Here is a 57671-nt window from a genome sequence, read left to right as displayed (position 1 = left end):
ACACGTCAGAACGCGTTTAACCGCACAGAAAAGATACTAGCAATATAAAATATAGCCGATATTTTGCAAAATGCGATAAATATCGGCTATATTTTACAAAAAAGCAAAAATTCTCTACTTTAACTTCGCATAATACATATTATGCGAAGTTAAAAATAAATTTAATAGTTGTATTTTTTATACTATTATTCAAATCCTATACAATTTTAATTTCTTCTTCAAATAATTGCACAAATTCTTTTCTTCCGTGAACAAACATTTTTTCATATATATGAGTAAAATGTTTTTTAACAGTCATAACGGATATTCCATAGCATTGAGTAATTCTGTAATTTGAAAATCCAGCTAATTTTAAAAATCCTAGTTGTCGTTCTCTCTTTGTAAGTTTATATTTATTTGCAATCTCATTATAATGTGATTTTGATACCACTACTTCACTCCTCGTCAACATCCATGGATTGATTTAAAGCCAAAGTTGCATTAACCTTTAATGGTAATAATAGATATTCAAATACTACTGTATAAAAGGCAGATAAGGTTGCAACCGCTAAAAAAGCAGCTAGATTATCAGTAGATTCATGGCTTAATAGTATTACTATAATACTAATGATAAATTCTATCAATCCACTGTATAAAATTAACTTCTGACACGTTACAACGGCTTCATTAATATTTTTTAATTGTAATAACGTGTATTGTTTTATACCAATGGAGAATGAGCTAATGAAATCATGCCAAATCCCCATTATTAACATACACGGTACAGTTATAACTATTATCCCTAGTATCGAAGGAAAATCTGTTATCATAATCAAGCCTTTAGAAAAGCCTCCAGCATAATTATGAAAAAATAAAGATAGTACAAAAATTAATAAAATTAAGTTTAAAAATAAAATTATCCTGATGTTTACTCTTTTTTTCTTATTCATTATCATCCCACTCTTTTCATAATATAATATAATATAATATAATGATTTAACTTGTATTCATATTATCATAGGAACTAATATAAATAAATACCACCTTTTATTTAATAGTTGTTAATAATTTTGTATATAGTTTTTATGAAAATTACATTTCATAATATAAAAAAATCTGCAACGAATTAATTCATCGCAGATTTTTATATAGATTATTACTAAACAGTTATTTTCGTTCTTTTATATCAATTTTGTGTAATCATTACTAGATAAAAAAGAACTTTTTAGAGTGGAAATTATTTGTTTGGTGCAGAGAAAGGGACTTGAACCCTCAAGCTTGTATAAGCATACGCCCCTCAAACGTACGTGTTTGCCATTTCACCACCTCTGCAAACATCAACGCCGACTGATTAATCAATCGGCGTTGAATAAATTAAACTTTAAAGCTATTATTTATTGACAATTAAAACTAGTCAAGTATTTTAGCTACAACGCCTGCACCTACAGTATGTCCGCCTTCTCTTATAGCGAATCTCATACCTTCTTCCATAGCAACTGGAGTAATAAGTTCAACGCTTATAGTTACGTTATCACCAGGCATAACCATTTCTACTCCTTCTGGAAGTTCGATATCACCAGTAACGTCAGTTGTTCTAAAATAGAATTGAGGTCTATATCCCTTGAAGAATGGAGTATGTCTACCACCTTCATCATTCTTTAGAACGTATATTTCAGCAGTAAATTTCTTTTTTGGATGAATAGTACCAGGTTTAGCAAGAACTTGTCCTCTTTCGATTTCATCTCTGTTGATACCTCTTAAAAGAGCACCGATGTTATCACCAGCTTGAGCCATGTCTAGTAATTTTCTAAACATTTCTATACCAGTAACAACAACTTTTCTTGGTTTGTCTTGAAGACCAACTATTTCGATTTCTTCTTGCATTTTAAGTTGTCCTCTTTCAACTCTACCTGTTGCAACTGTTCCTCTACCAGTAATTGTAAATACGTCTTCTACTGGCATTAAGAATGGTTTGTCGACATCTCTTTCAGGTTGAGGGATATATTCATCTATTATATTGAATAATTCAACAATTTTATCTCCCCAAGGACCTGCAGGGTCTTCAAGAGCCTTAAGAGCAGAACCTCTTACTATTGGAGTATCGTCACCAGGGAAATCATATTCATTAAGAAGGTCTCTAACTTCCATTTCAACTAATTCGATAAGTTCATCATCATCAACCATATCGCATTTGTTAAGGAATACTACTATATAAGGTACACCAACCTGTCTAGAAAGAAGTATATGTTCTCTAGTTTGAGGCATTGGACCATCAGCAGCAGAAACTACAAGTATAGCACCATCCATCTGAGCAGCACCAGTTATCATGTTTTTAACGTAGTCGGCGTGTCCTGGGCAGTCAACGTGAGCGTAGTGTCTGTTTGGAGTTTCATATTCTACGTGAGAAGTAGATATAGTGATTCCTCTTTCTCTTTCTTCTGGAGCTTTATCTATATTAGCGAAATCAACCGCTTCACCTGTGCCATATCTTTGGTTAAGTGTAGTAGTTATAGCAGCTGTAAGAGTAGTCTTACCGTGGTCAACGTGACCAATTGTTCCGATATTAATGTGTGGCTTAGATCTTTCAAATTTAGCTTTTGCCATTTTAAAAATTCCTCCTAAAATTTATTTTAAAATTTTATTTACTTACCTTTTTCAGTTACCTTTTCAGCAATTGACTTTGGAACTTCATCGTAGTGATCAAAAATCATAGTATAAGTTGCCCTACCTTGTGTACTTGAACGAAGGTCTGTAGAATAACCAAACATTTCTGAAAGCGGAACCATAGCGTGTACAGCTTGTGCACCACCAGGTCTAGCTTCCATACCTTCAATTCTACCTCTACGAGAGTTTAAGTCTCCCATAACATCTCCCATGTAGGATTCAGGAGTAACAACTTCTACTTTAAATATAGGTTCAAGAAGTACAGGGTCTGCTTTTTTCATACCATCTTTAAACGCCATAGATGCAGCAACTTTAAATGCCATTTCTGATGAATCGACTTCGTGGTATGAACCATCATATAATTCAACTTTTACGTCAACTACTGGATATCCAGCGACGACACCTGATTCCATTGCACCTTGGATACCTTGGTCGATTGGTCCTATATATTCTTTTGGTATTGCACCACCAACGATAGCATTAACAAATTCATATCCAGCACCAGGCTCTTGAGGTGTCATTCTAATCTTAACGTGACCGTATTGTCCACGACCACCAGATTGTTTTGCATATTTATTTTCTATGTCAACTGGTTTTCTAATTGTTTCTCTATAAGCTACTTGTGGAGCTCCAACAGATGCTTCAACTTTAAATTCACGAAGTAATCTATCAACAATTATTTCTAGGTGAAGTTCTCCCATACCCGATATAATTGTTTGACCTGTTTCTTCATCAGACCTTACTCTGAATGTAGGGTCTTCTTCTGCTAATCTAGCAAGAGCTGTACCCATCTTTTCTTGTGCAGCTTTAGATTTTGGTTCTATAGCTACAGATATAACCGGTTCAGGAAATTCCATAGATTCAAGAACTATTGGTGCGTCAACATCACAAAGAGTATCACCTGTAGTTGTATCTTTAAGACCTACAGCTGCTGCTATATCGCCCGAAAATACTTCAGTGATTTCTTTTCTTGTGTTAGCGTGCATCTGTAGTATACGACCTATTCTTTCTTTCTTGTTTTTTGTTGAATTTAAAACATAAGAACCGGAAAATAGTATACCTGAATAAACTCTAAAGAATGCTAATTTTCCTACAAATGGGTCAACCATTATTTTGAACGCTAGAGCAGAGAAAGGTTCTTCATCTGATGAATGTCTAACTTCTTCTTCACCGTTTGGCAGTGTTCCCTTTATTGATTCTATGTCTGTTGGAGCAGGCATATAATCAACTATAGCATCTAGTAAAAGTTGGATACCTTTATTTTTGTATGCAGTACCGCAAAATACTGGGTAAATTTCATTATTTACAACACCTTTACGGATTGTTTTTTTAAGTTCATCAACAGTAATTTCTTGACCTTCAAGATATTTTTCCATCAACGTTTCATCTAATTCAGAAACTTTTTCTACCAAAGTTTCTCTTAGCTCTTCTGCTTGTGCTTTTAATTCTTCAGGAATTTCTACTTCTGAGATATCTCTTCCTTGGTCATCATTATAGATGTAGGCTTTCATAGTTAATAAATCTATTACACCTTTAAAAGTATCTTCTGCACCAATAGGTAATTGTGCAGCAACAGAATTAGCTCCAAGTCTATCTTTCATCATCTGAACAACGTTAAGAAAATTTGCACCGACTATATCCATCTTATTTATAAATGCAATACGAGGAACACTATAAGTGTCAGCCTGTCTCCAAACATTTTCAGATTGTGGTTCTACCCCATTTTTAGCATCAAAAACTGCTACTGCTCCGTCTAGAACTCTTAAGGAACGTTCAACTTCTACAGTGAAATCTACGTGTCCTGGAGTATCGATTATATTGATTCTGTTATTTTTCCAGTGAGTTGTTGTAGCAGCGGAGGTAATTGTTATACCTCTTTCTTTTTCTTGCTCCATCCAGTCCATTTGAGATGCACCTTCGTGGGTTTCACCAAGTTTATGAGTTATTCCTGTAAAATACAGAATTCTTTCGGTAGTTGTGGTTTTTCCTGCGTCAATATGTGCCATTATCCCTATATTTCTAGTTCTTTCCAAAGGATATTCTCTTACCACTTAATTTCTCCTTCCAACTTGTTATTTTATTACCAACGATAATGTGCGAATGCTCTGTTAGCCTCTGCCATTTTGTGAGTATCTTCTCTCTTTTTAACAGTTGCTCCGGTATTGTTAGCTGCGTCCATTATTTCTTTAGCAAGCTTTTGAGTCATACCTTTTTCGCCTCTTAGTCTGGAATATTTAACTAACCATCTTAAACCAAGTGTTTCTCTTCTATCAGCTCTAACTTCAATAGGTACCTGATAGTTAGCACCACCTACTCTTCTAGCTTTTACTTCTAATACAGGCATTATGTTCGCCATCGCCTTTTCAAAAACTTCAAGTGGTTCTTGGTCTGTATTTTCTTTTATTATTTCAAATGCGCCATATACAATTTTCTGAGAAGTTCCTTTTTTACCATCCAACATTACTTTATTTATTAGCTTGCTAACTACTCTGCTAGAGTACATTGGATCTGGTAAAACCTCTCTTTTAGGCACTTTACCTTTTCTTGGCATTTCTTCCCTCCTTAATATAATATTAATTCATAGGTACTCGACACCCAAATTATGCCGCCAGCCTTATTAAAGCTTGGACATTTTCGCCTATCAAAACACCGAAGTGCTCATTATTTTGCGTCTTTAGGTTTTTTTGCACCGTACTTAGATCTTGCTTGCATTCTTTTGTCAACACCAGCAGTATCTAATGTACCTCTGATGATGTGGTATCTAACCCCTGGAAGATCTTTTACTCTTCCGCCTCTTATAAGAACAACGCTGTGTTCTTGTAGGTTATGACCTTCGCCTGGAATGTATGCAGAAACTTCCATTGCGTTTGTAAGTCTAACTCTTGCAACTTTTCTTAAAGCTGAGTTAGGCTTTTTAGGTGTTACAGTTTTAACCGAAGTGCATACTCCTCTTTTTTGTGGAGCAGTTATTTCAGTAGATTCTTTCTTTAATGAATTGAACCCTCTTTGTAGAGCTGGAGCAGTTGACTTTTTAACTGCAGTGCTTCTTCCACTTCTTATTAACTGACTTATAGTAGGCATATCGCACCTCCTTTCGATGTTTGATTAAGCTATGTCCATAGCTATTATTTGTATTTTACATACCCATGAATTATATCATTTTTATTTTCATATGTCAATACCAATTTCAATCATTTCATGGATGACGAAATATTATTTTGACATATTTTTCATGTACTCATTTTCCATAAATATTTCTTTTAAAAGCTCTGATAATACCCAGTTTTGGTTATTTTCGGTTCTAACAGATGTTATTGGTCGTGCTATGATGTTTGATTTAAATCTAAATATTAAATCCTTCAGCTGTTCATCATCAAATCCGTCTAAAAGCATAAATTCATTATCGTAAATCTCATCTGTTGATAGTTTTTTGTCACTTTCAGGCCCTTTGTCATCAAAAATATCTTTTAGTTTTAAATCTAAATAGGTTTTGTCAATTGTTTTAATATAAATATCTTCTTGTAAAAAAGCCTGTTTAATTCTTTGCAGTTTATCTTCGTCAATTAAATATAATATAATTTTTCTCATTTCATCTCCTTAAAATTTTTTTATTCTAAAACTTATTTTATTTAAATTAGTTTTAGATAGCTTACTAAGAATATCCAAAAAAATACTGTCAAACTGGATAATATAGTTGAAAAAACAACTAATTGCGTGGATAACTCAAAATTACATCCCATCTCCTTTGCCATTACGGCTGAGCTTACAGCAGGCGGTGCAGTTAGCATAATTAGTAATCCTATAAATTTTTCATTTGTATATCCTAAAAGTATTGATATAGGTATAAATATCATTGGCACAACTATTAATTTTGAAACCATACCTATAATAAGAAGTTTTTTGTTTGCAGTAACTCTTGATAAATTTATGGACGCTCCCAAAACTAACATAGGCATTATAGAGCCTAGTGATGCAAAGTTTTTTATAGTAGCATTTATAAATGAAGGGAATTGTATTCCTAGTAATGATACTATTATACCTAAAATTGAAGAAATTATTAATGGATTTTTAATAATACTTATGAAAATAACTTTTTTATTAAGTGAAGAACCTCCATATATTGAAAGAATTATGACAGCACTTACATTATAAAGTGGAATTATCACCATAATCAATGTAGACGCTATTTGTTGTCCTAAGTCTCCACCTAAATAATAAGCAATCGGAAGTCCAAGTATTACATAGTTACTTCTATATATAGCTTGTATTAAAGAGCCTTGATTTTTTTTATCCTTTGTAAATATAGGTATAACAAATATACTTACAATTATAGTAATAATTACTATAGCACACGCAAAAAACACTAGGCTCAAATCAAATATTGATTTTATATCAGAATTTGATATATTTCTAAAGGTCAAAATTGGCAGAAATACCTGAAAACACGCTTTGTTAAGTGCTCCAATGTTGCTATCACTAAAATAGCCTTTTAATTTCATTAAATAACCAATTACAGCCAATAATACCATTGGCATGACAGCATTAAATGCTATAAAAAAACTTTCCATTTAAAAACCCTTTCTTAGGTCTTGTGAAGATTAACCAACTGTATAAAAAATATGTCTTAGCAACATACTAAAAAGTATTTTACTTTAAAAATATTTATATTTTAAATTATAACAAAATACTGTACGTTATTCAACAAAACTAAATTTAAATGCTTGAAAAAGAATATTTGACAAAATAATAAAAAACTTATATCATATGAAACATATTTATTATATGAGGTGAAAAATGAGCAATTTAGTCATAGTAGAATCACCTGCAAAGGCTAAAACTATCGAAAAATTTTTAGGGAAAAATTACAAAGTGAAAGCTTCTATCGGTCATATTCGTGACCTACCAAAATCAAAATTGGGAGTTGACATCGAAAATAATTTTGAGCCAAACTACATTACGATTAGAGGAAAAGCTACTATAGCAAATGAATTAAAAAAGGAGGCTAAAAAAGCTGATAAAGTATTTTTAGCAACCGACCCTGATAGAGAAGGAGAAGCTATATCTTGGCATTTAGCATATATACTTGGCTTATCAGAGGATGAACAAAATAGAATAGCTTTCAACGAGATTACAAAAGACGCAGTTAAAAATGCAATAAAGATGCCTAGAAAAATAGACAAAAATTTGGTAGATTCTCAACAAGCTAGGAGAGTAATAGATAGATTAGTAGGATATAAAATATCTCCCCTACTTTGGGCTAAGATTTCACCAGGGCTTAGTGCAGGTAGAGTCCAATCAGTTGCCACTAAGATAATTTGTGACAGAGAAAAAGAAATTGAAGCATTTATACCCGATGAATACTGGAGTATAACTTTAAACGCTGTAACTGATAAAAGTGAACCAATTGATTTTGAAATAGCTACAAAAGCTAATAAAAAATTAGAAATAAAAAATAAAAATGAATCAGATGAAATAGTTAAAGCCATCAAAGGTAAAAATCTAGAAATTACTTCAATTGATAAGAAACAACGAAAAAAAGCAGCATATAAACCTTTTACTACAAGCACACTTCAACAGGATGCAGGTATTAAATTAGGCTTTACTACTAAAAAAACAATGCAATTGGCACAACAGCTTTATGAAGGAATTGCGGTCAAAGGTCACGGTACAATAGGCTTAATAACTTACATGAGAACAGACTCTGTTAGAATTTCAGCAGAAGCACAAGCAGCAGCAAAAGAGTTTATAGTTGATACGTTTGGAGAAAAATATCATAAACAATATTTTGCAAAAGCATCAGGCAAAAATGTTCAAGATGCCCATGAATGTATAAGACCATCTCATATAGATTTAAAACCATCAGATTTGGAAACATCTCTAAATAAAGATCAGTACAAACTCTATCATCTAATTTATACTAGATTTATGTCTGCTATGATGGAAGATGCTGTTTTTGAGCAACTTACAGTAAAAGCAAGCATAGATAAATATGGATTTAAAGCAAACGGTTCAAAGTTGATGTTCGATGGATATTTGAGAATGTATTCATATGGCAAAAGTGAAGAGAATATTTTACCTGAATTACGAGAAAATGACTCATTAAAAGTTAAAAAAATATTGCCAAAACAGCACTTTACTCAACCTCCAGCAAGATATAATGAATCTTCACTAGTTAAAACTTTAGAAGAGCTTGGAATAGGCAGACCTAGCACATATTCTGCAATAATATCCACAATTCAGGACAGAGGATATGTAAAGAAACAACAAAAAGTGCTATTCCCTACTGATTTAGGTAAAATTGTAACCGAATTGCTTGAAAAATATTTCAAAGAAATAGTTGATACAGAATTTACTGCTGACATAGAAAATAAATTAGATATCATTGCAGATGGAGATACAAACTGGAAAAATATAGTATCAGACTTTTACAAGCCTATAGAAGAAGAACTTAAAGTTGCAAACTCTGAGATTGAAAAAGTTGATATGACAGAACCAACTGATGAAATATGCGAAAAATGTGGCTCTCCAATGGTAATAAAAAAAGGTAGATTCGGAAAATTTATAGCTTGCTCAAATTATCCAAACTGTAAAAATACCAAACCTATTTTAGAAAAAGTTGGAGTAAAATGTCCAATATGTAAAGACGGAGATGTAATAATTAGAAAAACAAAAAAAGGTAGAGCCTTTTATGGGTGCTCAAACTACCCTAATTGTAAATTTGTCTCATGGAATAAGCCGACAGGAGAATTATGTAGTGTATGTGGCAGTCCATTAGTTGAAGCTACAGGTAAAGTTAAGTATAAAGTAAAATGTTCGAATAAAGATTGTAAGTATAAAGAATACTAAAATCTTTCTATTATATAAATCAATTTAGTAAAAAAACTAGATTTCAAAAAAGCTGAAATCTAGTTTTTTTACTAGTAAATTATTATTAAGTTAACATATTTCTATTCAATTTCTAGCGGTAATCCTAATGTTACTACATCTACTTTACCGCTTAAATCACTTCTGTTGATTAAACCATTTTTATTTTTATGAAAAGTAATAGTTTTGTCTGCTACAACACATTTACCAAGTTCAAATCCATTGTCAGACTCTAATCCGGATGGGACATCTATAGAAATTATTTTTTTCTTAAATAAATTTAAAGTGTCAATAACTCTTTTAATAAAATCATCTATTTCGTATTTTAAATCAAATCCATAAATAGCATCAATTGTAGCATCAACTCTTTGAATTTGAGCTTTTAAAATATCTAAATCTACTGTAGAGTTTTTAAAAAGTCTAACATTAACGCCAAGCTTTTTTATTGTATTTAAGTTAGCTTTAAAGTCTACAGACGCATTGTCTATATCTCCTATGACATTTATATATACAAATTTATCATTTGTTGTAAGATATTTTGCCAAAATTAATCCGATTATACCAATATCATTTGTAGAGCAGATAATACTATATGAATTATAAATTTCACCTTTTAATGCTTCAAACGCTCCTCTACCGGCACTTTCTAACAATACAGCTCGAGATATCCCTAGTGTATCCTTAGCATAATTAAGAGTTTTTTTCATCATGCTGCTACTAATAATATCCATTTGTTCCTCTTATAAAAAATCATTCAAAAATTAATTTTTAATATATCTTTCAAGAGCTCTACAAATCGCTAATGTTACAACGGCTGCAAAAATTGCTTCCGGTATAGAGTTAGCAACAAAAATTCCTCCAAGATATGTTAAAAAATTTCCAGTTATATGGCTTGCTTGCATATACTGCTTAGCATAAAGTAAATAGATACTTCCCAATACAAAGATTGTATTTGTAAGTGAACCAACCAGTGCAGATAAAATATAACTTAAATATTTATTTCCAGTTGATTTTTTCACCATTTTATATGCGTAGTAAGCAAATACCCCTATAAGAATTCTTGGCAAAACAGAAACTATTGGATTCCAAAATACAAAAGAAATAGGCGTTGGTACTAAAAAAGACCTAATTAAAGACGTCATTCCAAAAGTAAAACCAACCATCATTGCGGAATTTCTACCTAGCACTATAGCTGCAATAATTACAGGAATGTGCATTATGGTGACATTAAGTATACCTAGTGGAATATACCCTAAAGGCGTTACACTTAATATAATAGATATAACACATAACATCACAGTACTAGTCATTAGTTTTGTGTCAGAAAGAACTCTTGTCTTGTTTGTTTCCATTTAATCCTCCGTTTTGGCTCTTAAAAAGATGCCGTACATAAAAATTATAAATTAAATAAATAAAGTACAGTTTCAAGAAATAAATTCCTAAATACTGTCTATGAAACATTATATAATAAAATATTTAATATGTCCATAAAAAAGGAAGAGCTCACACTCTTCCTCAAAATTAAATTCTCATGTCAAATTTTGAACCAACTGCAGGGTTAACAGAAAGTTCCATTTGTCTCATGGACTGAAACATCAGTTGTGCATTTTCATTAACTACATCCATTGTTTTTTTCATAATCGATGTAGATACACTACTTGCAGCTTTCATACTACTTAAACTAATTGATAAAGCAGCTACGTCCATTTTAGCCTCCTTCATAGCGACTAACTATTTTTTTTCATCAAAAAATATGCCATAATTATTAATCGTCATTCTATCAATACTATCTTGTCCATACTTGTTCGTGACTTTTGCTTTATTATTATGTTCTTTTAATTCACTTTGTATTTGTTTATATTCAGCATCAATAAAAGGCATAATTTCAGCATCAATATTCTGTACCTTTTGAAAATTTTGTCTTATTTTTATGATATTTTCAGATAATTGAGGATATTTTTTTAATTCATTTGAAAAGTCATCACTTTTACTTAATGCCTCATATAATGCAACAAACTCTCCATCAATACCATCTATATTTTTGATAAGTTCTTTTCTATTATCTAAAATAGATGTCACATCATCAAAATTATAATTGTCGACTGAATTTTTTAATTTAGTTGACAAATTTAAAAATTCTTCGCTAAAATTTAATTTTTTTTCAATAAAAGAAACTAGCTTTTCATAATTATTCATTAGTGACCTCTTTTTACTGCTAACATGGCGTCTTTCCAGCCGTCTCTAATATCTGTCATAACGTCCTTAGCTGCATCAAGATACTCTGTTTTTTTGTAAACATCAGCATCTATCAATTGAGTGTTAACGAAATCATATAATCTATGCAAATCATTTGAAATATTTACTTTCATATTTAATGTTGAGTCCAATTCTCCAATAATGTCTAAAGCTCTTTTTATATTATTATGAGCATCCTCAACACTTTTTTCTTCTATTGACATCTTAGCTAAAGTGATAAATTTTAAACAACCATCATATAGCATTAATGTTAGTTCTTCTTTTGTTGCTGTATTAACACTGTTAGTTTTATATTTGTCATATGGATTAGATAACAATTGATTCACTCCATTTATAATTTGACTATATTAATATTATTGTCCGCCAACTTGTTGCATTAGCCAACCTGATTGGTCTCTCATTTGTTGGATTGCCTTTTCCATTGCTGTAAATTGTCTCCAAAGATTATCTTCGTAAGTTTTTAATCTTCTATTTTCTTCGACAATTCTAGTATCAAATATTTTAATATTTTCTTCAAGTAATGATTTTCCGGAAACAATTCCAGACATAATATTTCCTCTAACGTCTTTCAACAAAGAGGATTCTTTGCCTGTACCTGCTTGAGTAACTATAGATTTCATGCCATCTGCCATGTCGTCCATAATTCTTACAAATACTCCAGTACCTTCTCTTTGAGCCTTTGCTCCAGCTCTTTTAGCGGCAATTTGTTCAGCTGTATCGCCTTTTTTTATTGTATAATCAGTAATATCATCTGATGCTTTAAATAAAGTATCTAATACCTTTTGTGGGTCTTCGGAAAGAGCTTTTTTTAATTTCTTTTCATCTATATTAAGTTTTGCTCCATCTTTCCAGTTGCCAGTTTCAATACCAAATTCATACATAGAACCAGCACCAGAAACTTTTTCATACATTCCACTTCTTACATTTGACAACATTGAAGAAATATTGCTATCCTTAGCAAGAAGACCACTCTTAGCTTTTTCTTCCCAAAGTTTAATATCATTTTCTTTCATTGCCTCTTTTTGTTCAGAAAGAAGAGGTGCATAGTCTCTGTATGACTTTTCAGCAATTTTATCTTGTAAACCGCCAACTACTTTATTATAATCATCGACAAACTCTTTAATTTTGTTGTAAATACCATCAACGTCAGTAGATACAGAAACATTGACAGCTGATTTAGTTGTATTTTTTAGAGTTAATTTTAGTCCATTAATATCTACGTTATTTGTGCTATTTTCTATAGTAGCACCATTGATTGTATATTTTGCATTTTCTCCGGAAACACTATAACCATTAGTGGCATCACCATTAAATGTAGAAACACCTAATTTTTCAAATAACTTCTTAGCACTTTCATCAAATGTGATTTTTTGGTCAGCTCCTGTTTCTTTTGTAGATAAAGAAAACATATAAGTCTCTGTAACTGCTCCTGAGCTATCTTTTGTTTGTCCTACCTTACCAAAAGTAATATCAAGCCCAGTTTCTTTAGCAATTTTCTTAGATGCCTCTTCATAGGACATAACAGTAGATAAATCAACTTCTTTACCATTTACTACAATTTTTTTGAAATCAGTATTATCGAATTGACTAGTAGATGTTAACTTTGTTGTCCCGCTAATTGTAGCTTTTTTAGCTATATTTTCAACCGTAATGTCAATGCTACCAGTATTTGCTGTAGAGTCAGCCGAAACAGCAATAGCATTTTCATCTGAAGATTTAGCTTTTTTAGCCCAATCAACTTTGTTAATACTATTTGGAGATAATTTTCCCATGTAAGTGTAATCTGTCAAGCCTAATTTTTTTCTTGCGTTAAGAAGAAATGTTGCGATGTCCTTGTTTACGCTATGATACGCTTCACGTTTCCATTCTGTTCTTGTCTTGTCTTGAGTAAATTTGTTTAAAGTAAATCTTTTAGCTTGCATCAATTGTTTGACAATTGATTCGGTGTCCATACCCGAAGCCATACCACTAAATCTGATACCGCTACTCATAATATAACCTCCTAATAAATAATGACTTCATGCCTTATTGTTATATCGACAAATAATAAGTATTTGTTAATACTAGAAACAAATAAATCTTAAAATTTTTATAAATAAAAAATTTTATATTTAATATTATATACATTATACCAATTAATTAAAATATTTAAAAGCGGATTCAAACAATTTTATATCATAATTTCCATATACATTTTTATAGAGATTTTTGCCTACCCTTTCACAGTGTCCCATTTTACCTAAAATTCTACCATCTTTTGAGGTAATACCTTCAATTGCATACATTGAACCATTTGGGTTATATTGTTCTTCATAGGTAGGATTTCCACATAAATCAACATATTGAGTGATAACTTGACCATTACTGAACAATTCTTTTACTATTTCCTCACTTGCAACAAACTTGCCTTCTCCGTGAGAAATAGGTACAGAAATAATATCTCCTATATTTACACCCTGTAAAAATGGAGACGAATTAGAAACTATTTTTGTCCTTACTATTTTAGATTGGTGGCGAGAAATATTATTAAATGTAAGTGTTGGTGAATTTTCAGTAATTTCAGATATTTTCCCATTTTCAAAAACCCCCATTTTTATTAACGCTTGGAAGCCGTTGCATATTCCTAACATCAATCCATCTCTATTATGAAGTAGTGAATTTACTTCTTGTTTTATAATTTCATTTTTCATGAATGATGTGATAAATTTACCACTACCATCAGGTTCATCTCCTGCAGAAAAACCACCAGGTATGAATATCATTTGAGCATTTTTAATATGACTTGCTAAATTCTCTATACTCTTTTTAATATTCTCAGGATTCATGTTATTTACTACAACAATATCAGCTTTCATTCCTGACGTTTCTACAGCCTTAGCACTGTCTGTTTCGCAGTTAGTACCTGGAAACACCGGTATAATCACTGTAGGTTTAGCTACTTTGATATTTGTTTTTTTATATTCATATTTTCCAGTCTCATAATCTTTAATTTCAGTAAATTTTTTACCTGATTTCATACTATAAACAGAGTCTAATTTACCTTCATAAATTTCTGATAGCTTTGATAAATCTAAAATATCTTTTTTATAAACAATAGCTGTTTCTTTAGATGTAGTACCTATAACTTTACCAAGGTTAATTTCTTGGGTGACTTCACACACAAATGAACCATAGTTATCAGCAAATATTTCATCAATAAGAATTTCTTCGCTAAATTTAAAGCCTATATTATTTCCTATACACATTTTATATATAGCTTGAGAAATGCCATATATGCCCGTTGTATACATTGAAATAATTTTGCCCTGCTTAACTAATTCATGAATTTTATTAAAATTTTGTATTAATTTTCCAGCGTCAGGCAGTCCGTTTTTATCTTTTTCTACTTCAATATATACTACTTGATGCCCTGACGTTTTAAATTCAGGGGTAATAATATTTTCAGCTTTATCAGTTGTTACTGCAAAGCTTACTAAGGTTGGAGGTACATGGATATCTTCAAAACTGCCACTCATGGAGTCTTTCCCGCCTATAGCAGCTACTCCAAATTCCTTTTGTGCTTTAAATGCACCTAAAAGTGCACTAACCACTTTGCCCCAGCTATTTGGATTTTCTCCTAATTTTTCAAAATATTCCTGAAATGTAAGGTATACATCTTTGTATGATGTGCCTGTAGCAACTAATTTGCATAATGACTCAACAACAGCTAAATACGCTCCTTTAAATGGACTCTTTTCACTGATAAATGGATTGTATCCCCAAGACATAATTGAGCAATCATCAGTTTCTCCATTTTGAACATAAATTTTTTGTACCATAGCTTGTATAGGAGTTTTTTGATATTTTCCTCCAAATGGCATAAGTACAGTGCCTTTGCCTATTGTTGAGTCAAACATTTCTCCTAGTCCTCTGTTTGAGCAAACATTTAAATCTGATAGTACATTTTTATATGAATTAATAAAATTGTCATTTGTTTTATTGCCTTTAATATTTCCTAGCTTTAAAACTGCTGTAGTATGTTTACTTGCACCATTTGTATCTAAGAAACTTCTTTTAATATCTACTACTGTATCGCCTTGCCAAGTCATTGTTAGGTTTGGCTCAGCTTTAACATCAGCTACTTTTACTGCCTTAATATTTTCTTTTTCTGCCTCCTTGATAAAGTTTTCTAAATCATTTTTGTCAATTACTACTGCCATTCTTTCTTGTGATTCGCTAATAGCCAGCTCTGTAGCATCAAGCCCTTCATATTTTTTAGGAACTTGGTCTAAATATATGTCCAAGCCATCTGCAAGTTCACCAACTGCAACGCAAACTCCGCCTGCACCAAAATCATTACATTTTTTTATCATTTTAGATACTACCGGATTTGCAAAAAATCTTTGGATTTTTCTTTCTTCAGGGGCATTTCCTTTTTGAACCTCTCCACCTGAATTGGACACAGAGTCTTGATTGTGTGATTTAGAAGAACCTGTAGCTCCACCTATTCCATCTTTGCCAGTTGCTCCACCGATAAGTATTACTACATCACCGGCAGTAGGATTTATCCTTACTACATTTTCTGCCTTTACAGAGCCTATTACTGCTCCAATTTCCATATGCTTAGCTGTATATCCATCATGATAGATTTCGTCTACTATACCTGTAGCTACTCCTATCTGATTTCCATATGATGAATATCCACTGGCAGCACCCGTTATTATTTGTCTTTGTGATAATTTGCCGGGTAATACATCCTTTATATCACTTAATGGGTTTGATGCACCTGTTACTCTCATAGCCGCATATACATAAGCTCTACCTGAAAGCGGGTCTCTTATCGCTCCGCCAATGCAAGTAGCAGCTCCACCAAACGGCTCTATTTCTGTAGGGTGGTTGTGGGTTTCATTTTTAAATAATAGAAGATAGTCCTCATTTTTTCCATTTACTTCTATGTTTACTTTTACTGTACAAGCATTTATTTCATCACTTTCGTCTAATTTATCCAGCTTACCATTTCTTTTCAGATATTTTGCTGCAATTGTACCCATATCCATTAATGTAATAGGCTTTTTGATATTTAAAGCTGCTCTAGTTTTTAGATAATCCTCATAGGTTGCTTTTAAAAGCTCATCATCAAACTCTACACTGTCAATTACTGTATTAAATGTTGTATGTCTACAATGGTCAGACCAATATGTATCTATAACTCTAAGCTCTGTTATTGTGGGATTTCTTTTCTCTTCTTTGAAATAATTTTGACACATTTTTAAATCATAAAAATCCATAGCAAAGGAATAATTTTCCAACATATTCTTTAACCCGTCATCGTTGAGTTTTAGAAAATCATCTAAAATCCTAACTTTTTCAGGCTTATCATATTTTCTAATTATTGTGCTTGGTTTTTCCAAGGATGACTCTCTTTTTTCAACTGGATTTATAAGGTAGGTTTTAATTCTTGATAAATCCTCATTAGAAATTTTACCATAAAGCATATACACTTTTGCAGTGTCTACTAGGATGTCACTAGTTTGATGTACTAATTGTATACATTGAACTGCTGAATTTGCTCTTTGGTCAAATTGTCCCGGCAAAAATTCAACTGCAAAGATATTGTCACAATCAACTTCTAAACTTTCTGTTACGTTGTCCAGTTGTTTTTCAGATAAAATATTATATTTTGCATACTCAAAAATTTCCTGTGAAATATTTTCTAGATAATATCTATTTAAAACCCTGACGTTTTCAATTTCATTTATATTTAAGAAATTTTTAATATCAGATAGTAATTTAGATGCTTCATTAGCATAGTCTTGCTTTTTTTCAACATATACTTGGTAAACCAATGCTTTCTCCTTAGTAAATAATTGATTAAAAAATAGTAAAAATTAATCCTATTTTATTACTTTAAGTGCCTTTTGACCAATATCTTTTCTATAATAGGCATTTTCAAAATGAACCTTGCTTACTGTTTCATATGCTTTATCAATTGCAGTTTTCAGATTTTCTGCTGTTTCAACTACTCCCAAGACTCTTCCGCCGTTTGTTACTAGTTTGCCAGCTTTGATAGTAGTTCCTGCATAAATTAAATTGTCTTTTATTTTTTCGTCAAATGTTATTTCAAAGCCTTTTTTGTAAGAAATCGGATATCCATCAGACGCCATTACCACACAACATGATGCTGCATTAGAAAAAATTACATCTGTATCTGAAAGCTTTTCATTTGTGACATTCATCATTATAGTTAGTAAATCGCTTTTTAAAAGTGGTAGGATAGTCTGAGCCTCAGGGTCTCCAAACCTACAATTATACTCTATAACCTTTGGTCCATTTTTGGTCAACATCAAGCCGAAATATAGACAGCCTTTGAATATTCTGCCCTCTTTTTTCATAGCCTGAATAGTTGGATTAAAAATTGTGTCCATACATATTTTTGCAATATTATTTGTATAATAAGGGTTTGGAGCAATTACACCCATACCGCCAGTGTTTGGTCCTTTGTCGCCATCATAGGCTTGCTTATGGTCCATTGATGAAATCATAGGCACAACAATATTCCCATCAGTAAATGACAATACAGTTACCTCAGGACCTTCCAAAAATTCTTCAATTACAACTTTTAACCCACTATCTCCGAATTTTTTGTCAACCATTATTTCATCAACAGCGTCAAGGGCTTCATTTAAGTTTTGTGCTATTATTACACCTTTACCAAGTGCTAAACCATCCGCCTTAATAACTATAGGCATTTGCTGATTTTTTAAATATTCCTTTGCACTATCGCTATCGTCAAAAACCTCATAGCTAGCTGTCGGTATATTATATTTTTTCATCAAGTCTTTAGAAAAGCTTTTGCTGCCTTCTATAATGGCGGCATTTTTGTTTGGTCCAAAACATTTTATTCCAGCATTTTGTAATTCGTCAACCATTCCAAGGACTAGCGGGTCGTCCATTGATACTATGGCATAATCTACTTTATTTGTTTTTGCAAATTCTTTAACCTTTTCAATGTCTTTTACGCTAATGTCAACTACCTCAGCTAGCTCTTGGAACGCAAGATTAGAACTGATTGAATATATTTTATCTACTAATTTATTTTCGTTTATTTTTTTTATTATGGCGTGTTCTCTACCACCACCGCCAACAACCATTATTTTCATTATAGCCTCACTTGTAAAATTAGTGATGGAATAATCTTATTCCAGTAAACGCACTGACAATGCCCAAATCATCGCAGGACTTGATAACCAATTTATCATTGACTGAGCCACCCGGCTGAGCAATGTATTTTACTCCACTGTTATATGCTCTAACAATATTGTCACTGAATGGGAAAAAGGCATCTGATGAAAGACATAAGCCTGCTACTTTCGATAAATATTCTTTTCGTTCTTGTTTTGTAAATGGCTCAGGCTTTTCCTCAAAAAATTCTTTCCACATATCATTATCATAGATAGAGCTTTCAGTTTCGTTAATATACATATCAATTACATTATCTCTTGTTGGTCTTTTTATGTCCTTTTTAAATTTTAAATTTAAAACTTTATCGGACTGTCTCAGCATAAATGTATCGCATTTATCCCCTGCCAGCCTTGTGCAATGTATCCTTGATTGTTGCCCTGCTCCAACGCCTACAGTTTGTCCGTCATATGCAAATGCCACTGAATTGGATTGTGTATATTTTAAAGTAATCATAGCAACAATAAGGTCTCTTACTTTCTCTTTAGGTAAATCCTTATTTTTTGTTACTATATTTCTAAGTAACTTTTCATCCAGCTCTATATCATTTTTATTTTGCGAAAAAGTTATGCCAAAAACATCTCTTAACTCATCTTTTTTTGGAATATAACTATTATCAATTTTTATAATGTTATATTTTCCATTTTTCTTTTGTTTAAGTAAATTCAAAGCGTCTTCATCATAATCAGGTGCGATAATTCCATCAGAAACTTCTCTTTGTATAACCCTTGCTGTAGTTAAGTCACACTTATCAGATAAGGCTATAAAATCACCAAAGGACGACATTCTATCAGTACCTCTCGCTCTTGCGTATGCACAAGCTAAAGGGGAAGTATTGATATTTTCAATATCTTCTACAAAAAAAGCTTTTTTCTGCTTATCGTTTAATTCTAAGCCTAGAGCGGCTGATGTTGGGCTAACGTGCTTGAATGATGTAGCACATGGTATATTAAAAGCATATTTAAGTTCTTTTACAAGCTGATATGAATTAAAAGCATCAAGAAAATTAATATATCCCGGATTTCCATTTAATATAGTTATAGGTAAATCACTGCCATCTCTCATAAAAATCATAGCATTGTCTTGATTTGGATTTACACCATATTTAAGTTCGAACATTTTCATTTTATACTCCATATTCAGTGAATATTAAATAATTTTTCCTTTGAAAAACCACTCTTTATATTAGTTGTATAAGTATATAGTGCTATCTTATTTTGAGGGTTCATATTATCCCATATTTTATTTGAAAAATTTTCAAAATCATCTTCAATTTCTATTGTTTCCGGCAAAGTATTAAATACATCTAATTTATCAGCCTTTGTATTGTAGGTGTGGATAAAATGACCTCTACCTTTATCAAACGTGTACGAAAAAAAATGCCTATCACAAACTCCAGTTTCTACATTCCCATTTAGTAAAATGCTCATTTTATAATAATTTGCATCAAAATCTACTAACAAACTTATTCTTGGAGTAAATATAGGAGCGTCCGGCTCATACTCTCTTTTATCTAAGGATTGCTCAAAAGGGATACCCTTTGATAGATTTTCATAAATTGTATCAGTTTGGTCACCATTTGTAAGAATTAGTAAATTGTTTAATCTTTTTAAGGCTGTGTAAATTATCAGGCTAGGGTCTTGAACTTTTGACTCATCAAAAACTGAAGTTATAAGCTCATTATTTTCTTTAACAAGAACTCTATTTTTACTATTCTCACTTCTTCCTGAAAGCATATATCCTAAAAATATACTACTTCCATCAGAAGTAAGACCTGCAATAATTCCACGTCCTACATAACTATTTTCATTTAAAATTGAATTAATTTTTTTAAAATCAGACATTTTTCACCATTTCTTCTGAAATATTTTGAATACTGTTAGGTAATATTATATGCTCAGCTTCTTTCATTACTCTTTGCTGTAAAATCTCAGGGGTATCATTATCAAAAACTTGAACAGCTTTTTGAGCTATAATTGGACCTGCATCTACATCTGTAGTAACGTAATGGACAGTCGCACCTGTTACTTTCACACCTTTTTTTAAAGCCGCCTCATGAACCTTTAGTCCGAAAAATCCATCTCCACAAAATGATGGTATTAAAGAAGGATGAACATTAATTATTCTATTTTCAAATTTTTTTATAAAGTTATTTCCAAGTATGACCATAAATCCTGCTAGAACTATTAAGCCTATTTCATACTTTTTTATAATCTCTATCATTGCATTTTCATAATCTTCTTGACTGGTATAATCTTTTTTTGAAACGACATATGTGTCGATACTTGCGTCCTTAGCTCTTTGTATAGCATATGCGTTTGGGTTATTTGAAATAACTAAAGCTATTTTTGCAGAATGTATAATACCGGATTTTTCGGCATCAATTATTGCCTGTAGGTTTGTACCACCGCCTGAAACCAAAACAGCTACATTTATTTTATCTTTTCGCATTTTCCACCATGATTATTTAAGTACAATCTTATCCTTATCATTTTTTACAATTTCGCCAAGATAATATGCATCTTGACCATTTTCTTTTAGAATTTGTAGAGATATATCTGCATCAGCTTGGTCTACTATTATACACATTCCTACACCCATATTGAATGTGTTGAACATATCGTGCTCATCAATTTTCCCTGTTTTTTGAATAAGGTCAAAAACAACAGGTGTCTTAACTGATGATTTATTTATATATGCACATAGTCCATCAGGAATACTTCTTGGAATATTTTCATAAAATCCTCCACCGGTAATATGTGAAATACTCTTAATATTTACTTTTTCCATCAAGGATAAAACTGGTTTAACATATATTTTGGTTGGTGTTAAAAGCTCCTCAACTATACTTTTGCCAAAAAATTCCGGCAATTTGCAGTCTAAAGACTTTTTACCAATATCAAATACTTTTCTAACTAATGAAAAACCATTTGAATGTACTCCGCTTGAAGGTAAGGCAATTACGACGTCTTTCTCTTTAACAAGGGATTTATCAAGTATTTTTTCTTTGTCTACTACTCCAGTACAATATCCAGCTAAGTCATATTCATCCTCAGGATAAAATCCTGGCATTTCAGCAGTTTCTCCGCCAATAAGTGCAGCTCCTGACATTACGCAGCCTTCTGATACCCCTTTAACTATTTGTTCAATTTTGCTTGGAAAGTTTTTACCACAAGCAATGTAGTCTAAGAAAAATAATGGTTTAGCTCCAGCACAAATGATATCATTTACACACATTGCAACGCAATCTATACCTATTGTGTCATGCTTATCAGCTATAAATGCTAACTTTAACTTTGTGCCAACTCCATCTGTGCCACTAACTAAGACCGGATTTTTTAGATTTGTCATATCTAATTCAAATAGTCCACCAAAACCGCCCAATCCGGATATTACTGATTTATTCATGGTTTTGTTGATGTGCTTTTCCATTAATTTTACAGATTCGTAACCAGCTGTGATATCTACTCCAGCTTCTTTATAAGATTTTGATTCAGATTTCATTTTTACTCCTTTTTATCAAAGCAATATGTGCATAAATTTTCTTTACTCAATCCTATAGATTTTACTAGTCCTTCCATAGTCTGAAACTCTAGCGAAGCTAAATGTAAATTTTCACAAATTTTATCTCTCATACGTTTACCACGTTCAGTCTTACCATCTATATATTCAGCTATATGATTAAACCCCTCTTCTCCCTCTAAATCCATTATTGTCCTTCTAGTCAACAATTCCATTTCGTTATTAGAGCGTGAGAAATTTAAAAATTTGCATGAATACATAATTGGAGGACAGGCTGACCTCATATGCACTGATTTTGCACCATTAGTATACAAAAAGTCTACTGTTCCTTTTAGTTGTGTACCTCTTACTATTGAGTCGTCTACAAAAAGTAAATTTTTATTCTTGATTAAATCATATACAGGAATTTGTTTCATTTTTGCAACTACATTTCTTTCACTTTGGTTTGGAGGTATAAAACTTCTAGACCAAGTAGGTGTGTATTTTATGAATGCCCTTACAAATTGAACATTAGATGCATGTGCATACCCCATAGCGTGTGGAGTACCTGAGTCAGGAACTCCACCTACAAAATCTATTCCGTTTAAATCTAGGTTTTCTTTGTCATTTTGAGCCATAATTGCACCATTTTTGTATCTCATTACCTCTACATTTACACCTTCATAAGTAGATGTAGGATATCCGTAATATGTCCAAAGGAATGAACATATACTTAATTTTTCTTTTGCCTTTGCCAATACCGTCAGACTATCCTTAGTAAATTCTACTATTTCTCCAGGCCCAAGCTCTTTTTCGTCTTCGTATCCTAATTTTTTATACGAAAAATTTTCAAATGCTACGCTGTAACCTCTATCACTTTTTCCTATCAAAACAGGTAATCTGCCGAATTTATCTCTAGCGGCTATTATACTGTCGTGGTCTGTCAGTATTAATACACACAACGACCCGTCTATAACATCTTGAGCATACTCAATACCTTCTTTAAAGCTTTCTTTTTGGTTTATCAAAGTAGCTACTAATTCTGTAGTATTTACTCTACCACCAGTCATAGCATCAAAATGCACGCAGTTTAAAGATAGCCTATCTTTTATTAATTCCTCTGCATTGTTTATTTGTCCAAGTGTGCATATAGCATATTGACCTAATGATGACCTAATTAATAAAGGCTGAGGGTCTGTATCATTTATACATCCTATGCCAGTATTGCCCTTTGCATCCTTAAACAAATGCTCAAATTTTATTCTAAAGCTGGTATTTTTCATATTATGAATATTTCTTTGCAATCCTATTTCCTTATCATAAACTGCAACGCCAGCACTCTTAGTCGCTAAATGACTATGGTAGTCTGCACCATAAAATATATCTTCAATTACATCGTCTATACAAGCTGCACCAAAAAAACCGCCCATAAATACTCCTATTAAATTTTATTATCTATATCCTGAATTGTTAAATAGTTTGCTTTTATTTAACAATTCAGAAATGAATAATCAATGACAAATGAAAATTTATTATTTATTAAATTTCTCAAATACAGCTTTATTTTTTTCTAAAGCCTTTTTTGCATCATTTTCTCTTTTATCAACTAGTTTTTTAGATATTTCTTCATCTGAAATCGCTAGCATCTGAAGTGCTAACAATGCTGCATTTGCTCCACCATTTATAGCCACAGTCGCTACAGGGATGCCAGATGGCATTTGAACTGTTGATAATAAAGCATCAATTCCGTCTAAATTGGACGATTTGCATGGAACACCTATTATTGGTAATGTTGTATTAGCCGCCATAGCTCCAGCTAAATGTGCAGCCATTCCGGCAAAGGCAATAATAACTGCTATATCATTTGATTTGGCATTTTTAGCAAATTCCGCCGCTTCTATAGGTGTTCTATGTGCTGAATAAACGTGAACTTCATAAGGCACTCCAAAGCTTTGCAAAATATCAATAGATTTTTCAACTATTGGCAAATCACTGTCACTTCCCATAACCAATCCTATTTTTTTCATTTTAACCTCATTTAAAATTTATATAATAAACAAAAAATAACTACATTAAATTAAAAATTAAACTCTTGTCAAAGATGAATCTTTTTTCATAACATCATGGGCAGAACCTTCTACAATACTAGTTGCAGAAACAAGCGTTAATTTAGCATCTTTCTTGAAATCATTTAAATTTAACGAACCGCAATTGCACATAGTTGACCTAATTTTGCTCAAAGTTATCGCAACATTGTCCTTTAAAGCTCCGGCATAAGGCACATAAGAGTCAACACCTTCTTCAAATGAAAGCTTTTTATCTCCGCCTAAGTCATATCTTTGCCAATTTCTAGCTCTAGCAGAACCTTCACCCCAGTATTCCTTGTAATAAGTGCCTGAAATACTTACTTTATCAGACGGACTTTCATCAAATCTTGCAAAATATCTTCCAAGCATTACAAAGTCTGCACCCATGGCTAAGGCAAGAGTAATGTGATGGTCATATACTATACCTCCATCTGAGCAAACAGGTATATACACACCTGTTTGCTCAAAATATTTATCTCTTTCTCTGCATACTTCTATTACAGATGTGGCTTGACCTCTACCTATTCCTTTTGTTTCTCTAGTTATACAAATTGAGCCACCGCCTATACCAACTTTAACAAAGTCTGCACCGGCATCAGCTAAAAATCTAAAACCTTCCGCATCAACTACATTCCCAGCTCCGACTTTTACATCTTCGCCATATTTTTCTTTTATCCAACCAAGAGTGATTTTTTGCCATTCAGAAAAGCCTTCTGAAGAATCTATACATAAAACATCTGCTCCAGCTTCAACTAGTGCAGGTACTCTTTGTTCATAATCTCTTGTATTTATTCCTGCTCCAACTACATAACGCTTTGAGCTGTCTAACAATTCGTCTTTGTATTCCTTATGGTTATCATAGTCTTTTCTGAACACAAAGTAAGCAAGTCTACCATCATCAGAAATAATTGGAAGTGCATTTAATTTGTGGTTCCAAAGTAAATCATTTGCTTCACTTAATGTTATTCCTTCTTTTCCATAAACTAATTTTTCAAAAGGAGTCATAAATTCAGACACTTTTGTATCTTCAGTCATCCTACTTAATCTGTAATCTCTACTAGTGACTATACCCAATAGCTTTGAGTTAGATGTTCCGTCCTCAGTTACTGCAACAGTGGTATGTCCCGTTTTATTCTTTAAAGCTATTACATCCTTCAGTGTTGAATTAATAGAAAGATTAGAATCACTTTGCACAAACCCAGCTTTGTAAGCTTTAGTTCTTCTTACCATTTCCGCTTCACTTTCAATACTTTGAGCACCATAAATAAAGGCAACTCCACCCTCTTTTGCAAGAGCTACTGCAAGAGTATCGTTTGATACCGCCTGCATTATAGCGGAAACCATAGGTATGTTCATGGTTATACTGCTTTGCTCACCCTTTTTAAATTTTACAAGAGGTGTTTTTAAGCTTACATTTGCTGGAATACATTCTGCTGAAGAATATCCAGGTATAAGTAAATATTCATTAAACGTGCGTGATGGTTCATTAATAAAAGTTGCCATTCTGTCTCCTTTTAAGTACATTAAATTTATTTTGATTTTAAATTAGATAATACGATAAGCCATATCATAAAAATGAACATTAATAATTAATAAAGATAAAAGATTTTTAAAAATTAAAAAATTATGAATAAATTCTCAAAATTAATTGTAGAATATTCATAATTTTTTTAAGCAAAAACCTCGGACGCTGTTTATAGCCCGAGGTTACATATATATTAGCACAATTTGCATTATAAACACATTTATGCAAAATTAGACTGTAATTTTTGAGCTTTAAATAAAATAAATTTTTAAAATCTAAATTTAATATGCTCATTTTTAAAATTACCTTTATAAATATAAAATCCTGTTCATCCTTTAAAATCACAATTAATATTCTCAAATAATATATCAAGAATGAGTGATTTTGTCAAGAGATAATACAGGATCAATCAGAATGTTTTAACAATTTTTTTAATTATAGTTTTAATATTTACTAATTTTTTTGATTAGTTTGCTTATTTATTTCTTGTAGTCTATTTCGTGGAATTTCCGGATGCCCACAAGTCATGTTCCCTTCCTTGCATTTTCCTTCCGAACAGCAAGATGGTCCAGCATTTTTGAATAAATTTTTAGAAACTTTTTTGACCTCTTCAAGCATTAGATACGCCATCTCTCTAATTTCCCACTGAGCTCTTTCGCATAATCTAGTGTAGAAGAAATTTTTTAAAGTCCTAGCATTCATTGTAACTATTATTTTTGTTTCACAAGCATTTGGGAAAACATATCTAGCATCTTCAATTGACTTTTTTTGTGCCATTTGCTTGGCTTGTTTTTCACTTTTACCTTCATTTAAATAATATTGAATGTTATCAGCCATCAATTTATCTACAATTTCATCATAAGCCTTTTGGTCGTCCTCCATTGCTTTTATGAATATCTTTTTTGCCTCTTCATTATTCTCAATCTGAGGTGGTACGATGTATTCAAATTGGTCTAACTTTACATACCTTTGAGATTGTTGAGAATAGCTGGCAATTCTATGTCTCACCAATTGGTGAGTACAGACTCTACTTATTCCTTCAATCATAAAAGTAAAGCTAACGTGTTCGATTGGACTTTGATGCCCTATACTCATCAAATTGTCTACGAATTTATCAACTTTTTCATCATCAAGATTTTCAGCAATTTCATCAGCACCTACCTTTGAATAACAAAGTTTGGCTGACATTGCTACAACATAATCCGGCTTTGGAGTGTGGGCAATTAATTTAACTTTCATATTTTCCCTTTCTAAGTTATATGCAATATTTTCTTATCATGATATAATAAACCCCATTTAATATACTGCAGATTTATTTTAAAAATTTCAGTATAATTTTGGAATATTATAAAATATAATAACACAGTTTTAAAAATTTACAACACATTTATTACCCCAAAATTTTTAATTCTTTGTAAACTGTTCAGTACCAATAGCTCTGATGACTTATTATAGAGCGTTGTTACTGTATTACATCAAGTGTCTTTTATATAAACACTATTGACGTGCGTAAAAGCGTGCGTTATAATAAGCAAAAAGGGGGCGTTTATATGCAAGTGACTAATATAACTAATTTTAGAAATAATATTTATAATGTGGTTGATGATATTATCAAATATAATGAGCCAGTCCATATAAGTGCTAAAAATGGTAACGTTGTTGTTATAAGTGAAGACGATTATAACTCAATTGTTGAAACTTTATATTTATCAAGTATTAAGCCTGTAAAAGAGCAGATAATCGAAGGCTTAAATGCTGGCGATGATGAATTTGAGGAGTTTAAATGGTAGAGTACAAAATCCTTATTCATAAAAAGGCTCAAAAGGATAAGGTAAGGATTGAGAAAATAAAAAAACTTAAAGAAAAGGTGAGTGTGCTTATTGATATTTTAAAAATTAATCCGTATCAAAATCCCCCTCCTTATGAAAAGCTTGTAGGTGATTTAAAAGGAGCGTGCTCAAGACGTATAGATATTAAGCACAGGCTTGTTTATACTGTTGATGAAGAAAACAAGAATGTAAAAATTCTTAGTATGTGGACGCATTATGAAATTTAAAGTAATTTAACCGCTAAATAAGGCGGTTTTTATACACTTAGCAATATACACACACTTAACAAAAAACCAAAAACACAATACAGTCACAAAATTTATAAACTTCATAAACAAATAAAAAGGCTCATACCTAATAGAAAAATCTCTACTAGATATGAGTTTTTAAATTGTTATGTTTTATTTAAATATAATTAAATATAGTATAGTTTAATTTGTTTATATTTCAATAAAAATCAGTTTTTCCATATGTTATAAAACATATTGGTGCACCTAGCAGGAATCGAACCCGCATCATTCGCTTCGGTGGCGAAAATCTTATCCATTAGACTATAGGTGCTTTTATAGACCCAAAGCCTTATCTAATCTAGCTTTATCAAATCCAATTATTTGTTCATCATCTATATAAGTTGCCGGAACACCCATAATTTTATTTTTTATAAGAAAGCTTCTCGCTTCAGGGTCTTGGTCTATATTTTTTTCATCAAATGAAATGTTTTTTTCATTTAAATAGTCTTTCAAAAGGTGACAATAATGACAAGAGCTACTTGTATATACAACTACATTTTTATTTTCCATTTTAATATCCTCCGATAAAATCATAATTAAATGAATTTCTGCTTATATTAATAACCAATTCTGTTATTTTTAAACAATAAATACATTTTCTGCCCGGAGACTATTGAAAAATATAATTCACTTTAAATCTTAAAATATGTTTCTTTGGTAGTTTGAATACAAATCTCTTACTTCCGAAAATAAATTAACCATTTCTATTTGTAGATTAGATGCCATTTCATAATTTTTTTGTTCTATTGCATCATCTATTTGTGTAAATAATGATTTTTTATCAACAGTGTCTTTCATTAATTTGGTCTTTAAATTTTGAATTTTTTTCCAATTTACCACGTCCAAATCAGCAATATCCTCTTGAGCTGTATGAAGTATGGTCATATTCCTCAAATTTTCTCTATTTTTAACTACTATTCTTCCTACTAATTCTTTTGCCCAATATTCTATAGACGCTATTTTGTAAGAATTTATTATCTTATCCGTAAATACGCCATTTTGTGTCAAAATGGTAAGTTTTTCAGAATATTTTTCAAATGCCATCATATTTTCATAGGCAGTATTTGGTGGTATAGAAAAAATCTTATTTCTTTCTTCTTGGGTGTATTCTTCAAATACATTTTCTTCAGACCTGTATGCTCTTTCTTTTCTAAGATATTTTGCATCTTCATCAGGTTTTTTTGACAATTCGTTTTGTATAAATTCAACGTCATAATTACCCACATAGAAATTTATTCCGTCTACCATACATTGATACACTGATGATAAAACAAGATATAGGTTTGAGTTAGGGCAAGTAGCTCTTAGTTCAAATCTTGTCTGCATTGGATTTTTTTCGTCTTTAAGTAAACCTATAAGTATTGACCTATTTCTTGAAGGTATTGATGGTGATTTTCCAAGAGACGTTACTATACAAACAGGTGCTTCAAAGCCGGGTTTTAGTCTATTAAATGCGTCAGTAGTTGATGCGACAAATGGATTAATTATTTCATAATTGTTTAGAATTCCGGCTAATGATGCAAATCCAAGACTGCTCATATAATATTTTTCTTTTTGAACGTGATTAAATAAATTTATCCTTTTTCCATTTTCTAATTTTGCACTTACACCTATATGTGTATGTTCTCCACTACCTGCAACCTTGTCTACAGGTTTAGAGTCAAATGTTACTTCCAATCCAAATCTATTAAATACATCTAAGACCAAATCCTTAACTACATATAAATTATCTGCCGTCTGCATTGGGTCAGAATATTTCCAGTCAATTTCCAATTGCTCCATAATGTGAGTTCTATCCCCATCATGGTTAAGCATAGGTTTTACCCCACCTACTTCCTTATGCCCCATTTCAGGTTCAAAACCATAACGCTCCATAAGTAATAGACAGGTTTCCATAGCAGACCTTACTATACCTTCTGTTCTTTTCCAATACTGTTCTTTCAAAATTTGTGAAGTTGAAAGCTCTTTAATTGTATAATTTTCTTGAGGTGTCTTAACATAAAACTCCAGCTCTGTTGCAGCCGTTATATTTATTTCTTTAATTTCAGAGTCGATTCCTATTTCTTCCTTTAATTCTTTATTGTTTTTTATTTTGTCAAATATGTTATTTTGAAGATTGTCAATGGCTCTTTTTAATACACCTCTTGAGCATACAACTTCATCATTATGAACTAAGAAAGCTGGTATTCTTAGTGTTCCTACAGGTTTTCCCGAATCATCTGATAATAAATTAAAGTTATAATCGACGAACCAATCACAATCCATATCAGGTATTATTGTAACCTTTGCATTGTTTAAGCTGGCTATACCGATTAATTCAACGCTAGAACCATCTGTTTGTACCCCTGATGCAAAAAAGTTTTCAATGTCGTCAAGTACAGCTTTAACCGGAATTTTTTCATCGGTTGCATTTCCTCTTAAATCATAGCCTACCAGTGAAACAAATTTTATTTCTGAATGTTTTTCAAAGATTTCTTTTAATTCATTAATATCATGCGTACCTTTTTTTAATGTGAAAAGAAGCCCATCATTTTTTAAGACATTAACTATTTCCATACGACCCCCAAGTTTTAGCCAAGATTATTGTTAAATTAAATTCTAAAGTAACATTATAAATAAATTATCAATTATATACAATAAAAAATATGCAAAAAATTATTTTTTTGAATAATTATCTTATAAATCCTTCACAAAGTTGTACGCCATCATCGCACCTAGCTTAGAGTGTTCGTAAGTAAGTCCACCCTGAAAATAAACAGTATACGGTTTTCTAATAGGAGCGTCCGCTGAAAGTTCTATGGATGAACCTTGCACAAAACACCCTGCCGCCATTATAACCTCATCATCATAACCGGGCATATCCCAAGGTTCAGGCACTACAAAGCTATCTACCGGAGATGCTAGCTGGATAGCTTTACAAAATGCAATTATTTCCTCTTTTGTTTCAAATGAAACAGCCTGTATAATGTCACTTCTTTCATCCGAAGATGCAGGAAATACTTTGTATCCATCTTCTTCAAAGAGTTTTGCTAAAAATATTGCACCTTTAAGCGCCCCATTGACAACTGTCGGAGCTAAAAATAAGCCCTGCATATTTGCTCTGTTAGTGCCAAAAGTTAATCCACACTCCTTACCTATGCTTGCACAAGTAAGTTTTTGAGAGGCACGCTCTACTAAATCTTTTTTGCCAACTATATAACCCCCAGTGATAGAAATACCACCGCCGGGATTTTTTATAAGTGAGCCAGCCATAATATCTGCCCCAACATCTGTAGGCTCACCATATGTCAAAAATTCACCATAGCAATTGTCTACCATAACTATTAAATCTTTTTTTATTTCTTTGACAAATTTAATAACTTCGCCTATTTGATTGACTTCTAATGATTTTCTTGTAGAATATCCCTTTGACCTTTGGATGTAAATCATTTTTATAGAAGAGTCTTGTATAATATTTTTTTTAATATTTTCAAAATCAAAATCCCCGTTATTAATTAAATCAACCTGCTTATATTTTATTCCATATTGAGATAATGATAATGGAGCATCTATTATACCTATTACTTCGTCTAAAGTATCATATGGTTTGCCTGTTATAGCAAGCATTGTATCGCCTGGCATGAGCTGAGAATTTAGGCATATACTTAGTGCATGTGTACCATTTACAATAGATGGTCTTACTAAAGCATCTTCTGTATTAAACACATTTGCAAATACCTCTTCTACTTTATCTCTGCCAATGTCATTGTAACCGTATCCGGAAGAAGTGCCAAAATGTATATCTGATAATTTTGCCTTTTGCATGGCGTTTAAGACCTTCATTTGATTGTAAAGTTTAATTTCGTCTAGTTTATCAAATGTTTCTTTTAAGTCAGTTTCAATTTTTTTTGCTCTTGTTAAATCTTTTTCAGAAATACCAAAATTTTTATATAAATTCCCTAAATTATTTTCCAACTATTTAGCCCTCTTTTTTGCTATTAAACAATGCCAATGTTTTTCATTGTATTCATCAATCAATTCTAAGCCATTTTTTTCTAAATTTTCTTTAACAAAATCTACTTTTTCATCAATAATGCCTGATGAAATAAATAAAGCATTATCTTTCATAATATTGGTTACATCTTTTGATAACTCAGCCACAATATCAGCCATAATATTTGCTACGACTATGTCTGCTTTTTCATGGATGATTTCAGTTAAATCACCATATCTTACCTGAATTTTGTCTAATGCTTTATTTTTTTGAGCATTTTCAGTGCTCACTTTTATGGCTAATTTATCTATGTCGGTTGCTATTACATTTTTTGCACCAAGCTTTACGCTTGCTATGGATAAAATTCCACTTCCTGTACCAATATCTATAACATCATCGTCTTTTTTTAGGTATTTTTCTAAGGCAAGCAGACACATTTTAGTAGTTTCATGCGTGCCAGTGCCAAACGCTAGTCCTGGGTCAAGCTCTAAGACAATTTCGCCATCTTTTGCCAAATAAGTTTCCCATTCCGGTTTTATGACAATCTTATCACTTAGTCTAGTTATTTTAAAATACTTTTTCCATTCATTTTCCCAGTTTGACTGTTTTACTTCTTTTATAGATATTTCAAGAGTTCCTAAGTCAAACTCCAAATTTTTGATTTTATCCAAATCTGACTGTATATTTTCAATTATTTCTTCAAAATTTTCTGTCAAGCTATAGTATCCTCTTATTACAACATCCTCATGGTCAAATTTTAAGGTGGTTTTTTCTGCATAATCCCAGTCATAAGGTGTGTTTTTCACAAATAAATCGGCTGGGTCTTCTATGCTTACACCTTTAGAACCATTTTGAATTAGTATATTCGAAATCAGGTCACTTGCTATTGTTGTAGTTGATACTGCTACTTCATTATAATCCATAATCTATCTCTTTCTTATACTAATTTCACCGTAATTAAGTGCCTCTGTTGTACCGTCTTCATATTCTACAACTAAGAAACCTTTGTCATCAATATTTTTAGCCACCGCAGGAGTAGTAATTTCAGCGGATAAAATATTAATTTTTTCTCCAAGAATATTTGAGTTAGTCCTCAAAACTTCCAGTACACTTGAATAATTTTCAGCTAGAAAATCCTTATAGTACATATCAAAATATTTTAATACCTGCCATAAAATTTCTTTCTTGCTTATATTATAATTTTCCAATCCTAAAGAAGTGGCTATATCTTTAATTCCATCTGTAAATTTATTTTCTACATTTATTCCTATACCAACCACGCAGTAATCCAGCATTCCTATTTCCATACTCATTTCACATAAGATGCCGCACAATTTTTTGTCGTTAAGTATTATATCGTTTGGCCATTTAATTTTTGTTTTCACTCCAAGGGTTTCTAGTGTTTTAAATACACTGCAAGCAGTGACTTGTGTTAAAAATGGGATTTTAGTTATTTCTACATCAGGCTTTAAAATTATAGTGAAATAAAGTCCACCCTCACTGGAAATAAATTCTCTACCACGTCTACCCTTGCCTGAGGTTTGGATTTTAGAAACTATTACTGTACCTTCTGTAGATGTCTTAGCAATAGTTTTTGCGTAGTCATTTGTTGAGTTGACTTTGTCTAATACTATAATTGTATTCCCGATTTTTTGACCGTCAGCCACGCCAACATAAATATTATCTTGAGTTATATCATCCGGTATGTCTAACAGCATATAGCCTTTATTTGTAATTGCATCTATTTTTATGCCATTTTCTTTCATTTTTTGAATTCTTTTCGACAAAGCAGCTCTTGATATACCAAATATGCTTGCCATCTCAGCTCCTGAAACATACTGTCCATTATGGTCAGATAAGATTTTTAAAATATCGCTATTTTTCATTTTCTTCACCAATTAAATTTCTAATAATATAACTTGCTATCGTAAATCCGGCAACTGATGGTACGAAAGCTGATGAACCGATTACCTTTTTTTCAGTTGACTTATCTGCAAGAGCAAATTCGCAGATTTCATCAGAAAAAACGCAAGGTAGTTTAGTAATGCCATACTCTTTTAATTCTCTTCTCATAACCTTTGCCAAACTACAATTATAAGTTTTATCTAGTGTTGTCAACCGAATATGAGATGGGTCAAGCCTTTTGCCCATACCCATTGAGCTAATTATGGGAATATTTTTTTCATAACAGCTTACAATTAAGTCAATTTTGCTTGTAACCATATCAATGGCATCTACTACAAAATCATAGTGTTCTTCACCAAAAAACAGTTCATTTTCAGATTTTTCATACTTTTTAGTTAGTAGCTTGATTTTTGCGTCTGGGTTTATATCTTTTATTCTTTTCTCAAAAAGCTCTGTTTTATATTTGCCTATTGATGAATGTGTGGCTATTATCTGCCTATTAATATTAGTTATGTCAACAATATCATAATCAATAAGAGTAAATTGTCCTATTCCACTTCTTGACAAGCCCTCTGCTACATATCCACCAACTCCACCTAATCCAAATATCGCTATATGAGAATTTTTTAATTTTTCGATATTTTTATTTCCTATAATCAATTCTAATCTTTTAAATTCCATTTTTATTCCTCATAAACTCTAATTCGATTTAGCTAAATAGGTTTCAAAAATTGCTATGTCATTTCTTGTAGTCAATTTATTGTTAGGATATTTATTTTCAATTATTTTCACTTTATATCCATTGTTTATAACTATACTTGTATCGTCAGTTATTTTTGTATTAGACTGCACCATTATTTTTTTATGAGATTTATAAATCGCCTTAAACCTAAAACATTGTGGGGTTTCAAGCTCAAATACTTTTTCTCTGTCTACATACTGCTCTATCAATAAATCTTCATCAACCCTAGTGAGAGTATTTGTAGCTTTTTTCGCAAAAGTAGTGCAGCCGAATATCTTTGTTTGCTCTATTATGTAATCTATACTGGCCGGTTTAATTAGAGCCCTCACTCCATCATGAATTGCTACAATATCATCATCGTTAATCATTTTAGAAATATGATTTAAAGCATTAAAAACTGATTGCTGTCTATTTGAGCCACCAAGTATTATATCGTCTGCTGATAATTTAGAAATTTCATATTTATTTTTAATTGAAAAAATTAATTCTTTTTGCGATAGAGAATTGACCAATACATCTCCTACTACAGAAATAATTTTATCAACTGTTTTAGCTTTTTCAAAGGCTTTTAAAGAATATGAAATTAGCGGATTACCCAAAATATTCATATATTGCTTAGGAATAACTAAATTCATCCTACTTCCCGTTCCGGCACAAAGAACTATTGCTACATTCATTAGTCTTTACCTATATCATATGTGGCATAAGCATTCATAGACATATCAGATACGTTACCTGCCAAATATTCAAAATATCCACTAGAACCTATCATTGCACCATTATCAGTACATAGAGATAGAGGCGGATAATAAAATTTTTTACCATTTTCTTGAGCTAGTTTTTCAATATTTTCTCTTAGAGCAGAGTTTGCTGAAACTCCTCCTGCAATAGCTATTTTATCTATACCATAAACATCGGACGCCTTTATTAGATTTTCACTTAAAATATCTACAACAGATTTTTGAAATGACGCTGCAACATCTGCTTTATTTACTTGTAAATTTTTCATTTTCATCGTGTTCATATAATTGAGCACTGCAGATTTTATACCTGAAAAACTAAAATCCAACGAATTTTCAAATTTTGCTTTTGGAAAATCAATCGCATTTGGATTTCCTTCTTTTGCCAATTTATCTATCTTAGGACCACCAGGGTAGCCTAAATCTAAACACCTTGCGACTTTATCAAAAGCCTCTCCTGCTGCATCGTCTCTAGTTTTTGCCAGCACATTAAATTTTGTATAGTCATCCACTTTTACAATATGGGAATGTCCACCTGAGATTATTAAGCAAATAAAAGGAGGCTCTAGTTCTTTATGTGCAATAAAATTTGCACATATATGCCCTCTAATATGATGCACTCCGACTATCGGCTTATCAGTGGCAAATGCAAGTGCTTTAGCAAAGGAAACACCAACTAATAACGCACCGACAAGCCCCGGTCTGTTTGATACAGATATAAAATCAATATCAGCAATTTTCATATTTGCATCTACCAAGGCTTTTTCATATACATAATTTATATTGGAAATATGATTTCTAGAGGCAATTTCAGGCACAACTCCACCAAATTTTGTATGGATAGGCACTTGTGAGTCTGTAACCTCAGATAAAACTTCTCTTGCATTTTTTACTATTGCTATAGACGTCTCATCACAGCTACTTTCTATAGCTAATGTTGTTAAATCTTTCATAAAATTTATTCCTTAAATTCAACAATTTAAAAATCAAACATTTCAGGGAAATAGAATACTGATGAAGGTGAGCATACAAATAAAACATAGTCTGGCTTAATATTTGTAATCATCCTATTTAAATTCTTCCTGATATTTTCGTATCTTGTATCTAAAAGGCAAATCGTTTTAATGTTATTGCTTAGATATGCACTTAATGGCATTGCAAAGCTGTCTTTTATTATCAGCAGTTTAGTATCTTGTTTGATTTGATTGTTGATTATAACCTCATAAGGTGTGCCATAACCCATCATAGTAGTATATTTATCTTCATACGGGTCTTTGCTATCTAATACAGCTTTATTAACAAATACATCTTCAAAACTGCCTGATTTTGTGCTTATTTCCGTCAAGACATCATTGTATTTTTTATAAGTTCTATTTGTATCAAAAGTTGGTAATATTAATTCATAGTCATCCTTTTTGGCAACATACTTTTTACCAGTTCTCTTGCCCATAGAGCCTATATAAGTTTCATTATATTTCATAGTTGTGTAACTAGTTGGCGAAGTAAATTTTGCATCATTATTAAAATTGTATACATATTCATTTGCCAAATGACTAACTAACTTTTGATACCCCCAAAATGCAGTCTCATTTTTCCAATGGGTGTCCGTCTTATAGAAAGATGTATTTTCATCTTTTTTATCTTTAAAGAACTCCTGATTTAAATCTAATACATCAATCCCTTTTTCGGTAAGTCTCTTGCTCAAATCGTCTAGATTAGTTGTATTATAATCAAGTACACCCTGAGGAAAATTAGCAGAATTTATAGTATGCTTGTTAGGTGCAAGCACAAAAAACATTGGTATTTGTTGTAGGTCAAGTTTTTGCTTGAGATTAGAGATATTTTCTACAGCCTTTTCATTAATGTTTTTTACAGGCACTGTATAATACAAGGTGTCATTTGCTCCCTTGTAAACCCTTCTATAATTTAGCTTGTCATCAACAATCTCTTTGCCCAAAACTTTCTGTAATAGTCCATAATTTTCAATAAATCCTATCTTTTGGAAAAAATAAGAATTATAAATATCATCATTTGCAGCAATTTTCTGCTTTAAAATCGCATCCTTTTCAAATATCCCCTTGCCTTTCATTTCATAGGTTTTAGTAGGAATGTCTGATTTTGCGATATTTATTTTCGTCATTACTCCAAAATATAGTAAAAAGATTATAAAAAATACGAATAATCCATATTTTTCAACATATTTCATATTAGCCACCATTAAAAGTTAAAGTATATAAAAGGATTAAATCCACCTTTTACAATGTATAGCAAACAAAGCACAAGCAATATTGCACAATAAACACTTGCCAAAATATTTTTGATATGCTTACTTGGAAGAAGTACACAAATAAGTTTACTACAAAAATCAAAGAAATTTGTACTCAACAATATTCCAATTAATAACACTCCAAAATATTGTTTTAAATAAAACCATGCCTGAGAATTAACCAATCCGATATTCGTAATGTTAAGCATATTGAAAATATATAAAAATGCCCCTTTTATGCTGTCACTACGGAAGAATATCCACAAAACCATTACTACAAAAAGAGTATAAATCCTTACTAAAGCGTAAGGCAAATTCTTATCTATTGAACGGTTATGATTTTGTTTGTAAATTTTTTCAAAGCTTATAAACAAGAAGTATAATAACCCCCAAGCAACGAACGTCCACTTTGCTCCATGCCATAATCCTGTTAAAAGCCATACTATAAATAAGTTAAGTATAGTCTTGTTCATTTTATACTTAGAGCCGCCAAGCGGAAAATATACATAATCTCTAAACCATGACGACAATGTCATATGCCATCTTTTCCAAAAATCTGTAACCGAGGTTGCAAGGTATGGTTTGTTAAAGTTTTCCGGAAATTTAAATCCAAGCATTTGACCTATACCGATTGCCATATCGCTGTATCCCGAAAAATCGAAATAAATTTGCAGTGTATAGCATACAGCACCTAAAAATAGCATTGAGCTACCCGCATCCTTTGGGTCTAAAGAAAACGCAGTATCTGCTACAATTGCATAAGTATTTGCAAGCAAAATTTTCTTTGACAAGCCAAATATAAATCTTCTCAAGCCATGATTTATCTTCTCTACATTAAATTTTCTTTCATATATATCCTTGTATACATCATCAAATCTAACAATCGGTCCTGCGACAAGCTGAGGAAACATAGTCAAATATAGTCCAAAGTCAAAGATAGAGCCGGTAGACTTATGCAGGTCATCTTTATTATAATAAATGTCAAAAACATAAGACATAGCTTGAAATGTAAAAAATGATATCCCTATTGGCAAAGGTAGATTGGTCTTTGGAATATTAACTACAAAAAACTGATTTATAGTCGCTATTATAAAATCAGTATATTTAAATATTGCCAGCATTCCCACGTTAAAAACTATATCAGCTATTAACAGATATTTTCTTTTTATGCAATCATCACTTAAAAAAATTAATTTTGCTAGCATATAATTCACAAAAACTGAGCCAATAATAAAATAAATAAATATTGGTTCAGAAGTTGAATAAAAATATAAGCTAGTTATTAGCAATAAAATATTTTTTAAAGTAATTCCCGGTAATAAATAATATATAATTAAAAATACCGGCAACATTGATGTTAAAAAAATCGCTGATGTAAAATTCATACTATCTCCTAATTTATTTCAATTCTAACTCTTTTACCTTTTCCTCATCCGGAGTAACGTATATAGTAGAATTAGTTTCATAAATAACCATTCCATTTTTTGCACCGTTTGGCTTTTTTACAAATTTTTTAAGTGTATAATCCACCGGTACATTTTGGGATGATTTAGCCTTACTATAATAAGCAGCTATCATAGCAGCCTGTTTTATTGCATTTTCTGATATTTCTTTTGCATTACTTCTTATAATGGTGTGTGAGCCTGGGATATTTTTTGTGTGTAGCCACATATCATCGTCCTTGGCAAACCTCATAGTTAAGTAGTCGTTTTGTCTGTTGTTTTTACCAACGTAAATATTATATCCATCACTGGAAATAAATCTCATCGGTCTAAATTCTTCTGCAGTTTGATTTTGTTTTTTACTTTTTCCCTTTTCAGCTTTAGCTTTTTTTATAATCCCTTCATTTGCCATTTCGTCAACTATATCATTATATTCATCTAAACTTTGTGCATTTTCTATTGATACCTCAAAGTTTTGCAAATAATGTAATAGTTTTTTAGAATAAGAAACCTGCTCAGCAAGCTCAACTTCTCTAACCTTTAGCTTATTATATTTCTTGTATAAACGCTGTATATTTTGCGAAGGGGTTAAATTTTCGTCTAATTTAATAGTAGTTTTTTTTAAATCTTCAGTATAAAAATCATCGACCGTTATTTGTTTATCACCGTCTTTTAACATATAGATGTACGCAGTCAACAAATCAGCATCCCTTTTATACTGGTCTTTTTTGACTGTTTCTTCTAATTCAACAGTTTGTTTTATAATTTTATTTTCTAACAAATTAATTTTATTAGACAAAACTTTACGCATCTCATGACTTTTTTGCATAAGACGCTCTTTGGTGTCTCTATGATTATAAAAGCTTTCACATATTTGCGAAATGCCAAGCTTTGATTTTATATCCAAGCCTTCATACATACTAAGATATATGCAGGAAAAATCTACAGTTTTACCACTTTTATCAAAAACTATACAAGGCTCAAAGCTTTTTGACTTTATTTTGCCCATCATTTTTGTAAATGCCTCATATAGCTTTTGCATACTCATAGGGTCGATTTCATTTGCAATTTGGTCATGCAAAATATCACTTCTAAAGCATAGCTCTTTAGAAATCAGCGGACTTAATCCGAAAAATGTAGTATACAAGGCTTTATATATAGGCAATTTTACACTCATATGCTTGATAAAATCTTGCAGGGAAATCTCATCTACCGGATTTAGTTTGTCTTGTTTTGGAGGCATTTTATATATTGTGCCCGGCAAAACCTCTCTGTATGATGATACAGAAAGTGGAACTCTTTTTATTGAGTCAATTACAGTATTTGTCTCATCGTCTACCAAAATTACATTACTATGTCTGCCCATAATTTCTATTGTAAGACGTTTTGTCTTTCTCTGTTGCAATTCATCAAAGGAGGAAATATATATGTCAACCGTCCTGTCAAAGCTGTCTTGCTCTATTTTTAATATTTTCCCACATAGAATATGTTTCCTAAGTATCATTAAAAATGTTGGAGCTTTTAATGGGTTCTCTTTTTTTGTTGTTTCGATTAAATACATTCTTGGCAAAGATGCGTTTGCACTTAAAAGTAGTCTATAATTATTCTTATCGCCCCTAAAAGAAAGCACTACTTCATCCCTTTCAGGCTGAGATATTTTATCTATTTTAAGATTTACTATCTTTTCGTTTAATTCATTCACCATACTAGCTAGTGTAATTCCGTCAAATGCCATCTTGCCTCCAAATAGAATACATATTTTAAACCATATTCCATTATATTAAATTTTGCTTATTTTTTTATTAATTCTAATTTCTCATTTATATTTTAACAAATATTTTATTATAATATCATAAACCATTAAAAAAATAAAGATATGTGATGAATTAGTTGACAATTATTCTTAAATTACAAACACAAAAGGTTACTATAAACGTTAAAATAAAAATTCCACTATCTTCTATAAACTTAGAATTAAGTGGAATTTTTTGATTAAAATTAAATTTCTGTTCAAATTAATACTATTTATTTGAGCATTCCAATCTTCACTAATTTTTTATATTTAAATATTCTACTATAAAACTGCGTAATCAGCATCAACTGCAAAGGTGCTCCATGTACAGATGGATATTGTGCGGTAACTGTCACAGCTCTTGTAACCATTTTATATGGTATAGATACTACAGTATTTCCATGGAATGAATCAGCAGGGACTGTAGGTATATTTGTGATATACATTTGGACATTATGATTATCTTCAATATGACGAACCGGTATACCGGCAGACATCATTGCGTGTTCAAAACTAAATTAACAGCCAATTACGAAACCAACGAAATCATCTTTATAATAATCCAATAAATTGTCAACTTCCTCTGTCATTACTCCGTTTCTATAAATACGATATTTTGGTATATCTGTTCTTATGTCACAGCCCTTTGCTATTAACTTTGGTTCGTAACTGCCTGGCTCAATAACATCAAGTATTGGACAAGATTATGGATTTTTAGTAGCAAACAGCAAAAAATCGAAGGCTAATTCCTTTGGTAAGATTGCCTTGTACGTGTCCTTCGCATACTCCTGATGTTGGTAGCTTAAACTCCCCCTCTTCTAATCATCATTCTTGCTTCTTGTGGACTTATACTTTTCATAACTTGCATATCCATAATGTTTCCTCCAAAACTATAATAAAGTTACTTACACAAATTCATAAATTGTTCATATAATATTAAAAAATCGTGTATCTTTAAAATATTCTATATCATTGTAAAATTTATTTCAGGTACAGCTATTTGTTTTTTATTGAAAAATTAATGAAGAATTTCATCAGGTGTGTTATAATGTTATAAATTTAATATTTGGAGGAATTAATTAATGTCAGATACACAAAAGAAAACTTTTTATGTTACAACACCAATATACTATCCAAGTGGCAATCTACATATAGGTCATACATATACAACTGTTGCTGCTGACTCTATAGCAAGATACAAAAGATTTACCGGATATGATGTAAGATTTCTTACAGGTACTGATGAACATGGAGAAAAAATCCAAAAAAAAGCAAAAGAAATGGGCATGGAGCCTATCGAATACCTAGATGGAATGATTGCAAAAATCAAAGCTTTGTGGGAAAAGATGGAAATTTCCTATGATGATTTTATAAGAACCACTGAACCAAGACATGAAAAACTAGTTCAAGACATTTTCACTAAGCTTTATGAAAAAGGTGACATTTATCTTGGTGAATATGAGGGCTATTATTGCGTACATGATGAGGCTTACTGGACAGAGTCTCAATTAGTTGATGGCAACTGCCCTGACTGTCATAGACCTGTAGAAAAAAGAAAAGAGCAATCATATTTTTTTAGGCTTTCAAAATATCAAGACAGACTTAAAAAGCTTTTTGAGGAAAATCCGGATTTTTGTTATCCGCAAAGCAGAGCCAATGAAATGCTAAACAATTTTATTAACAAAGGTCTTGAGGATTTATCAGTATCTCGTACTTCCTTTGACTGGGGTATAAAAGTACCTTTTGACCCAAAACACGTAATCTATGTTTGGGTAGATGCCCTTTCAAACTATATAACAGCCCTTGGATATGGTAGCGGAGACGACAGCTTGTATCAAAAATATTGGCCGGCAAATGTACATTTAATGGCAAAAGAAATTATTAGATTTCACTCTATAATTTGGCCTGCTATGCTTATGGCACTTGACATTCCTCTACCAAAACAAGTATTTGGTCATGGCTGGATTTTATTTGCGGCGGATAAAATGAGTAAATCTAAGGGAAACGTAGTTTATCCTGAGCCTTTGATAGAAAGATATGGTATAGACGCATTAAAATATTTCCTACTTCGTGAATTCACTTTTGGTCAAGATGGCAACTACACAAACTCAGCATTTTTAAATAGGATTAACTCCGATTTAGTAAATGAGCTTGGCAACTTGCTATCTCGTACAGTTTCTATGATAGAAAAATATAATGACTCAGTTATTATAAAAACTGATGTAAAAACTGCATTCCATGATGATTTGGTGAATGTAGTTACTGCTATGCCAAAAATCGTGGACGAAAAAATGAACAAGCTTATGTTCCATGAGGCTCTTGAGGAAATATGGAAGGCTATAAAAAGATGTAACAAATATGTCGATGAGACAATGCCTTGGGCACTTGCTAAGGACGAAACAAAAAAAGACGAACTCAACTGCGTATTATATGACTTAGCTGAGTCTCTACGCATAATCACTGTAATGCTAAGCTCAACTTTAAATAGTACATCTAAGAAAATATTTGAACAATTAAATGTACCCGATGAGCTAAAAACTTTTGACTCTGCATTTACATTTGGTCTAACTATTGATGGTACAAAGGTAAATAAAGGCGAAATATTATTCCCAAGACTTGACGTACCTAAGGAGCTTGAAATATTAGAAAATCTATTCTCAGACGAAGAAAATCCTAAAGCTGAAGAAAAAGCAAAAGTAGAAAAATCTGATGAAAAGCAGGAAATAACTATAGACGATTTTGCAAAATTGGATTTAAGAGTCGGAAAAATATTAGAGGTTAAAAAGCACCCTGATGCTGACAAATTACTAGTATTTAAAATAAAATCAGGTGATGAAACTAGACAAATAATTTCAGGCATCGCAAAATTTTATGAGCCTGAACAGTTGGTTGGAAAAAATATAGTTTATGTAGCTAATTTAAAACCAAGAAAATTAAGAGGACTAGAGTCTCATGGTATGATTTTATCTGCCGCTACACCTGATGATAAAAATTTAATCGTCTTAAATGCTGATGGCATAGACGATACTGCTACAGTATCCTAGGGAGGAAATATGATTTTTGACTCACACGCTCATTTGGATGATGAGGCATTTGATATAGACCGCAAACAGGTTATAGAGTATATAAAAAATGAAGGTATCTCCTATATTATCGACCCTGCCTCAGATATATCATCTTCAAGAAAATCTGTAGAGCTTTCAAAAAAATATGATTTTATATATTCAGCTGTCGGTATTCACCCACATGAGGCAAAATACATGGATGACACTGCTATGAAAGAGCTTAAAAATCTATGTAAAAACGAAAAAACTGTAGCCATTGGTGAAATTGGACTGGATTATTATTATGATTATTCACCAAGGCAAACCCAAAAAGAAGTATTTGAACAGCAAATATATCTTGCAAAAGAAATGGATTTGCCATTTATAATACATTCTAGAGATGCCGCTTCGGATACGCTGGATATGTTAAAATCCTGTAAAAAAGATACACCTTGTGTGCTGCACTGTTTTTCACAAAGCCTTGAGATGGCAAAGGAATATTTAAAGCTTGGCTGTTATCTATCATTTGCCGGCCCACTGACCTTTAAAAAATCTAAAAATCTTCAAGAGGTTGCAGCTTACGCTCCTCTTGATATGATTTTTATTGAGACAGATAGTCCTTATCTAACTCCTGAGCCTAAAAGAGGTAAAAGGAATGACCCGTCAAATGTCAAATTTGTTGGCAAGAAATTAGCAGAGCTAAAAAATATGCCTGAAGAAGAAATTTTTGAAATTACAGCTAAAAATGCTTTAAAATTTTTTAAGATTTCATAATCATTTAAGAAATTTTGGTATAATTAACAAATGAGAATTGAAAAATTATTGAGCAGTTGGATAAAATTGCTCTTAATTTTTTTAATTCTCATAATTATTGTTAGATTTTATAATTTTTTTGGGGAATTTATGCTTTTAAATATTTTTAATGGTTTTTGTATGTCCCTAGCTGACAGTGTACCCGGGGTTTCAGGCGGCACAATAGCTTTTATACTTGGATTTTATAAGGAATTTTTGGACTCAATTCACTTCGCATTTTCCGGCAATAAGAATGAGCGTATCAAGGCTTTAAAATTTTTGGGTAAGCTTGGTATCGGTTGGGCAATCGGTATGTCAATATCGGTTACTGTTCTAACTAAGCTTTTTGAACAAAATATTTATTTGCTTAGCTCTGTATTTATAGGGCTAACTTTTGCATCTATACCGTTTATAATTAACTCTGAGAAAAAAAATATACTTGGAAAATATCAAAATATAATTTTTACACTTTTAGGTACATTATTAGTAGTTGCTATTTCATTTTTAAGGCAAATGCTAGTTTCAGGAAGTTCCGCAAATTTAACTACCTCCATTAATTTTTCAGTACTGTCATTAGGACAAATTTTGTATCTATTTATTTCCGGTGCTGCAGCAATCACTGCCATGGTTTTGCCGGGCATCTCCGGCTCAACGCTGCTTTTAATTTTTGGTGTGTACGTTCCTACTATTTCCGCTATAAAACAATTTATTAGCCTAAACTTTGGTGTAATCCCCGGTATTATGGCTTTAGGATTTGGAATAGTCTTTGGACTTTTCGTATCGATTAAAGGTATTAGAATTGCACTTGAACATCACTACAGCAAAATGCTTTACATGATAATCGGTCTGATGCTTGGTTCATTTTATGCTATAGCAATGGGACCAACTACTCTTGATACACCACTACCTCCACTATCCCCTGATACTTTTAGTATAATTGGATTTATACTTGGAGTATGTATACTACTTGGATTGGAAGGGATTAAAACTTTCTTAGAAAGAAAAACTCAAGATAAATAAAAATTTCTAAATTATAATATCAATTCATATCAACATTATTTAAGTGATTACAATACTTTAAAGACCATTTTGCCGTGATTTCATGACGGCTTTTTGTGGTGCTTTGAGTCATAATTTCGGCGTTTTTTTTAAACTATTTTTACTTTTTTAAAGACACTATGTGGTCTTTTTTTATTGCTTTTTTGTGTGTTAGTTTTTCATAATCTATTTTACACTACCTTATAAATACACATAAAACAAATCCAGTATTATTTTAGTTTTTACTAAAATATATCAAATTTTTTTGTTTATACTATAAATTTAAAAACTTTTTATGATCTATAGTTTACACTATTAAATGCACAATAACTTAACCATCTATTTTACATTTACTATGATAATATTACATTTAATTTGACAAATTTCACTAAAAAACAATACTAAGTATATTTTATTGCTAAGTAATTTATTGCTTCTATATAGCCATTTATTCCGTGACCTATTATTACTTTTTCGCAATATAAAGAGGTGTAAGATTTTTTTCTAAATTTTTCTCTTTCATCTATATTTGATATATGAACTTCCACTGCTGGAATATTTACGGACTTTAGAGCATCTAATATAGCAACTGATGTATGAGTATAGGCGGCTGGGTTTATTACTATTGCCATTATATCTGTATTGTAACAGCTTTGAATTTTATCTACTATTTCACCCTCATGGTTACTTTGAAATGTTGATACTTTTATATCCAGCTCTTTTGCAACGTTTTGTATTTCTTTTAGCAAGTCCTTGTATGTATTTTTGCCATAGATGCTTGGTTCTCTTATGCCAAGCATATTTATATTTGGTCCGTTAATTACTAAAATATGCATTAAAATCCTCCATAATTTTTTTGGCGGCAGTATCTATTAAATCATTTTGTATTTTTACATCGCAGTAGTTTTCATACAAAGCTTTTCTGTTTTCAAACAATTTATATAATTCTTCTTTTCCTACACTGCTTAATGGTCTACCTACTGTTGCAAGTTTTTCAACATCTCTCATTATATAATAAATTCTTCCATTTTGTTTTAATATGTCAATATTTTCTTTATCTTTTACTGCTCCGCCACCGGTGGAAATAATTTTTCCTGATACATTTGATGTAGCTTTATATACATCTTTTTCTATTTTTCTAAAATAGTTTTCTCCTTTTTGTTCAAAAATTTCAGGTATGCTTTTTCCTTCAATTTTTTCTACTTCTTTATCTGTTTCAACTACAGGCATATTAAATAATACTGACAATTTTTTGGCAATTGTAGTCTTTCCAGCTCCAGGCATACCGATTAAAACTATATTTGGTTTAAATACATCTGTTTGATAGTCTTTACTTAGTCTCATTATTTCTTTATATAATTGATTGATATAATCTGACATTTCACTTGATTTTGAGCTGACTTTATCAAGCACTTCCTGCTCTCTTTTGCCATCAAAGATGTTTTTTCCGATAGTTTTTTTGATTTCGGCAATTTCTTTGCTAACTTCCATTCTTTTTAAAAATAATTCTACAATTTGGTCATCGATTTTATCGATTTCTTTTCTTAAATTATTTAAATCCAATGCTTGACCTCATATTTATATTATAAAATTAAATCTAATAATGCAATTGCTGCCGCTGACATAACAGGATACACCGCTCTAGTCACGATAGCAGGGTCATGTCTGCCTTTTATTTGCAATGTAGTATTTTTACCGGTGCTGATATTAATAGTTTCTTGAGGAATATAAATAGATGGGGTCGGTTTTACTGCTGTATTAAAAATTATTGGCATACCATTAGATATACCGCCATTTATCCCACCATCATGATTTGTCTTTGTTTCTATTTTCAAATTTTTTTCATCATCATTTACATAATTCAATCTGTCGTTATATTCAGAGCCTTTCATATATCCGGCAGAAAATCCCGCTCCAAAATCTATCCCCTTTACTGCAGGTACAGCAAAAATCGCTTTTGCAATATTGCCCTCTATTGTATCAAAAATTGGCTCACCAATCCCAGTTTTAATACCAAAAATTCCGGTTTCTATTACTCCTCCTACAGAGTCGCCATTTTTTTTGACCTTTTCTATTTCTTCAATCGCTATGTTCATAGCATTTTCGTCTATGAATGCTAGTGATTTATTATTAATCGATTTTATTTCTTCATATGTAGCACTATAAAATGATTTTTCTCCCATATCTAAGCAGCCAATATTAATTATATGAGAAAAAATTTCTATGCAATAATTTTTTTTCAGTATCTGCATAGCAATATTTCCGGCTACACATAAAGGTGCTGTTAATCGACCTGAAAAATGTCCACCGCCTCTATAGTCATTAAATCCGTTATATTTAACATAACCGGTATAGTCTGCATGAGATGGTCTAAAAATATTTTTTAGCTGCTCGTAATCTTTAGATTTTACATCAGAATTTTTAATGATAGCCGTTAGTGGAGTGCCTGTCGCCTTTGCATTAAAAAAGCCGGAAACAATATTTACTTCATCGCTTTCGTTTCTAGCTGTTGATATATTTTTTTTACCTTTTCTTTTTTGCATGAAAAGATTTAATTTATCTAAATCAATTTCAAATCCCGCCGGAATTCCCTCAATTACAACTCCAATACATTTACCATGGGACTCTCCAAAAATATTTACTTTAAACTTATTTCCCAGCTGTGAAGACATAATTACCACCTAAACTGTTAAAATCTTCATAAAATGTAGCATATGATTTTGATACAACTTTTTCGTCCTCAATTATTACCGGCTCTTTACATATTATAGAGGCTATAGATGCTGCCATTGCTATTCTATGGTCATTATATGTTTTTACAAAGCCACCTTTAAGATTTCCTAAGCCGTCAATTACTATAAAATTATCTCCGAAATATGCTCTCCCGCCCAACGAATTTACCAAATCCAAGGTGGATTTTACTCTGTCGCTTTCCTTGAATTTTAACCTATCTGTTTCTACAAAAATTGACCTGCCCTGACAGCTACACGCTAATACAGCTAATATAGGCACTAAATCAGGTATATTTTTTACATTTAACTTTAATGGTCTTTTTTCTCCTGAGCTGATATAGATTTTATCGTCTAAAAATTTTACATTAGCACCATATTTTTCAATTATTCTTAATATACTTTTATCCCCTTGGAGTGAATTTTTATCAAACCCCTCTAAACAAATGCCTTCTTCACTAAAAGCTCCTGCCACAATAAAAAACGCCGCAGCTGAATAGTCCATTTCCACTTTATAATTTAATGGTGAAAAATAATCACCTTTGCTATGAACAATGTAGCCATCTTCGATTTTATCAATTTTTATGCCAAAATCTTCCATTACTTTCACTGTCATATCAATATAGGGTTTTGACTTAACATCACCTAAAACCTTTAATTCAACATCACTGTCCTGAAGTGCAGACGAAAGTAATAACCCTGATACATACTGTGAGCTAATATCTGAAGAAATTGCAATCTTGTCAAAGGCAAATTTTTTCAATGCTCTTATTGGCAGATTATTTGATGTAAATTCTACTCCATTACTTTTCATAACTTGCATAATCTGTGAAATCGGTCTTGATACCAAGGAATTACTGGCTGTAAAAATAGCATCTTCTATTACAGACATTGCAAACGGCATAATAAATCTTAAAGTTGTACCGCTTTGTCTAGCATCAAATATCGGAGTATTTTTTCTTTTATTGTCAAATATTTTTCTATCTACTGCATAGGATTGTGTGGACTGAAAATTATTTTCTACGAAGTTTTTTGGAATTACTGTTACATAATTTTTTTCAAATCTAAAAGTAGTGCCTAAGCTTTTAAGGCAAGAATTTGTAGCCAAAACATCGTCACAAATATCGGGTAAATAAATTTTCGTTGGTTTATCTGCCTGAGATGCACAAAACAAGGCTCTGTGAGCAAATGACTTTGAAGATATTCCTTTAATATTACCATGCAACTGTCTTGGCATAATTTTAATCATTTGCCCCGCCCCTTTAATATATTAATTATAATATTCAAATTCCATTCCGTAGATGTCTACCGTATCTCCCTCTTTTATGCCGTTATTTTTAAGTAACTCAGTTACCCCTATTTTATCTAATTTGTTTTGGAAGTATCTTATAGACTCCAAGTCCTCAAAATTTACACTATAAAGCAATCTTTCAAGCTGATAACCCTCAAGATAGAATACATCGTCCTCTTTTCTAACAGTAATTTCGTCTATATTTTCTTGAGCATCTTTTTCAGCTGAATAGTATTGGTCTTGGTCAAATAATTCTACGTCTACTATATTATCTAAATATTTTTTGCATACTCTTAATATGTCATTTACACCATCAGTAGTTGCAGCAGACATAGAAAATACCTCATAACCTTTTTCATTTAACTTTGCTTTAAACTCTTCATATACCTGTTTGTCATAGAGTAAGTCCATTTTATTTGCAACTACAATTTGTTTTTTACTTTCAAGTCTTTTGTCATAAGTTGCTAGCTCTTTGTTGATGATTTCAAAATCCTCCAACGGGTTCCTGCCATCTGATGAGCTTATGTCGACAATATGCACAAGTACCTTTGTCCTTTGGATATGTCTTAAAAAGTCATCGCCAAGACCTACGCCCTCAGATGCTCCTTCAATCAACCCAGGTATATCTGCTATTACAAAGGAGTCTCCATCAATAGAGGCAACTCCAAGATTTGGAATAAGTGTAGTGAAATGATAGTTAGCTATTTTAGGGTTTGCCTTTGTGACAATGGACAAGAAGGTGGATTTTCCCACATTGGGAAATCCAATTAAACCAACATCAGCAAGTAGTTTTAACTCAAGCTCTACTTCTATTTCTTCACCTTTCATACCTTGCTTTGCAAATGCAGGTGCTTGTCTAGTAGATGTTTTGAAATTTGAGTTTCCCTTGCCACCTCTACCACCGTGTGCGATTATAAACTGCTGACCATTTTCGTTTAAATCTGCTATTACTAGCTTAGTTTTAGCATCTGTAACTACTGTGCCCTCCGGAACTTTTATGATTAAATCTTCTCCGTTTTTACCAAACATATTTGAAGTTTTACCATCTTCTCCGTTATCAGCCTCATATTTAGATTTGTATTTGAAATCCAGCAAGGTTCTCATGTTGTTATCCACAAGAAATACTACGTTGCCACCCCTGCCGCCATTTCCTCCTGATGGACCTCCTGCCGGCACATACTTTTCTCTATGAAATGCGACTGCTCCATTTCCCCCATTACCAGCTTTTACTGTGATTTTCGCTACATCTACAAACATTTTTTCTCCTAATTATTTAGAATTTCTTTTATCTATATTTTTATTTTTAATAGTTTTCACTTTTAATTTTTTCATACTTTGTAAAAATAATTGTGTCTCATCGATTTGCTCTTCTTTAGTTTCTTCTTTGACGTCACCTTTACGCAATTCGTCTAATAATTTATAGGTATCCTTATCTATAAAATTATTTAAAGAATTATTTCCGACATGATTTTTTTTAATTTTATCTCTAATTTTTAAATTGGCAGTATTTACATTTATCAAAAGCTCAGCTGTGGAAATATGCACTGCACCTTTACCCTGCCCTATTTGCATAATTGAAATGTCATCAGTTGCAATAAAAATCTCTAGGTATCTTTTTTTGGATAAACTTGTAATATATTTTTCTATATAGCTGTCGGCTGTCTCATTTTCCTTGGTGAAAACTATTTCAAGATTTTTCAGTCTTTCTTGCCTAACTGAAAAATCTTTTACCCTATAAGCATCATACACCAATATACTTTTATAGCCGGTATACTGAGTATATTCACTAATTAAAGAATTTAACTTTTCTCGTGCCAGCTCCAAACTCTCATTAGCTAAAGTCTTTAAAATATCCCAAGCATTTATTACATTATATCCATCGACAATTAAAATCTGTCTAATTTTAGACATTTTTTAGTGTCCTTTGTCTAACTACATCATATAAAACTATTGATGCTGCAACTCCTGCATTTAACGAATTTATTTGTCCATTCATTGGTATTGATATGATAAAATCGCAGTTTTCTTTTACCAACCTAGAGACACCTTTTCCCTCACTACCAACTACGATTGCCACATCTCCTGTGAGGTCTTGTTCATAGTACATTTTATCACCCATGTCTAGGGCATAAATCCACATACCAGCATCTTGTAATTTTTTTATGGTTGTTGTTATATTAGTTACCCTTACTATTTTCATAAAAGAAGTAGCTCCTGAAGATGCTTTTTCTACTACAGGTGTTACTCCTGCGGCATTAGTTTTTTGTATTATTACAGCATCTACTCCTGCACCCTCGCTACTACGCACTATTGAGCCAAGGTTGTGTACGTCCTCTATCTTGTCTAGTATTACCATTGTAGTTCTTTTTTGATTTTGCTTGTTTGTTTCTAGGTCTTTTAACAATTTTTCAAAATCGTAATATTCATATTCAGCAACGCCAAGTATTACCCCTTGGTGATTTTCTCCTTTTGCTAAAGTATCCAATTTCTTTTTATCAACATTTTTTATAGTTATATTTTTATCTTTCGCTGAGGATACTATATATTTTATCTTTTCATCGTTTTCATTTTGTGTCACATAGACCGTCTCGATTTTTCTTCCTGATTTAATTGCCTCTATGGAAGGGTTTTTGCCTATAATAAGGTTCATATTTACCTCTATTAATTACTAATTATTTTTTAATTTTGTAAGCTTTTTTTGAAGTGCTTTTCTTTCATTTTTGTTTCTGTCATAAAATTTTGTGGATTTTATTTTATATCTTTTTTCAATTTTTTGTATTTTTTCAACGTCTTTTTCGTCTATCAAGCTGATTGCATTGCCTACTTTATCAGCTCTGCCTGTCCTACCTATTCTATGGACATAATACTGCATAAAGCTTGGGATTTCGTAATTTATTACGTGAGTTACACCATCTATGTCAAAGCCTCTAGCTGATAAATCAGTAGAAATTAAAAATCTGAATTTTAGCTTTCTAAAATTATTCAAAATCTGCTCTCTTTTATTTTGAGAAAATTCTCCATGTAGTAACTCACAATCATACTTGTTACCAATTTTTTCATATAAGCTTGTAGCAGATTTTTTTGAATTGCAAAATATAATTCCCATAAAAGGATTATATTCTTCAATTATAAATTCTAAGGTAGAAAGCTTGGTGTTTTCTGAAGTATAGAATAAATCCTGAATAATATTTTCACTGATTTGTTCTTGATAAGACACATCTATTTTTGTTGGATTTGTCATGATTTTTTTCGCCAAGTCTACAATTGGCTGTGGCATAGTTGCAGAAAAAAGTGACATTTGTATTTTATCAGGGAATTTTTGTTTTAGTAGTACTATGTCCTCTAAAAACCCAAACTCCAACATTTGGTCTGCCTCATCAATTACAAATGAATTAATATATTTCATGTTAATATTGCCATCTCTGATATGCTCCAGTAATCTACCGGGAGTGGCTACAATTACCTTAGCATTAAAGGAAAATTTATTCGCCTGTTTATCAAAATCATGACCTCCCACTATGTTTGCACAAGTATATTCTTCGCTTGGTCTTGTTTCATCAAATACAGTTTTTATCTGATTGCACAATTCTCTAGTAGGGGCAACTATGACTACTTGTGGTAATTTTTGTGTTAAGTCCAAATTTTGCATTGTAGGTAATAAAAATGCTAAGGTTTTACCAGTACCTGTTTGTGCCTTTGCTATTAAATTTTTACGTTTTAATAATACAGGTATAGCATCCTGTTGTATCTGAGTAGGTTCAGTTATCCTATTTTGTTTTAGTTTTTCGATTAGACCCTTGTCTAAATTAAGTGATTTAAAATCGCTCATTTTTTCTCCGTTCTCAAAATTATATTAATTACAACTATTTTAACATGAAATACAATAAAAATAAACCAATTCAAAATTTTTTAAAATTAAAAATGGTGAAAAATTTGTGTTGTAAAATTTTATCACCATCTAATAGTATCTATTTGTTTTTTATATCATTTTCAACTAAATCATCAAAGGTATGCCATGCAAGGAGCGCACATTTTACTCTAGCCGGCATATTGCTAATGTTTTGCAGTGCCAATGCGTCGTCTAATTTTTCCAACTCTTCTTCATCGGTTATTTCTCTTCTTATCATACCTATAAAGGTTTGAGCAAGCTCTTTTGCCTCTTCTACAGATTTACCTCTAAGCAGGTCGCACATCATGGACGCTGATGCTTGAGAAATAGCACAACCGATACCCGTAAATGCCAAATCTTTTACTATTTTTTTATCCTCAGATAATTCCACTTGGAGTGTAATATCATCGCCACAACTTGGGTTGTGTCCTTTTTCGGTAAAGGTTGGATTTTCCAAATCATGTTTATTTTTTTTACTTCTTGAGTGCTCTACAATGGTCTGCTTATATATTTCCTCTAAATTCATGCAAATATCCTCCTAACATCTTCAAGATGTGTCAAGAATTCATCAATTTCTTCTTTTGTGTTATAAAAAGCAAATGATGCTCTACAGCTGGCATTTATCCCTAAATAAATATGTGCCGGCATTACACAATGATGTCCGCTACGAATCGCTATACCGCTTTCATCAAGAATAGTGGCTACATCATGTGGGTGTACCTGTTTAACATTAAATGATATTGCACTACCGGTATGCTCATTAGTAGCCGGATAATATATATCTACGAAGTCAAGTTTTTTTAGATTTTCATAGGCATATTTTGTAAGCTCTTGTTCTCTTATAAATATATTTTCCAGTCCAAGATTATTCATATACTCAATAGCCGCACAAAGCCCTACAACGCCTCCTACATTTTGAGTACCTCCCTCAAACTTTGTTGGAGCTTTTGCAAATGTGGACTCTTGCTCGTAAACGTACTCTATCATATCTCCGCCATAATTAAACGGTGACATTTCATTTAGTAGTTTTTCTTTTCCGTATAAGACACCAATACCCAGCGGAGCTAGCATTTTATGTCCTGAAAACGCAAAGAAATCTACATCTAAATCTTGGACATCCACTTTTTTATGTGGTATCGTCTGAGCACCATCAAGTACAGTGGTTGCTCCCACTTCTTTGGCTTTACCGATTATATATTTCACATCAGGCATATATGAAGTAAGATTTGAGCAACCTGTAAAGGCTACTAATTTGGTTTTATCACTTATATATGAATTAAATTCATCCATATCAAGTTCAAAATTATCTGTTATATGCACTAGTCTTAGCTTTGCACCTGTTTTTTTTGCCACAAACTGCCATGGTACAAAATTGCTGTGATGGTCTAATAATGTTACGATTATTTCATCGTCTTTTTTGATATTGTCAAGTCCATAAGTGTAGGCAATCAAATTTATACTTTCTGTGGTACTTCTCGTAAATACAATTTCATTGGCACTTTTTGCATTTATAAAATTAGCAACACTTTGTCTTGAGTTTTCGTATAAATTTGTCGCCAATATTGACAAATGATGTGCACCCCTGTGAGGATTTGCATTTTGATATTTATAATAATTGCTGACTGCATCTATAACTTGTATTGGTTTTTGAGATGTAGCCGCATTATCTAAATAAATAATTTTTTTTCTGGTTTTTTCTTCATCCAAATAAGTAAAATCTGCTCTTATTTGCTCTATTTTTTCATCTAAAAACATTAATTATCTCCTTGTATACTAGTGAGATTATTTTTCTATCATTATTTGATTGATTTGCTCTAGTAAACTTTCCCTTAGATGTTTATCAGGCAATGCGTCAATTACCGGCACTAATCTTGATTTTACAACCAAGCTCTTTGCCTCATCAAAGGAAAGCCCTCTGCTCATAATATAAAATATAATATTTTTGTCAATTTGTCCTGCACTTGATGCGTGTTCTCCTACTACGTCCTCCTCTGTGCATAGGAGTATTGGTAGTGATTTTGATATTACCGTTTTATCCAGTAAAGTTACATATTCGCCCTCTGAACCCTTTGAGCCTTTTGAACCTCTCTTAAAATCAAGCGTGCCTTTGAAATTTTTCTTGGAAAAATCTTTTTGGACACCATTTACCAAAATATTTGCGTGTGATTTTTTTCCATTTAAATCTACGTTGTATAGAAAATCCATCTTTTCTTGACCGGATAAGAGGTATGAGCCTTTCAAGTCAAAAATTGAACCATTTCCTGTTAGTTTGCCCATACATGAGAAAAGTTTTTTTCCAACACCTATTTCAGTTTGATAAATAGTTACTTTTGCATGATTTTCTACTATAAAACCGATGCTTTGCCAAATTGTTGACTCTTGATTTTGATTTGTAACAAGGTGGATAGTTACTTCAGAGTCCTCTTTAGCATAGATTTGCAATACGGAATTTCTAAAAGTTTTTGCTAAATCCTTGGTTGTATAATTTATTATAAACTCAGATTTCGTATTTTCTCTAGCAATAATTTGTATATTATCAAGTAAAGTATTTTTTTCTTCGTTTAATTCTATATTTATATTTTTTAAATCTTCATCATGATTAACTTCAAATACATACTGAAGATTTTTTTTGTCTTTATTTAATTTTACAGCCTCTTCACTAACTCCAAAGGAATAATCTGAAAATGCCGTATTTAATTCCATATTTTCTTTTTGAATTTCACCAAAGGATGATGGATTTATATCGTTGAGCTCTACTTCTACTTGGTTTGTTTTTAAAAATCTAAAAGTAGGACTACTTACTTTATTTGCAATCATTAGCCGTTAGCCCCCTCTAATTCCATGTTAATTAAATTATTCATTTCCACTGCATATTCTATAGGGAGCTCTTTTGCTACTGGGTTTGCAAAGCCTCTTACTATCATCGCTCTTGCCTCTTGCTCACTTATTCCTCTGCTCATAAGATAGAAGATTGACGTTTCGTCTATTCTACCTATTTTAGCCTCGTGACCTATATCTATATCATCTGTGGCTAAATCTATGACAGGAATTGTATCCGACCTTGAATTTTCACTGAGCATCAATGACTCACAACTAACAGACGATTTGCTACCGGCAGCCTCTTGACTTGCCTTTACAACTCCTCTAAAAGTACATACCCCATTTCCGGCAGAAATACTTTTAGCATTCATTGTTGAGCTTGTATTTGGTGCAAGGTGAAATACCTGTGCTCCATTATCAAGATTTTGCCCTTCACCTGCAAAGCTTATTGCTGTAGTTTCACTGCTTGCCCCTTCACCTAATAATAAAGATGCAGGATAAAGCATTGATACCTTAGAGCCAAATGAACCTGATACCCATTCAATTCTGCCATGAGCTTGCACTAAGGCACGTTTTGTATTTAGATTATACATATTTCTTGACCAGTTTTCTATGGTAGAAAATCTAAGAGTTGCATTTTCTCCGACAAATATTTCTACGCTACCTGCATGAAGATTTGTGACATCATATTTTGGTGCTGAGCAGCCCTCTATAAAGTGGCAATATCCTCCATCTTCTACAATAATCATTGTGTGTTCAAATTGTCCTGCTCCCGGTGCATTAAGTCTATAGTAAGATTGTAGAGGTATATCTACTTTTACACCCTTTGGTACATATACAAAGCTACCTCCGGAAAATACTGCTCCATGAAGTGCTGCATATTTATGAAGATTGGGTGCGATTGCTGTTTGAAAATATTTTCTTACTATATCAGGATATTCTCTTATAGCAGCATCAAAATCTGTATATATAACTCCTTGGTCTACAAGGTATTG

General features: G+C 31.8%; 53 protein-coding genes, 2 tRNA genes and 1 pseudogene. 6 read left to right on the top strand and 50 right to left on the bottom strand.

Features of this window, described 5'->3' with window-relative positions:
• Positions 1 to 196: 196 nt before the first annotated feature.
• The 9 genes from BBG48_RS02245 to BBG48_RS02205 form a co-directional block, all read right to left on the bottom strand.
• A complete protein-coding gene (locus tag BBG48_RS02245) occupies positions 197 to 430 on the bottom strand; it encodes a helix-turn-helix transcriptional regulator (RefSeq protein ID WP_068914185.1) in 234 nt (77 codons plus the stop codon).
• A 4-nt stretch (positions 431 to 434) separates the two neighbouring features.
• Positions 435 to 929 (bottom strand): hypothetical protein, encoded by a 495-nt coding sequence (locus BBG48_RS02240; protein WP_116170933.1) that lies wholly within the window; start codon positions 927 to 929, stop codon positions 435 to 437.
• A gap of 296 nt (positions 930 to 1225) precedes the next feature.
• Positions 1226 to 1311: transfer RNA gene (locus BBG48_RS02235), tRNA-Leu, on the bottom strand.
• 78 nt (positions 1312 to 1389) lie between these two features.
• Positions 1390 to 2583 (bottom strand): elongation factor Tu, encoded by a 1194-nt coding sequence (gene tuf / locus BBG48_RS02230; RefSeq protein ID WP_068914187.1) that lies wholly within the window; start codon positions 2581 to 2583, stop codon positions 1390 to 1392.
• Positions 2584 to 2621: 38 nt separating this feature from the next.
• On the bottom strand, positions 2622 to 4694 hold the full coding sequence (gene fusA / locus BBG48_RS02225; RefSeq protein WP_068914188.1) for an elongation factor G: 2073 nt from the start codon (positions 4692 to 4694) through the stop codon (positions 2622 to 2624).
• Between the two features lie 29 nt (positions 4695 to 4723).
• The gene (rpsG, locus tag BBG48_RS02220; RefSeq protein WP_068914189.1) at positions 4724 to 5194 is read right to left on the bottom strand and encodes a 30S ribosomal protein S7; all 471 of its coding nucleotides are present in this window, start codon (positions 5192 to 5194) and stop codon (positions 4724 to 4726) included.
• A gap of 110 nt (positions 5195 to 5304) precedes the next feature.
• Positions 5305 to 5724 (bottom strand): 30S ribosomal protein S12, encoded by a 420-nt coding sequence (gene rpsL / locus BBG48_RS02215; RefSeq protein ID WP_068914190.1) that lies wholly within the window; start codon positions 5722 to 5724, stop codon positions 5305 to 5307.
• Positions 5725 to 5856: 132 nt separating this feature from the next.
• On the bottom strand, positions 5857 to 6231 hold the full coding sequence (locus BBG48_RS02210; RefSeq protein WP_068914191.1) for a DUF3783 domain-containing protein: 375 nt from the start codon (positions 6229 to 6231) through the stop codon (positions 5857 to 5859).
• A gap of 41 nt (positions 6232 to 6272) precedes the next feature.
• Complete coding sequence (locus tag BBG48_RS02205; RefSeq protein ID WP_068914192.1) at positions 6273 to 7211, bottom strand: AEC family transporter; 939 nt, start codon at positions 7209 to 7211, stop codon at positions 6273 to 6275.
• Between the two features lie 226 nt (positions 7212 to 7437).
• On the opposite strand from BBG48_RS02205, the gene topA reads away from it, so the two are divergent.
• Positions 7438 to 9489, top strand: a complete 2052-nt coding sequence (gene topA, locus BBG48_RS02200) for a type I DNA topoisomerase (RefSeq protein WP_068914193.1) — start codon at positions 7438 to 7440, stop codon at positions 9487 to 9489.
• A 101-nt stretch (positions 9490 to 9590) separates the two neighbouring features.
• Here topA and BBG48_RS02195 read toward each other — a convergent pair whose 3' ends face one another.
• From BBG48_RS02195 to thyX, 16 genes are all read right to left on the bottom strand, one after another.
• Complete coding sequence (locus BBG48_RS02195) at positions 9591 to 10238, bottom strand: NAD(P)H-hydrate epimerase (RefSeq protein WP_068914194.1); 648 nt, start codon at positions 10236 to 10238, stop codon at positions 9591 to 9593.
• Between the two features lie 30 nt (positions 10239 to 10268).
• Entirely contained in the window at positions 10269 to 10859 is a 591-nt protein-coding gene (locus BBG48_RS02190) for an ECF transporter S component (RefSeq protein WP_068914195.1), read from the bottom strand.
• Between the two features lie 169 nt (positions 10860 to 11028).
• Complete coding sequence (locus tag BBG48_RS02185) at positions 11029 to 11214, bottom strand: YjfB family protein (protein WP_068914196.1); 186 nt, start codon at positions 11212 to 11214, stop codon at positions 11029 to 11031.
• 24 nt (positions 11215 to 11238) lie between these two features.
• Positions 11239 to 11703 carry a hypothetical protein gene (locus BBG48_RS02180; RefSeq protein ID WP_068914197.1) on the bottom strand — a complete coding sequence of 155 codons (465 nt, stop codon included), beginning with the start codon at positions 11701 to 11703 and terminating at the stop codon, positions 11239 to 11241.
• Entirely contained in the window at positions 11703 to 12080 is a 378-nt protein-coding gene (gene fliS, locus BBG48_RS02175; RefSeq protein WP_068914198.1) for a flagellar export chaperone FliS, read from the bottom strand. Before fliS ends, BBG48_RS02180 begins: the two co-directional genes overlap by 1 nt.
• Positions 12081 to 12116: 36 nt before the next feature.
• The gene (gene fliD, locus BBG48_RS02170) at positions 12117 to 13754 is read right to left on the bottom strand and encodes a flagellar filament capping protein FliD (RefSeq protein WP_068914199.1); all 1638 of its coding nucleotides are present in this window, start codon (positions 13752 to 13754) and stop codon (positions 12117 to 12119) included.
• 144 nt (positions 13755 to 13898) lie between these two features.
• Entirely contained in the window at positions 13899 to 17588 is a 3690-nt protein-coding gene (locus BBG48_RS02165; RefSeq protein ID WP_068914200.1) for a phosphoribosylformylglycinamidine synthase, read from the bottom strand.
• Positions 17589 to 17636: 48 nt separating this feature from the next.
• Positions 17637 to 18902 carry a phosphoribosylamine--glycine ligase gene (gene purD, locus BBG48_RS02160; RefSeq protein WP_068914201.1) on the bottom strand — a complete coding sequence of 422 codons (1266 nt, stop codon included), beginning with the start codon at positions 18900 to 18902 and terminating at the stop codon, positions 17637 to 17639.
• 19 nt (positions 18903 to 18921) lie between these two features.
• Positions 18922 to 20106, bottom strand: coding sequence for a phosphoribosylaminoimidazolecarboxamide formyltransferase (locus BBG48_RS02155; protein ID WP_068914202.1), 1185 nt, complete (start codon positions 20104 to 20106; stop codon positions 18922 to 18924).
• A 14-nt stretch (positions 20107 to 20120) separates the two neighbouring features.
• Positions 20121 to 20825, bottom strand: a complete 705-nt coding sequence (locus BBG48_RS02150; protein ID WP_068914203.1) for an IMP cyclohydrolase — start codon at positions 20823 to 20825, stop codon at positions 20121 to 20123.
• Positions 20818 to 21432, bottom strand: coding sequence for a phosphoribosylglycinamide formyltransferase (gene purN, locus BBG48_RS02145; RefSeq protein ID WP_068914204.1), 615 nt, complete (start codon positions 21430 to 21432; stop codon positions 20818 to 20820). Before purN ends, BBG48_RS02150 begins: the two co-directional genes overlap by 8 nt.
• A 12-nt stretch (positions 21433 to 21444) precedes the next feature.
• Positions 21445 to 22485 (bottom strand): phosphoribosylformylglycinamidine cyclo-ligase, encoded by a 1041-nt coding sequence (gene purM / locus BBG48_RS02140; RefSeq protein WP_068914205.1) that lies wholly within the window; start codon positions 22483 to 22485, stop codon positions 21445 to 21447.
• 2 nt (positions 22486 to 22487) lie between these two features.
• Positions 22488 to 23912, bottom strand: a complete 1425-nt coding sequence (locus BBG48_RS02135; RefSeq protein ID WP_068914206.1) for an amidophosphoribosyltransferase — start codon at positions 23910 to 23912, stop codon at positions 22488 to 22490.
• 102 nt (positions 23913 to 24014) lie between these two features.
• The gene (gene purE / locus BBG48_RS02130) at positions 24015 to 24509 is read right to left on the bottom strand and encodes a 5-(carboxyamino)imidazole ribonucleotide mutase (RefSeq protein WP_068914207.1); all 495 of its coding nucleotides are present in this window, start codon (positions 24507 to 24509) and stop codon (positions 24015 to 24017) included.
• Positions 24510 to 24566: 57 nt separating this feature from the next.
• Positions 24567 to 26072, bottom strand: coding sequence for an IMP dehydrogenase (locus tag BBG48_RS02125; RefSeq protein WP_068914208.1), 1506 nt, complete (start codon positions 26070 to 26072; stop codon positions 24567 to 24569).
• Between the two features lie 475 nt (positions 26073 to 26547).
• Complete coding sequence (gene thyX, locus BBG48_RS02120; protein ID WP_068914209.1) at positions 26548 to 27333, bottom strand: FAD-dependent thymidylate synthase; 786 nt, start codon at positions 27331 to 27333, stop codon at positions 26548 to 26550.
• Positions 27334 to 27644: 311 nt separating this feature from the next.
• Between thyX and BBG48_RS02115 the strand changes: the two genes are divergently transcribed.
• Both BBG48_RS02115 and BBG48_RS02110 read left to right on the top strand, forming a co-directional pair.
• Positions 27645 to 27884, top strand: coding sequence for a type II toxin-antitoxin system Phd/YefM family antitoxin (locus tag BBG48_RS02115; protein ID WP_068914210.1), 240 nt, complete (start codon positions 27645 to 27647; stop codon positions 27882 to 27884).
• Positions 27878 to 28150, top strand: a complete 273-nt coding sequence (locus BBG48_RS02110) for a Txe/YoeB family addiction module toxin (RefSeq protein ID WP_068914211.1) — start codon at positions 27878 to 27880, stop codon at positions 28148 to 28150. Before BBG48_RS02115 ends, BBG48_RS02110 begins: the two co-directional genes overlap by 7 nt.
• A 259-nt stretch (positions 28151 to 28409) precedes the next feature.
• Here BBG48_RS02110 and BBG48_RS02105 read toward each other — a convergent pair.
• The 13 genes and pseudogenes from BBG48_RS02105 to BBG48_RS11090 form a co-directional block, all read right to left on the bottom strand.
• Positions 28410 to 28484: transfer RNA gene (locus tag BBG48_RS02105), tRNA-Arg, on the bottom strand.
• 2 nt (positions 28485 to 28486) lie between these two features.
• The gene (locus BBG48_RS02100) at positions 28487 to 28723 is read right to left on the bottom strand and encodes a glutaredoxin family protein (protein WP_068914212.1); all 237 of its coding nucleotides are present in this window, start codon (positions 28721 to 28723) and stop codon (positions 28487 to 28489) included.
• A 129-nt stretch (positions 28724 to 28852) separates the two neighbouring features.
• Positions 28853 to 30769, bottom strand: coding sequence for a type I glutamate--ammonia ligase (locus BBG48_RS02095; protein ID WP_068914213.1), 1917 nt, complete (start codon positions 30767 to 30769; stop codon positions 28853 to 28855).
• Between the two features lie 120 nt (positions 30770 to 30889).
• Positions 30890 to 32167, bottom strand: a complete 1278-nt coding sequence (locus BBG48_RS02090; RefSeq protein WP_068914214.1) for a methionine gamma-lyase family protein — start codon at positions 32165 to 32167, stop codon at positions 30890 to 30892.
• A complete protein-coding gene (prmA, locus tag BBG48_RS02085) occupies positions 32168 to 33109 on the bottom strand; it encodes a 50S ribosomal protein L11 methyltransferase (protein WP_068914215.1) in 942 nt (313 codons plus the stop codon).
• Positions 33110 to 33112: 3 nt separating this feature from the next.
• The gene (locus tag BBG48_RS02080) at positions 33113 to 34072 is read right to left on the bottom strand and encodes a biotin--[acetyl-CoA-carboxylase] ligase (RefSeq protein ID WP_068914216.1); all 960 of its coding nucleotides are present in this window, start codon (positions 34070 to 34072) and stop codon (positions 33113 to 33115) included.
• Complete coding sequence (locus BBG48_RS02075) at positions 34062 to 34772, bottom strand: tRNA threonylcarbamoyladenosine dehydratase (RefSeq protein ID WP_068914217.1); 711 nt, start codon at positions 34770 to 34772, stop codon at positions 34062 to 34064. The genes BBG48_RS02080 and BBG48_RS02075 overlap by 11 nt, the downstream gene beginning before the upstream one ends.
• 18 nt (positions 34773 to 34790) lie before the next feature.
• Positions 34791 to 35510, bottom strand: coding sequence for an IspD/TarI family cytidylyltransferase (locus BBG48_RS02070; RefSeq protein ID WP_068914218.1), 720 nt, complete (start codon positions 35508 to 35510; stop codon positions 34791 to 34793).
• Complete coding sequence (gene tsaD, locus BBG48_RS02065; RefSeq protein ID WP_068914219.1) at positions 35510 to 36526, bottom strand: tRNA (adenosine(37)-N6)-threonylcarbamoyltransferase complex transferase subunit TsaD; 1017 nt, start codon at positions 36524 to 36526, stop codon at positions 35510 to 35512. Before tsaD ends, BBG48_RS02070 begins: the two co-directional genes overlap by 1 nt.
• 26 nt (positions 36527 to 36552) lie before the next feature.
• Positions 36553 to 37779 carry an alginate O-acetyltransferase AlgX-related protein gene (locus BBG48_RS02060; protein WP_068914279.1) on the bottom strand — a complete coding sequence of 409 codons (1227 nt, stop codon included), beginning with the start codon at positions 37777 to 37779 and terminating at the stop codon, positions 36553 to 36555.
• 11 nt (positions 37780 to 37790) lie between these two features.
• The gene (locus tag BBG48_RS02055; RefSeq protein WP_068914220.1) at positions 37791 to 39224 is read right to left on the bottom strand and encodes an MBOAT family O-acyltransferase; all 1434 of its coding nucleotides are present in this window, start codon (positions 39222 to 39224) and stop codon (positions 37791 to 37793) included.
• Between the two features lie 13 nt (positions 39225 to 39237).
• The gene (locus BBG48_RS02050) at positions 39238 to 41016 is read right to left on the bottom strand and encodes an Rqc2 family fibronectin-binding protein (protein ID WP_068914221.1); all 1779 of its coding nucleotides are present in this window, start codon (positions 41014 to 41016) and stop codon (positions 39238 to 39240) included.
• A 290-nt stretch (positions 41017 to 41306) separates the two neighbouring features.
• Positions 41307 to 41579: pseudogene (locus BBG48_RS11090) on the bottom strand (D-glutamate cyclase family protein); the annotation flags it as partial.
• Positions 41580 to 42155: 576 nt separating this feature from the next.
• On the opposite strand from BBG48_RS11090, the gene metG reads away from it, so the two are divergent.
• From metG to BBG48_RS02030, 3 genes are all read left to right on the top strand, one after another.
• Positions 42156 to 44117 carry a methionine--tRNA ligase gene (gene metG, locus BBG48_RS02040; RefSeq protein WP_068914223.1) on the top strand — a complete coding sequence of 654 codons (1962 nt, stop codon included), beginning with the start codon at positions 42156 to 42158 and terminating at the stop codon, positions 44115 to 44117.
• Between the two features lie 9 nt (positions 44118 to 44126).
• Positions 44127 to 44891 carry a TatD family hydrolase gene (locus tag BBG48_RS02035; protein ID WP_068914224.1) on the top strand — a complete coding sequence of 255 codons (765 nt, stop codon included), beginning with the start codon at positions 44127 to 44129 and terminating at the stop codon, positions 44889 to 44891.
• A 129-nt stretch (positions 44892 to 45020) separates the two neighbouring features.
• Positions 45021 to 45929: a DUF368 domain-containing protein gene (locus BBG48_RS02030; protein WP_068914225.1), complete on the top strand. Its 909-nt coding sequence runs from the start codon at positions 45021 to 45023 to the stop codon at positions 45927 to 45929.
• A gap of 419 nt (positions 45930 to 46348) precedes the next feature.
• On the opposite strand, the gene aroQ is transcribed toward BBG48_RS02030, so the two are convergent.
• The 12 genes from aroQ to sufB form a co-directional block, all read right to left on the bottom strand.
• Positions 46349 to 46783 carry a type II 3-dehydroquinate dehydratase gene (gene aroQ, locus BBG48_RS02025; RefSeq protein ID WP_068914226.1) on the bottom strand — a complete coding sequence of 145 codons (435 nt, stop codon included), beginning with the start codon at positions 46781 to 46783 and terminating at the stop codon, positions 46349 to 46351.
• The gene (locus tag BBG48_RS02020; RefSeq protein WP_116170932.1) at positions 46764 to 47510 is read right to left on the bottom strand and encodes a chorismate mutase; all 747 of its coding nucleotides are present in this window, start codon (positions 47508 to 47510) and stop codon (positions 46764 to 46766) included. Before BBG48_RS02020 ends, aroQ begins: the two co-directional genes overlap by 20 nt.
• A 20-nt stretch (positions 47511 to 47530) precedes the next feature.
• Positions 47531 to 48619 carry a chorismate synthase gene (gene aroC / locus BBG48_RS02015; protein ID WP_068914227.1) on the bottom strand — a complete coding sequence of 363 codons (1089 nt, stop codon included), beginning with the start codon at positions 48617 to 48619 and terminating at the stop codon, positions 47531 to 47533.
• Positions 48597 to 49925 carry a 3-phosphoshikimate 1-carboxyvinyltransferase gene (aroA, locus tag BBG48_RS02010; protein WP_068914228.1) on the bottom strand — a complete coding sequence of 443 codons (1329 nt, stop codon included), beginning with the start codon at positions 49923 to 49925 and terminating at the stop codon, positions 48597 to 48599. Before aroA ends, aroC begins: the two co-directional genes overlap by 23 nt.
• Positions 49926 to 49946: 21 nt before the next feature.
• The gene (obgE, locus tag BBG48_RS02005; protein WP_068914229.1) at positions 49947 to 51224 is read right to left on the bottom strand and encodes a GTPase ObgE; all 1278 of its coding nucleotides are present in this window, start codon (positions 51222 to 51224) and stop codon (positions 49947 to 49949) included.
• Positions 51225 to 51236: 12 nt separating this feature from the next.
• Complete coding sequence (locus tag BBG48_RS02000; protein ID WP_068914230.1) at positions 51237 to 51878, bottom strand: NYN domain-containing protein; 642 nt, start codon at positions 51876 to 51878, stop codon at positions 51237 to 51239.
• The gene (rlmB, locus tag BBG48_RS01995; RefSeq protein WP_068914231.1) at positions 51871 to 52617 is read right to left on the bottom strand and encodes a 23S rRNA (guanosine(2251)-2'-O)-methyltransferase RlmB; all 747 of its coding nucleotides are present in this window, start codon (positions 52615 to 52617) and stop codon (positions 51871 to 51873) included. The genes BBG48_RS02000 and rlmB overlap by 8 nt, the downstream gene beginning before the upstream one ends.
• A gap of 18 nt (positions 52618 to 52635) precedes the next feature.
• The gene (locus BBG48_RS01990; protein ID WP_068914232.1) at positions 52636 to 53796 is read right to left on the bottom strand and encodes a DEAD/DEAH box helicase; all 1161 of its coding nucleotides are present in this window, start codon (positions 53794 to 53796) and stop codon (positions 52636 to 52638) included.
• Positions 53797 to 53935: 139 nt separating this feature from the next.
• On the bottom strand, positions 53936 to 54382 hold the full coding sequence (sufU, locus tag BBG48_RS01985; RefSeq protein WP_068914233.1) for a Fe-S cluster assembly sulfur transfer protein SufU: 447 nt from the start codon (positions 54380 to 54382) through the stop codon (positions 53936 to 53938).
• A complete protein-coding gene (locus tag BBG48_RS01980) occupies positions 54379 to 55611 on the bottom strand; it encodes a cysteine desulfurase (RefSeq protein WP_068914234.1) in 1233 nt (410 codons plus the stop codon). The genes sufU and BBG48_RS01980 overlap by 4 nt, the downstream gene beginning before the upstream one ends.
• A gap of 27 nt (positions 55612 to 55638) precedes the next feature.
• The gene (locus BBG48_RS01975) at positions 55639 to 56673 is read right to left on the bottom strand and encodes a SufD family Fe-S cluster assembly protein (RefSeq protein WP_068914235.1); all 1035 of its coding nucleotides are present in this window, start codon (positions 56671 to 56673) and stop codon (positions 55639 to 55641) included.
• Positions 56673 to 57671 (bottom strand): Fe-S cluster assembly protein SufB (gene sufB / locus BBG48_RS01970; RefSeq protein WP_116170931.1); only part of this gene is annotated, 999 nt, incomplete at its 5' end. The genes BBG48_RS01975 and sufB, both read right to left, overlap by 1 nt.

The sequence above is a fragment of the Criibacterium bergeronii genome, assembly GCF_001693775.2.
GTDB classification, from domain to species: domain Bacteria; phylum Bacillota; class Clostridia; order Peptostreptococcales; family Filifactoraceae; genus Peptoanaerobacter; species Peptoanaerobacter bergeronii.
The sequence above is the reverse complement of the archived record's forward strand: the minus strand, read 5'-3'. Positions and strand labels throughout refer to the sequence as shown.

Bases quoted from the DNA above. Each gene is read 5' to 3' on its own strand.
- BBG48_RS02240 (WP_116170933.1), bottom strand. From the start codon at position 929: ATGAATAAGAAAAAAAGAGTAAACATCAGGATAATTTTATTTTTAAAC.
- tuf (WP_068914187.1), bottom strand. From the start codon at position 2,583: ATGGCAAAAGCTAAATTTGAAAGATCTAAGCCACACATTAATATCGGA.
- rpsG (WP_068914189.1), bottom strand. From the start codon at position 5,194: ATGCCAAGAAAAGGTAAAGTGCCTAAAAGAGAGGTTTTACCAGATCCA.
- rpsL (WP_068914190.1), bottom strand. From the start codon at position 5,724: ATGCCTACTATAAGTCAGTTAATAAGAAGTGGAAGAAGCACTGCAGTT.
- BBG48_RS02210 (WP_068914191.1), bottom strand. From the start codon at position 6,231: ATGAGAAAAATTATATTATATTTAATTGACGAAGATAAACTGCAAAGA.
- BBG48_RS02205 (WP_068914192.1), bottom strand. From the start codon at position 7,211: ATGGAAAGTTTTTTTATAGCATTTAATGCTGTCATGCCAATGGTATTA.
- topA (WP_068914193.1), top strand. From the start codon at position 7,438: ATGAGCAATTTAGTCATAGTAGAATCACCTGCAAAGGCTAAAACTATC.
- BBG48_RS02195 (WP_068914194.1), bottom strand. From the start codon at position 10,238: ATGGATATTATTAGTAGCAGCATGATGAAAAAAACTCTTAATTATGCT.
- BBG48_RS02190 (WP_068914195.1), bottom strand. From the start codon at position 10,859: ATGGAAACAAACAAGACAAGAGTTCTTTCTGACACAAAACTAATGACT.
- BBG48_RS02185 (WP_068914196.1), bottom strand. From the start codon at position 11,214: ATGGACGTAGCTGCTTTATCAATTAGTTTAAGTAGTATGAAAGCTGCA.
- BBG48_RS02180 (WP_068914197.1), bottom strand. From the start codon at position 11,703: ATGAATAATTATGAAAAGCTAGTTTCTTTTATTGAAAAAAAATTAAAT.
- fliD (WP_068914199.1), bottom strand. From the start codon at position 13,754: ATGAGTAGCGGTATCAGATTTAGTGGTATGGCTTCGGGTATGGACACC.
- purD (WP_068914201.1), bottom strand. From the start codon at position 18,902: ATGAAAATAATGGTTGTTGGCGGTGGTGGTAGAGAACACGCCATAATA.
- BBG48_RS02155 (WP_068914202.1), bottom strand. From the start codon at position 20,106: ATGAAAATGTTCGAACTTAAATATGGTGTAAATCCAAATCAAGACAAT.
- BBG48_RS02150 (WP_068914203.1), bottom strand. From the start codon at position 20,825: ATGTCTGATTTTAAAAAAATTAATTCAATTTTAAATGAAAATAGTTAT.
- purN (WP_068914204.1), bottom strand. From the start codon at position 21,432: ATGCGAAAAGATAAAATAAATGTAGCTGTTTTGGTTTCAGGCGGTGGT.
- purM (WP_068914205.1), bottom strand. From the start codon at position 22,485: ATGAAATCTGAATCAAAATCTTATAAAGAAGCTGGAGTAGATATCACA.
- BBG48_RS02135 (WP_068914206.1), bottom strand. From the start codon at position 23,912: ATGGGCGGTTTTTTTGGTGCAGCTTGTATAGACGATGTAATTGAAGAT.
- purE (WP_068914207.1), bottom strand. From the start codon at position 24,509: ATGAAAAAAATAGGATTGGTTATGGGAAGTGACAGTGATTTGCCAATA.
- BBG48_RS02125 (WP_068914208.1), bottom strand. From the start codon at position 26,072: ATGGCAACTTTTATTAATGAACCATCACGCACGTTTAATGAATATTTA.
- thyX (WP_068914209.1), bottom strand. From the start codon at position 27,333: ATGAAAGTTAAATTAATTGCCCACACTCCAAAGCCGGATTATGTTGTA.
- BBG48_RS02115 (WP_068914210.1), top strand. From the start codon at position 27,645: ATGCAAGTGACTAATATAACTAATTTTAGAAATAATATTTATAATGTG.
- BBG48_RS02110 (WP_068914211.1), top strand. From the start codon at position 27,878: ATGGTAGAGTACAAAATCCTTATTCATAAAAAGGCTCAAAAGGATAAG.
- BBG48_RS02100 (WP_068914212.1), bottom strand. From the start codon at position 28,723: ATGGAAAATAAAAATGTAGTTGTATATACAAGTAGCTCTTGTCATTAT.
- BBG48_RS02095 (WP_068914213.1), bottom strand. From the start codon at position 30,769: ATGGAAATAGTTAATGTCTTAAAAAATGATGGGCTTCTTTTCACATTA.
- prmA (WP_068914215.1), bottom strand. From the start codon at position 33,109: ATGGATTATAATGAAGTAGCAGTATCAACTACAACAATAGCAAGTGAC.
- BBG48_RS02080 (WP_068914216.1), bottom strand. From the start codon at position 34,072: ATGAAAAATAGCGATATTTTAAAAATCTTATCTGACCATAATGGACAG.
- BBG48_RS02075 (WP_068914217.1), bottom strand. From the start codon at position 34,772: ATGGAATTTAAAAGATTAGAATTGATTATAGGAAATAAAAATATCGAA.
- BBG48_RS02070 (WP_068914218.1), bottom strand. From the start codon at position 35,510: ATGAATGTAGCAATAGTTCTTTGTGCCGGAACGGGAAGTAGGATGAAT.
- tsaD (WP_068914219.1), bottom strand. From the start codon at position 36,526: ATGAAAGATTTAACAACATTAGCTATAGAAAGTAGCTGTGATGAGACG.
- BBG48_RS02060 (WP_068914279.1), bottom strand. From the start codon at position 37,779: ATGAAATATGTTGAAAAATATGGATTATTCGTATTTTTTATAATCTTT.
- BBG48_RS02055 (WP_068914220.1), bottom strand. From the start codon at position 39,224: ATGAATTTTACATCAGCGATTTTTTTAACATCAATGTTGCCGGTATTT.
- BBG48_RS02050 (WP_068914221.1), bottom strand. From the start codon at position 41,016: ATGGCATTTGACGGAATTACACTAGCTAGTATGGTGAATGAATTAAAC.
- metG (WP_068914223.1), top strand. From the start codon at position 42,156: ATGTCAGATACACAAAAGAAAACTTTTTATGTTACAACACCAATATAC.
- BBG48_RS02035 (WP_068914224.1), top strand. From the start codon at position 44,127: ATGATTTTTGACTCACACGCTCATTTGGATGATGAGGCATTTGATATA.
- BBG48_RS02030 (WP_068914225.1), top strand. From the start codon at position 45,021: ATGCTTTTAAATATTTTTAATGGTTTTTGTATGTCCCTAGCTGACAGT.
- aroQ (WP_068914226.1), bottom strand. From the start codon at position 46,783: ATGCATATTTTAGTAATTAACGGACCAAATATAAATATGCTTGGCATA.
- aroC (WP_068914227.1), bottom strand. From the start codon at position 48,619: ATGTCTTCACAGCTGGGAAATAAGTTTAAAGTAAATATTTTTGGAGAG.
- aroA (WP_068914228.1), bottom strand. From the start codon at position 49,925: ATGATTAAAATTATGCCAAGACAGTTGCATGGTAATATTAAAGGAATA.
- obgE (WP_068914229.1), bottom strand. From the start codon at position 51,224: ATGTTTGTAGATGTAGCGAAAATCACAGTAAAAGCTGGTAATGGGGGA.
- BBG48_RS02000 (WP_068914230.1), bottom strand. From the start codon at position 51,878: ATGTCTAAAATTAGACAGATTTTAATTGTCGATGGATATAATGTAATA.
- rlmB (WP_068914231.1), bottom strand. From the start codon at position 52,617: ATGAACCTTATTATAGGCAAAAACCCTTCCATAGAGGCAATTAAATCA.
- BBG48_RS01990 (WP_068914232.1), bottom strand. From the start codon at position 53,796: ATGAGCGATTTTAAATCACTTAATTTAGACAAGGGTCTAATCGAAAAA.
- sufU (WP_068914233.1), bottom strand. From the start codon at position 54,382: ATGAATTTAGAGGAAATATATAAGCAGACCATTGTAGAGCACTCAAGA.
- BBG48_RS01980 (WP_068914234.1), bottom strand. From the start codon at position 55,611: ATGTTTTTAGATGAAAAAATAGAGCAAATAAGAGCAGATTTTACTTAT.
- BBG48_RS01975 (WP_068914235.1), bottom strand. From the start codon at position 56,673: ATGATTGCAAATAAAGTAAGTAGTCCTACTTTTAGATTTTTAAAAACA.